Below are 57,671 nucleotides of genomic sequence, written 5' to 3' on the forward strand. Positions count from 1 at the left end.
CGGTGGAGCTGTTCCGGGCCTTCCTCGTGGAGCAGACCGATCCCGACCGCTTCTACTCGACCCTGGCCGTCGACTCGGTCGCGGAGGTGCGCCGGTGGACGACGCTCGAGGGCGCCACCGTCGTCGACATCGGTGGGGGACCGGGCTACTTCGCCGACGCCTTCGTCGCAGCCGGAGCCGGGTATGCCGGTGTGGAACCGGACGTGGGCGAGCTGACGGCGCGCGGCCAGGTGGGGGCCAACGCGGTGCGGGGTTCTGGCCTTGCACTGCCCTTCGCCGACGGCTCGGTGACCGTCGCGTACTCGAGCAACGTGCTCGAGCACGTGCCGGAACCTGAGGCGATGGCCGACGAGATGCTGCGGATCCTGCAACCAGGTGGCCTCATGGTGCTGTCGTGGACCCCGTGGCTGTCGCCCTGGGGTGGGCACGAGACGGCACCGTGGCACTACCTGGGGGGTCGGCGGGCCGCCGACAGGTATGCCGCGAGGCACGGCAAGCGCCCCAAGAACGACTTCGGTCGCTCCCTGTTCGCCTGCTCGGTGGGGCGGATGATGCGCTGGCTGGACGCCGTCGAGGCGACGGGGGCCGTGCGGGTCGTCGAGGTGCTGCCGCGGTACCACCCCTCGTGGGCGAAGTGGGTCATCCGTGTCCCCGGGCTGCGCGAGGTGGCGTGCTGGAACAGCGTCATCGTCGTGCGGAAGCGGGCCCGGTGACCGTTCCTGTCCCGGGGACGAACGAGCGCGCCGCGGCGGTCTTCCGTCAGGTCCTGGTCTCGGTCTTCCTCGTCGTCTTCGCGTTCGTGCAGGACCCGCGGCTGGTCGCCGCGGACACCAAGATCGACCTCACCGTCGACCCGTGGGGCTTCCTGGGTCGGGCGCTGCACCTGTGGGATCCGCTGGGTGCGGCCGGCCAGCTACAGAACCAGGCGTACGGCTACCTCTTCCCGATGGGGCCGTTCCATGCCCTGCTGCACTCGGCCGGGCTCCCGGCCTGGGTGGTGCAGCGGCTCTGGTGGTCCCTGCTGCTGCTCCTGGCGTACCACGGCTGCCGGCTGCTGGCCGGACGCATGGGGATCGGCACGGCGTTCACGGCCTCCCTGGGCGCCCTTGCGTACGCCCTGTCGCCGCGCATCACGGGTGGCCTGGGGTCGATCAGCGTCGAGGTGTGGCCGATGGCGATGGCGCCGTGGGTGCTCCTGCCGCTGATCCGGCCCCGGCCCGGCACCGAGCGGCGCTCGGCCGCCCGGTCCGCGGTCGCGGTGCTCTGCGTGGGCGGGGTCAACGCGGTCGCGACCGGCGCGGTCCTCGTGCTGCCGACGATCCTGCTCGTGCTCCGGCTGCGCGACCGCGCGTCACGCCGGGTGCTGCTCTGGTGGGTGCCGTCGGTCGTCGCGGCGACGCTGTGGTGGGTGGTGCCGCTGCTGCTGCTCGGCCGGTACTCGCCGCCGTTCCTCGACTGGATCGAGTCGGCGTCGGTCACCACCTCGACCGCGTCCCTGCCGGAGGCCCTGCGCGGCACGACGCACTGGATCGCCGCGGTGGTCACGTCCGGGGGTCCGCAGTGGCCTGCGGCGTTCACCGTGCTCACCAGCCGTGCGACCGTCCTGGCCGGGCTGGAGATCGCGGTCCTCGGGTGCTGGGGCCTGGCTCGCAGCGACCTGCGGCACGCCCGCTTCCTCCAGCTGGGCCTCGTCGCCGGCCTGGTCCTGCTGACGCTGGGCCACACCGGGCCGCTCGCGCCGCCGTGGGCGGACACCCTGCAGCACCTGCTCGACGGACCCCTCGCACCGATGCGCAACGTGCACAAGTTCGACCTGGTGGCGCGCCTGCCCATCGCCCTCGGACTGGCCCACGTCCTCGCCGCCGTGCGCATCCCCACCACGGGCAGGGTGGTGGTGCACCGCGTGCTCCAGGGCGTCACCATCCTCGCCGTCACGGCCATGGTCCTGCCGACCGCGGTCACCGGGGTCACCCAGCGGGGCTCCTACCTCGGCGTGCCCGACTGGTGGAAGCAGGCTGCCGACTTCCTCGGCCAGCGGCCGCACGACCGCACCCTGGTCCTGCCGGGGTCGCAGTTCTACCAGGGCCTCTGGGGTGCACCGCGCGACGAGCCGCTCCAACCGCTGGCGTCCGCACCCTGGATCGTCCGTGACGGCGTGCCGCTGGGGTCGGCCGGGGCCACCCGGCAGCTCAACGCTGTCGAGCAGCTGGTGACGCAGGGCCGGGGTGGCGACGAGCTGGCGAACCTGCTGCGGGGTCTTGGCGTCAGCCGGGTCCTGGTCCGGGCGGATCTCGACTGGCGTGCCACGGGCGCACCGGCCCCGCTCGTGGTGCGCCGGGCCCTGCTCGACACCCCGGGCGTGCAGCCCGGCCGCCCGTTCGGCCCTTACCTCGGCGGCAGCCCTCGCGCCGACGTCGCCGTCGACGACGGCATCGACCAGGGCGTCCCCATGCTCCAGGTCTTCGACGTGGCCGGCAGCGACCCCGTGCAGCCGACGCTCTCGCCCGCGAGCACGGTCTCGGTGGCGACCGGTGGTCCCGAGGCCGCGGCGCGCGAGACCGGGCACTGGGTCCTCGCCTCCGACCGGGACTCGGTCGGCGCGCTGCGTCGAGCTGGCGGTGCCTTGCGCACGATCGGCACGGACACGGCCCAGCGTCGCGAGGCGTCGTTCGCGGCCATCCGTGACTCCTACGGGCCGCCGCTACGTGCGGACGAAGCCTACAGCGCGACCCGCAGCAGCCACGACTGGCTGCCGACGGTATTCCGCGTCCCCACGGACCAGACGGTGGCGCAGGTGACCGGGGGAGCCGTGGTCACTGCTTCGTCGAGCCTGGCCACGCCGCTGCTCGGCCAGCAGCTCCAGCTCGCCCAGGGTCCGTATGCCGCGTTCGACGCCAACGGGGAGACGGCGTGGGTCTCCGCTCGCGAGGCCACCGGCTCCTGGGCACGGGTGGCCTGGCCGAAGCAGGTGACACCGGGAGACGCGCTGACCGTCCGGTTCGACGCCACCCGGTCGGCCGACGTCTCCGCCGTCGAGGTCCGCACTGAGAACGGTCGGGCCCGCACCGGCGTCGATCCGATCGCCGGCACCGGCGACCAGCGCAACCAGTCCGTGGTCGCCCGCGTGCCGGAGGGACCGACGCGCTACGTCGAGGTCCGCATCGCGGCGGTCCGTGGGCGACCCGGCGCCCCGGTGGCCGTCGCCGACATCGGTGCGGGGGCCCTGCCGTCCACCGCCGAAGCGCTGCGCGTCCCCGATGCTGGTCGCGCAGACGAGTACCGGTTCGCCGTCACCCGGGACAGCCGACGACCGTGCGTCGAGGACGTCGACGGGTACGTCCGCTGTCAGATCGCCCGCACGAGGCAGGGTGAGGAGGAGCACGCCCTGCGTCGTGTGGTGCCCGGCGCGCAGGGTGGCTACACCGTCGCGGGGACCGTCGTTGCGCGTCCGGGCGACGCGCTCGAGGCCATGCTCGACACCCAGCAGGGGGTGAGGGTGTCCAGCCCCAGCCGCTGGACCGACGACCCCCAGGTCCGTCCCGGCACCGTCGTCGACGGCGACCCGGCGACGTACTGGGCGTCCGACCCTGCCGACAGCACCCCCGAGCTGACCCTCCGGCTCGGCCACGAGCAGACCTTCTCCGAGCTCGTGCTCGAGACCGCGCCGGCCATTACTGGCGCCCGCCCGATGAAGGTGCGGGTCACCGTCGGCGGCCAGAGCTTCGAACGCGCCGTCCAGCTCGACGGCACCATCCACCTGCCCCGGACCGCGGCCCGAACGGTCACCGTCACCATCCTCGCCGCCACCACCAGCCGCACCGTGCGCACCGGCGGCGTGGTCGGTCCCATGCCGGTCGTCATCGGCGAGCTGCGCGTGGGCAAGCAGGCGTGGCCCGCGCTGGACCCCGGGCGCGAGGTCGGCCGCGTGTGCGGCTTCGGCCCCGAGCTCGTGGTCGAGGGGAAGCGGGTCCCCACGGAGGTCACGGGGTCGGCTGCCGACATCGTGGCTGGCCGCCCGGTCCGGTATGCCGCCTGCGAGCCTGTGTCGCTGGGCGACGATGTTGAGGTGTCCTCGAACGCCTCGGCGGAGTTCCTGCCCGACACCCTCGTCCTGCGCTCCCGCGATGCCACGGTCGCGACGGCGAGCACCGCCTCGGACACGGTGCTGGGTTGGAAGGCCTACTCGGCCACGTCACGGTCGGTGGACGTCGCCACCTCCGACGGAGCCCGGGTGCTCGGGATCGACGAGAACGCCAACCCGGGTTGGCGGGCCACCCTCGGCGGGCGCCCCCTCACGCCCGTCATGCTCGACGGCTGGCACCAGGGCTGGGTGGTGCCGGCCGGCGCCGGGGGTGTGGTCAGCCTGGAGTTCACGCCGCAGAGGCCCTTCCTCGCAGGCCTCGTGGTGGGGCTGTTCACCGCCCTGCTGGTCGTGCTCCTCGCCTTCTGGCCCGCCCGGGGCGGTACCCGAGCCGCCGCCGAGGCGCCCCGGGCGCGGCGGGCGGTCCGGGCGCCGTCGGCGGTCCCGCTCGTGCTGGCCGCAGCAGGCACGGTGGCGCTCGGCGGACTCTGGGCCGTGCTGGCCCTGGCCGTGGCCGCCCTCGTCGTGCGACGCTCGCGCAGCGCCGAGCTGCTCGTCCTGCTGACGGGCACCCTCATGGTGGGGGTGGCCGCCTGGGCGCCCTGGTCGCACCCGGCGGCGACCAACCGGGGCGCATTGGCGACCGGTCTGGCCCTCCTACTGGTCGCGGCGCTGGTTGCGGCTAGCTCGCTGCGGCAGCGACCTGCGGGGCCGGCACCGGGTCGGGCGCCCTCCGGGTCCGCTGGTGCACCCATCGCAGGACCGGGTGCTCGAGCAGGTACCAGCTCAGCGCCGAGACCGGGACGGTGACCGCCAGCGTCGCGAGAAGGGTGAGCCAGAAGTGGCCGCCGAAGAGCTGGAGCCCGAGGGCCGAGCGCACGGCATACATCAGGGGCAGGTGCCACAGGAACACGCCGTAGCTCACCGTCCCGCACCACACCATGACGCGGTTGGACAGGAACCTCGTGACGGCGTCGGTGGCACCCAGCGCGGCCGGTGCGACGACCAGCGCGGCTGCGGCAAGGTAGAGCAGGTGCTTGGCGAGGTCCTCGCTCACGGTGGCGGGTGACAGGTCGTAGGGCCCGGCAAGCCTGGTGGTGGCCAGCCAGATGAGAACGGCCCCGAGCAGCCGGGCCGCGACCGGCACGGACCGGGCCAGTTCGGCCACGGATCGGGCCCAGCCGACCCGTGGGGCACCGATCCGCACGATCGCGATCAGCATGCCGGCTGCGAACCAGTCGAGGTAGCCCGGCAGCCACACCAGCGCGGCCAGGGGCAACCCGGCGAAGCCCTGGCTGACGAGCGCGCGGTAGACCCACACCAGGAGCATGAGCGCCAGCAGCAGGACGGCCTGGGAGGTGAGAGGGCGACGGCCGCGCCCCAGGAGGCGCAGCACGGCCACCAGGAGTGGCAGGGCGAGGTAGAACGCCGCCTCGGTCGACAGGCTCCACAGGTGGTTCAGGGCGGGAATGTGCCAGTCGACGTTGAGCGTCTGGACGAGGAAGGTCGTCGCCAGCCAGTTGGTCGTGGGTGCCCGCCGGGCCTCGGGGACCAGAGCCCAGGTCGCGGCGACGCAGACCACGAACGCGGGCAGGATGCGCGCCGTACGGCGCAGGAAGTAGTCGCGGGTGGTCGGCGCCCGGCCCTCGCCCGACGCGACCCGCGCGTGCGGCAGGTGCAGCAGGAACCCGCTGAGCACGAAGAAGATCGCCACGCCGAAGTCGAGCCGCGACACCAGCCCCGGCAGCACGTGGCCGCCGGTCGTGCCGCAGAGGAAACCCGCGTGGGTCGCGACGACGGCGAGGACGGCGAAGGTCCGCAGCCCCTCGAGGGCGGTCAGCCGCCCGCCGAGGTCGGTGCCCGTGGTGGCCTTCATCGGCCGGCCACCGGGACCACCACTGACGCCGACGTCACGCAGACACCGGCCTGGGGCTGGTGCACCTGCAGTCCGGTGACGCGCACCCCGTACGGCACGCGGAGGCGCACGATGAACGGTCCACGGTCCAGCTGGGTCGGCTTGGCCCACGCGACTGGGTGGGCGACACCGCGGTCGTCCAGCACGTCCAGGCGCAGCGACGTCTGATCACTGACGAGGAGCCCCACCTCGACCAGCTCGTCGCGCTGGTAGGGAATCGGCTGGGATGCGTGGAGCACCAGCGGGGCGGGGTCGGTGGGCAGGACCGGGTGGCCGCAGAAACCCTTGTCGCCCTGGTCGAACCGCTTGACGAGCTGGGTGCGGCCGTCGACCAGGTGGCCGTCGTCGTTGACGTACTGGACGGTCACCTTGTTGAAGGTCACATCCATCCCCGGGTTGAGCAGGAGGACGAGGTCCTCCGTCGAGATCTCGGTCTGCATCCAGCCGGGGATGACATCGTCGGAGATCGGGCCGGGCAGGATCGAGACGGCGGTGTTGAGGCCATACCTGTTGTCCTGGGCGATCCCGGTCCGCAGCGCCTCCACGTATGCCGTGGTCCTGTTCGTGTGCCAACGGTCGGCGAAGCCCTTCCATGACACGACGGTGCCCAGCAGCACCACGAGGACGAGTACCCCGGCCAGCGCGCGACCGCCACCGGACACGCCCGCCGGCCGAGCCGGCGCTGCGGTGCAGCGCCAGCCGAGGAACGCAACGGCCAGCGCGATGACGAGCACGATGGTGCAGTCGGCGTAGAGTCGGACGTCGGCCGCGGTCGCCTGCCCAAACCCCGCGTACCGACCGACGAACAGGAACAGCTCGATCGGCAGGATGTAGGCGGCAGCGACCAGCATGGCCGCACCGACCGGTCGGCGTGAACGACGGGATGCAACGAGGAGCCCGACTGCGAGGCCGCCGCAGGCCAGCGCCGCCAGGGCGACGGGGGTGTGCGCGGCGGACAGAGCCGGCCCGCTCGGCTGCCAGCGCCAGGGGCCGCCGAACAGGCCCGGCACCATGCCCAGCCCGACCGAGCGCACCAGCAGGGTGCCGAGGTCGGCGGCGGTGAGGCGCCCCGTGTGGCCCTGGTCGTAGGGGCCGCTGCTGTAGGCGAGGAGGTAGAGCGCCACCGGCACGGCGAGGACCAGGCCGAGCAGCAGCGCGCGACGAACCCGGGCGCGGGCCCGACCCGTTCGCGGGGCGTCCGTCCACTGGGGGACGAACGCCGCGAGGGCCACCACGAGCGCGCACCCCGCCAGAGCCCGCTCCGAGAAGAGGAGGCCGACACACAGCAGGGGCACGGAGGCGAGCAGCCAGCGCCAGGAGGCCAGCCGCGCCCCCCGAACCACGACGGCTGCGGCCAGGAGCACGAGGGCCAGGGGGAGCAGGGTGGTGAGCGACTGGCGGAACCACGCGACGGCCGAGATGGTGGCCGGCGACACCAGGGCGATGGCGAGAAACACCACTGCAGAGGACCTGGGACCGACGAGCTCTCGGAGCAGGAGCCAGACCGCGAGGCCAAGCAGCAGGTGGATCGCCAGCGTGGCGACGAGCGCCGGCCAGAACTCGAGCGGGGCGTAGCGGGCCTGGAGCCAGTCCAGCGTGCGGGCACCGGGAGCGAGGTGGGTGCCGTTGGAGGAGATGACGAACGCCCAGAACTGTTGGTCACGGGCGTACGCCTGGGCACGGAGGTCGTCGAGGTAGAGCCCGCCACCGGCGACGAGCCACCACACGGGCACGAGGTGGACGAGCACGACGCCCAGTGCGAGGCGGTCGGGACCCGTGAGGTGCGCGCGCAGCCAGCCCAGGTAGCCCGTCATGGGAGCGTGCCACAGCTGGGCGTGGTCGGCCGCCTCGTCGTGCTCAGAGGCGGTGGGCACGGCCTGGTCCTCGCTGCGCTGGGTCAGCGGCCCGTCAGGGCGGGGAGCCGGGGTGAAGACTGGGACGTCGGACAACGCGATCTCTCTCGCTTTGCAGGTGCAGCGCCGGGTCCCTAGGACACGGGTGGAGGCATTCTCCACGTAATGCACCGGAGAGCAGGCTACTCGCTGGTAGGGTCCTGCCACCTCATAACGCAAGGAGAGAGCCGGGATGCGCAAGGTGCTTGGCAGTGTTGCCACGCTTTTGGGAGTTTTGCTGTTGGTTGTAGGTGTTTCAGCGAAGCCGGTTCTGTACGACGGGCTTGCGACCGTCAAGCTGAACCAACGCTCGGTGTCAGTTTCAGAGGGCACGGGCATGTCGTCGCTGCACGTCTACAAGGGCGACGACGGCAAGTCACACTACGACAAGCTCGAGAACGCCCATCTCAAGAGCACACGGAACGTCATCGGCATCCCTGGCAGGGCCAAGGATGCCAAGAAGCAGGACACCGACGCCTTCTGGCAGACCACGGTGCAGTCGCAGGCCGAGATCGACGGCAAGTGGACGGACCTCAGCTACAGCAACGAAGGTGTCTCCTTCAACCGCAAGACCGCTGAGTCCACCAACTGCTGTGGGGACTTCAAGTCCGCCGGTGACCTCGACGACCCGGCCAAGGTCGTCCCCGTCGACCACCAGGGACTGTTCTTCAAGTTCCCGTTCGACGTCCAGAAGAAGACCTACCAGTGGTGGGACGGCGACCTGGGCAAGGCCACCGACATCAGCTTCGTCCGCGAGGAGAAGCTGGAGGGAGTCAGCACCTACGTCTTCCGCCAGACCATCCCCAAGGCAGAGGTGACGCAGCGAGACGTCCCCAAGGCCCTGTTCGGCGACACCGCGACCGGCAACGTCACTGCCACGGTGAACTACGGCAACGTCCGCACGTTGTGGATCGAGCCCAACACGGGCGTCCTGATCAAGGGCCAGGAAGAGGTCGAGAAGTCGCTCACGACCGACGCCTACCCCGAGCTCTTCACGACCAAGGGCACCATCGGGTACTCCGAAGCCACGGTGAAGAAGAATGCCGAGGACTGGGGCTCCAAGGGGTCGCTGCTCGGCTTCATCAACGGTCCCCTGACGGGCATCGCGATCGTGGTCGGGCTGCTGTTGCTCGCCCTCGGACTGTTCCTCACCTTCGGGGGCAGGCGCCGGGGTTCACGCGAAGCCGCCTGACGCGATCCGCAGGACACCGAAGGGCCGCTCGGACTCCGAGCGGCCCTTCGTGGTGCGTGCCCGGCCGTGCTTCGTCGCGTATGCCGTTCAGCTGGGAAGCCAGCCCGGCCACCAGTTCGGCACGTTGTCGGAGCACGTTGGGGAGGTGGACGGGTAGCCATCAGGGGCGCCGAGCCAGCCGAGAACGAGCCAGCTGGCCGCCCAGAGCAGCAACAGGCTGATGGCGAGGGCGACGGGCCGGGGCAGCAGTCGGCGGACGAGCTCGGTCACGGCCCAGACAATGAGGCACCAGAGGGGAAGTGCCAGGAATGCCGTGAGCATGGCCGCGCCAGCGTTGATGCCGATGTCGCACTCCACCGTGGCCTTCGACCGCAACGTGTAGATGGCAGCGGCTGACGCGACGACCAACACGGGCGAGACCCACCAGGCCAGACGGCTGTCCGTGACGTCGTCGGGTGCGGCCGCGGTCGCGGTGTTCATACGCGCGTGCAGACGAAGATCGCGGTGCCGGGGAAGTAGCCGCCACGCAGTGGCGACCAGCCGCCCCAGGTCTGGTCGTTGCGCTCCGGCCACTCCGGCTCGACGAGGTCGACGAGGACCAGGCCTGCGGCCACCAGCTCGCGCACCCGGTCGCCCAGGGTCCGGTGGTGCTCGACGTAGGTCGCCTCACCGTCGGGGTCGGCCTCCACGTACGGGGTCCGGTCGAAGTAGGACTGGGTCATGGTCAGGCCGCCCGACCCGGGGTCGTCGGGGAAGGCCCAGCGGAACGGATGGGTCGTGGAGAACACGAACCGCCCGCCGGGGCGAAGCACCCTCGCCACCTCGCGCATCAGCCGCGCCGTGTCGGCGACGAAGGGCACTGCTCCGTAGGCCGTGAAGACGATGTCGAAGGTGGCCTCCCCGAACGGCAGGGCCACGGCGTCGCACTGGGCGAACGGCACGGGCTGCGCCGGGGGAGCCAGGGTGAGGTTGAGGTCGAGCCCCTGGCGGACCATCCCGGCCGACAGGTCGGTGGCAACGACCTGGCCCCCGGCGGCAGCCACCCAGCGGGCGCACTGGCCCGCGCCGGCCCCGATCTCGAGCACCCGCCGACCCGCCACGTCGCCCAGCAGCCCCAGCTCGTCCTCGCGCCAGCCCTCAGGGCCCCAGACGAAGTCGGCGTCGCCGAGGAACGTGCCGTGCTCGGCGTAGTACTCGCCGGCCTCGGCGTCCCACCACGACCGGTTGGCCGCGGCGGTTTCCTCGGCACCCGCCTCTCGTCGACTGACCTGCGCATACTCACTCACCGGCATACCCCTCGCGTTTTGACCCTGCACGGACACCGTCGGTAAGGTGGAGGTGCACTTCCGTGTGCGCGCTTCGTCGTGCCGTCTCATCGCGGCACGGTCTGCGTGAGCACAACAACCACTTTCTATTCACTGTCCACCATCGGAGTTCCTACTACATGACTGCCAGCACGGTCGAAAAGACCGCCCCTCAGGTTGCCATCAACGACATCGGCACCGAGGAAGAACTGCTCGCCGCGATCGACGCGACGATCAAGGATTTCAATGACGGAGACATCGTCGAGGGTGTCATCGTCAAGGTCGACCGGGACGAGGTCCTGCTCGACATCGGCTACAAGACCGAGGGTGTCATCCCCTCCCGCGAGCTCTCGATCAAGCACGACGTCGACCCCTCTGAGGTCGTCAAGGTCGGCGACGAGGTCGAGGCCCTGGTCCTCCAGAAGGAGGACAAGGAAGGTCGGCTGATCCTGTCCAAGAAGCGTGCGCAGTACGAGCGCGCCTGGGGCACGATCGAGAAGATCAAGGAAGAGGACGGCGTCGTCACCGGCACCGTCATCGAGGTCGTCAAGGGTGGACTCATCCTCGACATCGGCCTGCGCGGCTTCCTTCCCGCGTCCCTCGTCGAGATGCGTCGTGTCCGCGACCTCCAGCCCTACGTGGGCAAGGAGATCGAGGCCAAGATCATCGAGCTCGACAAGAACCGCAACAACGTGGTCCTGTCGCGCCGTGCGTGGCTCGAGCAGACGCAGTCCGAGGTGCGCACCACGTTCCTCAAGGAGCTCCAGAAGGGGCAGGTCCGCTCCGGCGTCGTGTCCTCCATCGTCAACTTCGGTGCCTTCGTGGACCTCGGTGGCGTCGACGGTCTCGTCCACGTGTCCGAGCTGTCCTGGAAGCACATCGACCACCCGTCCGAGGTTGTCGAGGTCGGCCAGGAGGTCACCGTCGAGGTTCTCGACGTCGACATGGACCGCGAGCGTGTCTCCCTGTCGCTCAAGGCGACGCAGGAAGACCCGTGGCAGCACTTCGCCCGCACCCACGCGATCGGTCAGGTCGTCCCGGGCAAGGTCACCAAGTTGGTCCCGTTCGGTGCGTTCGTCCGCGTGGACGACGGCATCGAGGGCCTGGTCCACATCTCCGAGCTGGCCGAGCGCCACGTGGAGCTGCCGGAGCAGGTCGTCACGGTCGGTTCCGACATCTTCGTCAAGGTCATCGACATCGACCTCGAGCGTCGCCGGATCTCGCTGAGCCTCAAGCAGGCCAACGACGACAGCGCGCCCGTCGCCGAGTTCGACCCGACCCTCTACGGCATGGCCGCGGAGTACGACGAGGCCGGCAACTACAAGTACCCGGAGGGCTTCGACCCGGAGACCAACGAGTGGCTCGAGGGCTTCGACACCCAGCGTGAGAAGTGGGAGAAGCAGTACGCCGAGGCCCACACCCGCTGGGAGGCCCACAAGACCCAGGTCGAGGAGGCCACCAAGGCCGACGCCGAGGCTGCCGCGAACGCCGGCAGCGGGACGTCCTACTCCTCCGACTCGGGCTCGTCCTCGTCCTCGTCCTCGTCGTCCGACAGCGACACGGGCAGCGCAAGCAGCCGCCCGGCCGCCCAGGAGTCCGAGGGCACCCTGGCCTCCGACGAGGCCCTCGCCGCACTGCGCGAGAAGCTCACCGGCAACTGAGCCGCTCCACGCGGCCTACCTCGGTATGCCGCGTGGCCGGCACGGTTCGCGTGTCACAGCGAGAGGCCCGGTCCCCCTTGTGGGGGCCGGGCCTCTCGGCGTCCATCCTCCTCGCACTTCTGGCGTCCACTGCGGCACCAGCGGCCCGGAATCGGGGTCTGGTGGGCCACACGTGGCCAGAAGTCGGGGTCTGGTGGGCCACACGTGGCCAGAAGTCGGAGGGCTCAGTGGAGGCGGACGCGGGGGTCCAGCACGGCATACGCGAGGTCGACCAGGATGTTGGCCACCACGACGGCCGCCGCCGCGAAGAGCACGATCCCGATGATCACCGGCAGGTCCTGCTGGTTGATCGCGTCGATCGCCGTCTTGCCGAGCCCGGGCAGGCTGAACACCGTCTCGGTGACCACCACGCCGCCCAGCAGTGAGCCGACGTCGATCCCGAACTGGGTGACGATGGGCGTGAGCGCGGCGCGCAGGCCGTGGCGAAGCACGACGCGGCGTTCGCGGATGCCCTTGGACCGGGCGGTCCGGATGTAGTCCTCGCCCAGCACGTCCAGCATCGAGGCGCGGGTGAGCCGGGTGTAGGTGGCGGCGGAGACCAGGGCGAGGGTGAACCACGGGAGGATGAGGTGGTTGGCCCACCCGGTGAGGCCCCCTGCGAGGGGTGCGTAGCCGCCGGCCGGGAAGGCGGTGTGCCCGGCGAGGGTCAGGCGGAAGTACAGCACGTAGAGCAGCAGGATGCCGAGCAGGAACGTCGGGGTGGAGTAGAAGAACAGGCTCAGCGCCGTCAGGGACCGGTCGGTGAACGACCGCGGGTGCGTCGCGGAGATGACGCCGTTGAAGACGCCGAGGCCGAGCCAGATGAGTGCCGCCCCCAGGACCAGCGAGATGGTGATCGGCAGCGCAGCGCCGAGGATCGTCGTCACCGGTACCTGGTGGTAGTAGTCGTAGCCGAGGTCCCCCCGCGCGGCGTTGCCCACGAAGTCGAGGTACTGCTTCCAGAGCGGTTGGTCCAGACCCAGCCGGTGGGAGATCGCGGCCACCGTCTCCGGGGTGGCCTGGCGACCCGCGAGAGTGCGTGCCACGTTGTTGGGCGCGACGAAGAAGAGGYCGAAGACGGCGACCGTGATCAGCCACAGGACGAGCACGCCGAGGGCCAGGCGTCGGATCAGGAAGCGCACCATGACGGTCTCCTCACTTCGCCATGAGCCGCGCGGCGCGCGGGTCGAAGGCGTCCCGGATCCCATCGCCCAGCAGGTTGAAGGCGAGGGTGGTGACCAGCAGGGCGGCGCCGGGGAAGACCACGAACCACCACGAGGTCGTGTAGTAGTTCTGGGCCTCGCTGATCATCCCGCCCCAGTCTGCGGTGGGTGGTGCCAGACCGAGGCCGAGGAACGACAGCGTGGCCTCGACGACGATCACGACCGGGATCAGCAGCGAGGCGTAGACGATCACGGGCGCAAGGACGTTCGGCAGGATGTCGACGAACATGATCCGGGAGTTCGAGGCGCCCAGCGACCGGGCGGCCTCGACGAACTCGCGTTCGCGCATCGACAGCACCTGTCCCCGCACGATGCGGGCCACCGAGGCCCAGCTGAAGAACCCGATGACCAGGACGGTGACGATCAGGCTGGGACCGGTGATGGAGACCAGGGCGATGGCGACGAGCAGGAAGGGCACCGACAGGACCACGTCGATCAGTCGAGCCAGGACCGTGTCCACGATCCCCCCGAGGAACCCTGCGGCAAGCCCGATGACCACGCCGATGACGACGGTCAGCGCCGTCGACGCGACACCGACCAGGAGCGAGATGCRCGAGCCGTAGGCGATCCGGACGAGGATGTCCCGGCCGAGGTCGTCGGTGCCGAGCCAGAACTCGCCGGACGGCCCGCGAGGCAGGCCCTCGGGGGTCAGGCCGGTCGTGCGGTACTGCTCGTTGACGGGGTGGCCGGTGATCATCGCGGCCAGCGGCGCGAGGAAGGCCATCAGCACGATGAGCACGATGACGGCCAACGAGATCATCGCCACCCGGTCTCGCTTCAGCCGCTGCCAGGCCAGCTGCCACGGGGTGCGGCCCTGGATGCCCCCGCCACCCCGGTCTCCTGCGCTACCCGCGCCCGCGCCGCCCGCGCCACGCGCGGCGGCGTCCTCCCCGAGCCCACGCGAACCGCCCTGGGTGGCGCTGCCGAGCGCGACAGCACCCGGACCCTCGGGCGAGGGGCGTCCGACCGCTGCGGTGTCCCTGACGTCGCTCATGCCGACTCAGCCTCCTGAGGATGGTGCGACTGTGTGGTGCGACGAGGTGTCGATCTCCGTGTCCTCGACTCGGGGGCTCGCCAGCGAGAGGTCCTCGCCGACCTCCAAGGGGTGAAGGCACGCCGTCTGGTGCACGCCGCCGTCACCGAGCACCGGGACCAGCGGAGGGTCGGTCACGGCGCAGTCCTCCCGAGCCTTGGGGCAACGGGTGTGGAACCGGCAGCCCGACGGCGGGTTCGTCGGGGTGGGCAGGTCGCCGACCAGCACGATGCGTTCGCGGCTGTCCGCCACGTCGGGGTCGGCGTGCGGCAGTGCTGAGAGCAGGGAGCGGGTGTAGGGGTGCCGGGTGCGGTTGAACAGCTGCTCGGCCGGGGCGAGCTCGGCGATCTTGCCCAGGTGCATCACGGCGATCCGGTCGCTCACGTGCCTGATGACGGACAGGTCGTGCGAGATGAAGACGTAGGTCAGCCCGAAGTCGTCCTGCAGGTCGATCAGCAGGTTGATGATCTGCGCCTGGATCGACACGTCGAGCGCCGACACGGGCTCGTCGCAGATCACCAGCTTCGGTCGCAGGGCCAGGGCCCTGGCCACGCCGATGCGCTGGCGTTGCCCGCCGGAGAACTCGGCCGGGAACCGGTTGTAGTGCTCCGGGTTGAGCCCGACGCGCTCCATCAGCTCCTGCACGTTGCGCTTGCGCTCGTCGGCCGATCCGATTCCGTGGATGACGAACGGATCCCCGATGATCGACCCGACGCGCCGCCGAGGGTTCAGCGAGCCGTAGGGGTCCTGGAAGATCATCTGGATGTCCTGGCGCAGCGGGCGCATCTCCCGACCCGAGAGCGTCGTGATGTCGCGATCCTCGAAGAGGACCGAGCCCGAGGTCAGGTCGTACAGACGCGCCAGGCACCGGGCCAGCGTCGACTTCCCGCACCCGGTCTCACCGACCAGCCCGAGGGTCTCCCCGCGCCGGACGTCGAGGGTGACACCCGCCACGGCCTGCACCACGTCGTGCTGCCGCCGCCAGCCCGCCGAGCGCACCGGGAAGGACTTCGTCACGTCCTGGGCCCGCAGCAGCACCTCGGACCTCATGGCCGTGCCCCTGCCGGAGCGGGCGCGACGCCACGGCGCGTCTGGGCGTCGTCCGCCAGCCAGCAGGCTGACTGGTGCAAGGGGTCGTCGTGGACCGTGTCGAGTGGCGGTGTCGCGCCCCAGCACCGTTCGAACGCGTAGCGGCAGCGTGGGGCGAACGGGCAACCCGCGGGGAGCCCGATGAGTGAGGGAGGTGCGCCCGAGATGGGGGTGAGCCTTGTCCCGGCGCCGCCCTGCGACGGCAGCGACGCGAGCAGGCCCTCGGTGTAGGGATGGTGGTTGCGGTAGAACAACGTCCGGCGCGGCGCGCGCTCCATGACCGACCCGGCATACATCACCACCACCTCGTCTGCCATCTCGGCGACCACGCCGAGGTCGTGGGTGATCAGGATGATCGCCGTGCCGAAGCGTTCCTGGAGGCTGCGCATCACGTCGAGCACCTGGGCCTGGACGGTCACGTCCAGGGCTGTGGTGGGCTCGTCGGCGATGAGCAGCGCGGGGTCGAGGGCCATCGCCATGGCGATCATCACGCGCTGCCGCATCCCACCGGAGAACTGGTGCGGGTAGTCGTGAATCCGACTGGTGGCACGGGGGATTCCGACAAGGGTCAGCAGCTCGGCCGCGCGTTGCTGGGCCGCCGCCTTCGACACCTGGCGATGCGCGCGGATCATCTCCACGATCTGCCACCCCACGGTGTAGTAGGGGTGCAGGCTCGAGAGCGGGTCCTGGAAGATCATGCCGATCTGGTCCCCGCGGACCCGGCGCAGTACCTCGGGGTCTGCTCCGATCAGGTCGATGCCGTCGAACCGCGCGGACCCCGTGACCTCGGCGCCGCGGGTCAGTCCGGCGATGGTCTGCGTCGCGACGCTCTTGCCCGAGCCGGACTCTCCGACGATGGCGAGCGTGCTGCCACGTTCGACGTCGAAGGAGAGTCCGCGCACGGCCTGGACGACACCGTCGGCGGTGGTGAAGGCGACCTTCAGGTCACGAACCTCCAACAGTGCCATGGTGTTTCCCTACCCGCCCTGCTTGCCCGCGGTGAGCCAGACGTTCGCCGGGTCGAAGTTCTGGAAGGCCGGGATGTAGACGGCGTTCTGAACCTGGCTGGCCCGGTAGTTGGGGTTCAGCTGGTTGGTGATGGGGTAGAACGGTGCGTCCTCCATGACCTGGTGGTCAGCCTTGGCCCACAGGTCCTTGGCCTCCTGCTGGGTCTTGGCGTTGGACGCCTGCTCGATGAGGGCGTTGGTCGCCGGGCTGTTGTAGAACCCGAAGTTGCTCCCGATCGGCGGGTAGGCCGCCTGGCCGTAGTACAGGGGCTTGAAGAACGACAGCGCCGCGTCGCCGTACCAGTCCGAGCCCCACCCGGCGACCGAGATGTCCCACACTCCGCGCTGCGCGACCGTCGGCACCTGGAGGTACTTGGTGTAGAAGTCCGCGTTCGGCGAGGGGACACCGACGACCTTCACCCCGATCTTGGACAGGTCCTGCTGCACGGTCTGGAAGGCCTTGCTCTGCCCCTCGGATGCGTTGCGGTAGAGCATCTTGAGGGTCAGCCCGTTGGGGTAGCCCGCTGCGGACAGCATCGACTTCGCCTTGGCCGGGTCGGTGGGGTAGAGGTCGAAGTTCTGCTCGCCACCGACGATGTTGGACGGGAGGACGTGCGTCAGGGGTGGGGCGATCTTGGGTCCGCCGAGCACCTGGATGATGTTGGTCCGGTTGAGCCCGTGGGACAGCGCCTGCCGGACCTCCTTCTTCTGGAGCGCCTTGTTGTTGTTCGGCGACACCGTGTTGAACACCAGGTACGGGTTGCTGGACGAGCCCTCGCCGAGGTTGAGGTTCGGGTCCTTCTTGGCGATCAGGGCGGGCAGCTGTGACGGCGGGACGAAGGCGTCGAACTCCAGGTCGGCGCTGGGCGTGCCGGTCTGCAGCTGCTGCTGGATCGAGTCCTGGCTGACGGTCTCGTTGATCACGATCTTGTCGACGTACGCCTTGCGGATCGGGTCGGAGGCCGCGTCCCACGCCGTGTTGCGGCTGAACGTGATGTTCTTCGTGGCCGTGTAGGAGTCGATCTTGTACGGCCCGTCGGAGATCGTGTGGGCGGCCAGCTCCGGGCTGGCGGGCAGGTACGCGTCCCACTCCTTGGGGGAGGGGGAGAAGGCCGGAAGGGTCAGCATGTCGACGAAGTAGCTCGCGGGGTGGGTGAGGGTGAAGACGACGGTCTCGTCGTCCTTCGCGGTCACGCCCGCCACGGGGGTCTTGTCGATGTATGCCGCGAGGGCGGCGGGTGTCTTGCCCACCTTCGCGAACCCGTCGCAGAACGACTGGAAGCCGACGATGAGGTCGGCGTAGTCAGGCAGGCCGCCGAACGGCTGCACCGGGTTGCAGGTGCGCTTCACGCCGCGCACCATGTCCTGCGCCGTCACCTGACGGGCTGGGGTGGTGTTCCACCTGGCGCCCTGGCGGATGCTGATCGTGTACGTCTTGCCGTCGGCACTGATGCCGTTGCCCTCGGTGGGTATCGCGGTGGCCAGGTCGGGTGCAGCCTTGGTGGCCTGACCCTCGATGGCCGGGTAGGTGAACAGCTGCCGGCTCCACAGCCTGAGCGCCATGTAGCCAGCCGAGTAGTAGCTGATGTTGGGATCCATGTAGTCGACGTCTCCGGCGCCGAGGATGTTGAGCGTCCCGCCCTTGGCGACGGCGCCGCTGGAACTGGACGAGCCTGACGTGGTGTCGTTGCTGTTGGCGCAGGCAGCCAGTCCGAGACTCGCAGTGCAGACGGTTGCCACCGCTGCGAGCCGACGTGTCCTGGGGATCATCACATCCTCCTCGGATGGGTAGACGGATCCGGTTTGAAGGGGCATGGCCTGCCGGTCACGCCCGACAGGTCGACTGCGAACGTAGGCATTCCGGAGGTGGGCTGGCAGGCCAACGGCTCGACCGTCACGGGACTGCAAGGGCCTCGTCATGGAGGGTGGCCCTTCATGACGATTGCGTGACGGAACGCCATGTCCGACAGGAACTTCCGGACGGGCCTTGCGAGCCGGTGTGATACTGGCGAGGTGACGCGACGCGTGTTGCTCGTGGAGGACGACGCCCGGGTCCGCCGTGTCCTGCGCCTCGCCTTGGAGGACGAGGGCTACCACGTCTCGGAGGCGGCGACGGGGGAGCAGGGTCTGGCCGACCTGCCGCGCGAGGAGCCCGACGTCGTACTCCTCGACGTGATGCTCCCGGACACCGATGGCTTCTCCGTCTGCCGGGAGATCCGGCACCGCAGCAACGTCCCGGTGATCATGGTGACCGCGCGCTCGGACAGCCACGACGTCGTGGCCGGGCTGGAGGCCGGCGCCGATGACTACGTTACGAAACCCCTTGTCGCCAAAGAGCTTTCGGCGCGGATCCGCGCCCTCCTCCGACGGGTGGAGCCTGCGGTGGACCACCGCCCGCGACGGCCCGTGCTGGGTGACCTGTCGATCGGGCTGGACGACGGCGTGGTGCTCCGGGACGGCGAGCCGGTCGCGCTGACCCGCACGGAGTTCCGGCTGCTCGCGGAGCTGGCGGTGGCCGAGGGCCGCATTCTCAGCCGCGAGGACCTGCTCGACAAGGTCTGGGGCTACGGCTACTTCGGTGACTCCCGGATCGTCGACGTACACATTCGCCGGTTGCGGACGAAGGTCGAGCGCGACCCCGCCAGTCCGCGCCACGTGGTGACTGCCCGCGGCCTGGGCTACCGGCTGGCCGGCTAGGTGGGGCGCGACCCGCGCACGGCGCGCCGGGGACTTCCGACGCGGCGGCTCGGGGTGCGGGGCCGCGTCACGCTCGGGTTCGGGTTGCTGGCCCTCGGCCTGTCGGCGCTCCTGTCCGGCCTGGCCTGGACGCTGGTGACGCGCACGATGGTGTCGCAGACCGAGCAGACCGCGCTGGTCGAGACGGCGCTGGATCGCGGCGAGGTGGAGAACGCGCTGTCGACCGGAGCCACGGGCCTGCCTGCCGTCCTGGAGGGCGTGCCGGGGACGGACTCCGCCGCGGTGCTCGCACAGGTGGACGGGCGGTGGTACGCGACGTCCCCCAGCCTGGGCCCGGCCAGCCTCCCGAGCGGGCTGGTGTCGCTGGTGGGCGGCGGACAGAGTGCGACCCAGCGCATCCGGGTGGAGGGCACCCTGCACCTTGCGGTCGGGTTGCCGCTGTCGGGTGGGCGGGGGAGCTACTTCGAGGTGTACTCCCTCAGGGAGATGCAGCGCACGGCCCGCGTCCTGTCGCTCGGCCTGGTCGCCGCGGCCATCGTCACCGTCCTCATCGGACTGGGGGTGGGGCGGTTCGCCAGCCGGCTCGCACTGCGCCCCCTCACCGAGCTCAACCGGGTGGCTGCGGACGTGGCCGCCGGCCGCCTCTCCGCGCGTCTGGATGCCGACGGCGACCCGGACCTCGAGGAGCTCGCGGGGTCGTTCAACCAGACGGTCGAGGACCTCCAGCGACACGTCGTCGCCGACGCCCGGTTCGCCGTCGACGTGAGCCACGAGCTGCGCACGCCGATGACGACCATGCTCAACTCGATGCAGGTGATCCAGAACCGCCGGGACCAGCTCCCAGAGTCGGTCCGCGAGCCGGTCGAGCTGCTGGCGGACGAGCTGGAGCGGTTTCGCGCCCTCGTCGTCGACCTCCTCGAGATCTCGCGCCACGACGCGGGCGACCAGGTGGTCCGGGAGACCGTGCGGGTGGGCGACCTCGTCCGCCGGGCCGCCGATGCGGCTGCCGGACGGGAGGTCACGGTGGTCGACCCGGCCGTCGCTGGGCTGACGATGGACGTGGACAAGCGACGCCTCGAACGCGTCGTCGCGAACCTGGTCGGCAACGCGGAGACGCATGGCGGCGGGTGCACGGGTGTGCGCGTCGAACGAGGACCCCACGGCCTGCGCGTCGTCGTCGAGGACTCCGGGCCCGGGATCGCGCCGGAGCGGCGGTCGAGAGTGTTCGAGCGCTTCGCCCGCGGGGGTTCGAACGAACGCACGGGGGTCGGGCTCGGGCTGGCGATCGTGCAGCGGCACGTGGCGCTGCACGACGGTCAGGTGCTCGTCGAGGAGACCCCAGGAGGAGGTGCCCGCTTTGTCGTCGAACTACCGACCGCCACCTCGTGACCGGGTATGCCGCGGTGTCACCCACGGTGCCGCCGTTGCCGCTGCCGTCGTGGTCACCGGCGTGCTCGCACTGTCGGCCTGCTCGATCGGGACCCAGTCCTCCCCGGTGCCCGCCGTGGCCCCCACGGCCTCCAGGTCATCGTCCGGCCCGAGCCGTCAGGGTGTCCCGCTCACGATCCAGGTCTACCTGGTGCAGGGGGACCGCCTGGCTCGGCTGACACGCACCGTGCCCCCCGGCGCAGGGGCTGGAGCCGTCCTTCGTGGGCCTGGCCACACCCATCACCTCGACGATGACGGCGGCAGGGATCCGCAGCGCGCTGCCGCTGGCCAGCACGCCCCTTCGTGGAAAGGTCGACGACGGGGTCGCACGGATCGAGCTGCCCACCGGGTTCGAACGCATCTCCGTCCACGAGCAGTCGCTGGCGATGGCCCAGCTCGTGTTCACCGTGACGGCCAACAGCCTGGCGACGAGCGTCCAGCTGGTCCAGGGCACCAGGGCCCTGCCGATGCCCGACCCGAGCGGGCAGCTGCTCACCCGACCCGTGACCCGCGTCGACTACGCCGCCTACAACCCGCCCGGCTGACGTTCGGCTGACGTTCGTTGAGGTTGGCCGAGGTGGCCGGCCAGCGCTGGCCGGCCACCGCCGCCGTGGGAGGCGGTGGGGTTAGGGTTCCGGGCATGCCGTTCACCCTGAGCCACGTGGCGGCCGTGCTCCCTGTCGTCGGACGGAGGCACACTGTCCGCGCGGTCCCGGCTGCCTGGGTCATCGGGTCGATGGTGCCGGACCTGCCGTGGTTCTTCACCGGCGGCCGTGGCGCAGCCTTCACGCACTCGGTGCCCGGCCTCGTCACCGCGGACCTGGCCCTCGGTCTGGCACTCTTCACGCTCTGGCGGGGCGTGCTGTTCGCACCCGTCCGCGACCTGCTTCCGCCGGTGGTCGGCCTGCGCCTCCCGACGCCCGAACCCCTGCAACGCACCCGCTGGGGATGGGCCTGTGTCGGGATCGCCCTCGGAGCGGCCACCCATCTGGTCTGGGACGGCTTCACCCACGAGGGCCGCTGGGGGGTGAGGCAGGTCCCCTGGCTCCACACGGAGCACGCTGGGCTCCTCGGGTCGCAGTGGGCGCAGTTCGCCAGCGGCCTGCTCGGGGGAGTGGTGCTCCTCGTCGTCTGCGTGCGGCTGCTCGTCGTTGCCGCGGTAGGACCTGACGATGGCTGGGTGTCGCGGGCGCAGCGGCGGCTGGCAGCCGCGACGGTGGTGGCTGCAGGAATCGTCGGGGCGGCCTACGGCGCCCTGTCCGTCGGTGACCTGGACGTCGAGGCCGTGCTGTTCCGGGCAGTCACCCGCGGTGGGGCCCTCGCGGCCGCTGCGGCGTTCCTGGTCTGTCTGGCCTGGTGGTTGCGCCGCCCGCGTCGCCTGACCGGGGAGACTGGCGAGCTCGGCAGCGGCACCACGGTGAGCACCCGGCACACCTGACCGGGGAGGCGCATGGTCCGGCGGTGGGTACCGTGCAGGTCATGGGACGCACCATTGCCACCAACACCACGGTCGACCTCGACGGGCTGCTGGACTTCGTCCGGCCGCGTCACCAGATGCTGGTCATCACCAGCCGCGCCGACGGGCGCCCCCAGGCCTCGCCGGTCACCGGTGGCGTCGACGACAGCGGGCGCATCGTCATCTCCAGCTATCGCGATCGCGCCAAGACGGCCAACGCCCGCAGGCGTCCGGCTGTGAGCGTCGTCGTGCTCTCCGACGACTTCGGTGGGGCGTGGGTGCAGGTCGACGGCGACTGCGAGGTGCTCGACGCTCCCGACTCTGTGGAACCGCTCGTCGAGTACTTCCGCAACATCTCCGGCGAGCACCCCGACTGGCACGAGTACCGACAGGCCATGGTCGACCAGGACAAGTCGATCCTGCGCATCACGCCCACGCGCTGGGGCCCTGTCGCCACGGGAGGCTTCCCCGCCAGGCTCGCTGACTGAGCGGCTCCGACAGACCGACTCGAGCCGGCTGAGTGTCCACCGATCACGGTTACGCCTCGAAGGACCCGAACCACGCCCCCGGGAGCACGAGGCTGCACTAGCGTCCGGGCCATGGATGTGAGCAGATTGCGGTCTGTGCTGGTTGGGTCGGGCAAGCTCGCGGTCGCCGTCGCCAGCGTGCCCAGCTGGCTGATGGCCGCCTTCTTCCTGCAGTGGTTCTGGCCGGGCGCGAAGTTGGGTCAGACCTGCGACCGCGTTCACCAGCCGTGGTGCAGGCCGGGCATCGGTATGCCGCAGTACGTCACCGTCGCGGTCCTCGTCGGTCTGGCGAGCGTTCTCCTGCTGACCGCCGCCCTGCACGCCCTGACGTCGCGCGGACCCCGCGGCAGCTGGTTCGCCGCCTGCATCTGCGCCCTGGTGGGCGGCGCCGCCGTCACGGTCGTGCCGGCACTCCTCCAGCCGTATGCGCCGCAGTGGTGGTTCGCCGCCTGAGGACCTGCAGCGGTGCAGATAGGGTGGTGACATGTTGCGCGTGGGTCTCACCGGAGGCATCGGATCGGGGAAATCCACTGTGGCACAGCGGCTTTCGGATCTCGGTGCGGTCGTCATCGATGCGGACGTCCTTGCGCGCGAGGTGGTCACGCCGGGGAGTCGCGGGTTCGAGGCCATCGTCGACCGATTCGGGGAGGGTGTCCTCGATGACGCCGGAGCCCTCAACCGCCCTGCCCTCGGTGCCATCGTGTTCGCCGACGAGCAGGCGCGACGCGACCTCGAGGGCATCACCCACCCGCTCATCGCGCGGCGGACCGGCGAGCTCGTGGCTGCCGCGCCGGACGATGCGGTGGTGGTCCACGACGTTCCCCTGCTGGTGGAGAAGGGCTACGGCCCCGGGTACCACGTCGTCGTGGTCGTGGGTGCCGACGACGGGACCCGGGTCAAGCGGCTCATGCGGACGCGGGGGATGACCGAGGCCGACGCCCGCAGCCGGATCGCGGCCCAGGCGACCGACGAGGAGCGCCGCGCGGCGGCGGACGTCTGGCTCGACAACGACGGGCCGAAGCCCGAGCTGCTCGGAGCCGTGGACGCCCTGTGGAGCGAGCGCCTGGTGCCCTTCGAGGAGAACGTGCGCCACGGCATACGCGCTCCGAGAGCCGCGGGCGTCGCGCTGGTCGCGAGCGACCCGACGTGGCCTGCGCAGGCTGCGCGACTCCTCGCACGCCTTCGGCTGGCGTTCGGCGAGGTGCACGTGACGACGGACCACATCGGGAGCACGTCCGTTGCGGGACTCGTCGCCAAGGACGTCATCGACCTGCAGGTCGGCGTCCCGTCGCTCGAGGACGCCGACGACCCGGCCCTCGTCGAGCGCCTGACCAAGGCAGGATTCCCCCGTCCCGACGGGGAGTGCGCCGACAACGCCAAGGACGGCACGACCTGGCCGAAGCGGTTCCACGGCGCGGCGGACCCCGGGAGGGCCGCCCACGTCCACGTGCGCGAGGTGGGGAGTCCCGGATGGCGCTGGGCGCTGCTGTTCCGGGACTGGCTGCGGGCCGATGGTGAGGCCGCAGCGGAGTACGCAGCCGAGAAGCAGCGGATCGCGGCGACCGGCGCGACGGCCAGCGAGTACGCCGAGGCGAAGGAACCCTGGTTCGACGCCGTCCACGAACGGGTCGAGGCCTGGGCGCGCGAGACAGGGTGGCAGCCGCCACACGGCTGAGGACGGGCTCGGGGACCGCCGGACAGGGCACTGTCAGCGGGTCCGCCTACGCTGGACGCATGCGTCCCACGACTGACCTGCAGCGCACGGTCGCCCCGTTCGAGGTCGTCTCCGAGTTCTCGCCTGCGGGAGACCAGCCCACTGCCATCGCCGAGCTCACGACGCGGATCAGGGCAGGGGAGAAGAACACCGTCCTGCTCGGTGCCACGGGCACCGGCAAGTCGGCCACGACGGCCTGGCTGATCGAGCAGGTGCAGCGGCCGACCCTGGTGATGGCGCCCAACAAGACGCTGGCGGCGCAGCTGGCCAACGAGTTCCGCGAGCTGCTGCCCAACAATGCCGTCGAGTACTTCGTGTCCTACTACGACTACTACCAGCCCGAGGCCTACATCCCGCAGACGGACACCTACATCGAGAAGGACTCCTCGATCAACGACGAGGTCGAGCGGCTGCGGCACAGCGCGACGAACTCACTGCTGACCCGTCGGGACGTCATCGTCGTGGCCTCGGTGTCCTGCATCTACGGCCTAGGCACGCCCCAGGAGTACGTCGACCGGATGGCCCGCCTGCGCGTCGGCCAGGAGGTCAACCGCGACGACCTCCTACGCCGCTTCGTCCAGATGCAGTACACGCGCAACGACCTGGCGTTCACCCGTGGGACCTTCCGCGTCCGTGGCGACACCGTCGAGATCATCCCCGTCTACGAGGAGCTCGCCGTCCGCATCGAGTTCTTCGGCGACGAGATCGAGCGGATCTACACGCTCCACCCGGTCAGCGGCGAGATCATGCGCGAGGAGCAGGAGATGTACGTCTTCCCGGCGACGCACTACGTCGCCGGTCCCGAGCGGATGGAGCGGGCGATCCGCGGCATCGAGCTCGAGCTCGCCGACCAGCTCGCGGCGTTCGAGAAGCAGGGCAAGCTGCTCGAGGCCCAGCGGCTGCGGATGCGCACCACCTATGACATCGAGATGATGCGCCAGGTCGGCTCGTGCTCGGGCATCGAGAACTACTCCATGCACATCGACGGCCGCGGTCGCGGGACGGCGCCCAACACCCTGATCGACTACTTCCCCGAGGACTTCCTGCTCGTCATCGACGAGTCCCACGTGACGGTGCCCCAGATCGGTGCGATGTACGAAGGCGACATGTCGCGCAAGCGCCAGCTCGTCGACCACGGCTYCCGGCTCCCGTCCGCCATGGACAACCGTCCCTTGCGCTGGGAGGAGTTCCTCGGCCGGATCGACCAGACCGTCTACCTGTCCGCCACGCCCGGACCCTACGAGCTGGCCCAGAGCGAGGGGATCGTCCAGCAGATCATCAGGCCGACCGGTCTGGTGGATCCCGAGGTCATCCTCAAGCCCACCAAGGGTCAGATCGACGACCTGCTCCACGAGATCGGTGAGCGCACCAAGGTCAACGAGCGAGTCCTCGTGACGACGCTGACCAAGAAGATGGCCGAGGACCTCACCGACTACCTCCTCGACAAGGGCGTCCGGGTCCGCTACCTGCACAGCGAGGTCGACACCCTGCGCCGGGTGGAGCTGCTCCGTGAGCTGCGGATGGGGGAGTACGACGTCCTCGTCGGGATCAACCTGCTGCGCGAAGGTCTCGACCTTCCGGAGGTGTCGTTGGTGAGCATCCTCGATGCCGACAAGGAGGGTTTCCTGCGCTCGGCCCGGTCCCTCATCCAGACCATCGGGCGCGCCGCGCGCAACGTGTCCGGTCAGGTGCACATGTACGCCGACAAGATCACGCCGTCCATGCAGGAGGCCATCGAGGAGACCCAGCGCCGCCGCGAGATCCAGATCGCCTACAACCTCGAGGCCGGCGTCGACCCCCAGCCGCTGCGCAAGAAGATCGCCGACATCACCGACCTGCTCCAGCGTGAGGACGCCGACACCGAGGCCCTGATCGGCTCGGGGCGCAGCCAGTCGCGGGGCAAGGGCGGCGGACGAGGTGGCCGCGGAGCCGTGCAGGCCGACGCAGGGGTGGCCACCGACCGGCTGCGCAACCTGCCCGCCAACGACCTGGCCAACCTCATCCAGGAGCTGTCCACCCAGATGCACCAGGCAGCGGCCGACCTGCACTTCGAGCTCGCCGCGCGGCTGCGCGACGAGATCGGCGACCTGAAGAAGGAGCTCCGGCAGATGTCCGAGGCCACCAAGTGACGCCGGACGAGCTGCGCGAGCACTGCCTCGCCAAGCCCGGGGCGTGGGCGGACCAACCCTGGGAAGGTGACTTCGTCGCCAAGGTCGGCGACAAGATCTTCGCCTTCATGGGCAGCGAGTCGGTGGGGCTCAAGTGCGGCGCGAACCGGACCGAGGCCGACGAGTGGGTCCTGCAGTACCCGGACGACGCCTCGGTGATGGCCTACATCGGCCGCTCCGGCTGGAACACCCTGCGCCTGGGTGGTGCGATCGCCGACGACGAGCTCCGCGAGGCCGTCGACGCCTCGTACGAGACGATCGTCGCCAAGCTCCCCAAGTCACGACGGCCGCCCCGACCCTGAGCTGGTGGGCGCGCCGGTCGGTGGCCCGAGTTGGGTTTGTGCGCTGGAGTCTGGGAGACTGGCACACATCATCGGAGGGGAGTATCCCCACGCGGTGTCCTCGTCATCACGGTCGCTCGTCGCACGGCTCACCCAGCCGCGCGGCATACCGACCCGGGGAGCCGGTCCGCACCTGTCTGGGGCGGGAGAGACCTCCGGCCACCTCGTCGTGACCGGAAGGTTCCCACTGTGACCGCGTTCGCTGCCACCACTGCCACCCAGATGGAAGTCCCCACCTGGGTCTGGTACCTCACCGTCGGCCTGATGGCCGCCGTCCTCCTCTTCGACGTCTTCATCATCGCGCGGCGCCCGCACGTGCCGTCGACGAAGGAGGTCAGCGTCTCGCTGGTCTTCTACATCGGCGCGGCCGTGCTGTTCGGCCTCGGCGTGTGGTGGTTCACCCACGACCAGGCCGGCGCCAAGTTCATGACCGAGTACTACGCGGGCTGGCTGACCGAGTACTCGCTGTCCATCGACAACCTGTTCATCTTCCTGCTGATCATGGCCAGGTTCGGGGTCCCCGAGAAGCTCCAGCAGTCGGCCCTGCTCATCGGCATCATCATCGCCATCGTCCTGCGGGGGATCTTCATCGCCGCCGGTGCCGCCGCGATCGACCGGTTCTCGTGGGTCTTCTACATCTTCGGTGCCTTCCTCATCTACACCGCCGTGAAGCTCGCCAAGGAGGGCGAGACCGACGACGACGAGTACGAGGAGAACCGCTTCATGAAGTTCGTCGAGCGCCGGTTCCCGGCGACCGACCAGTACGCCGGCGCCAAGCTGTTCACCCGGATCGACGGCAAGAAGCTGGCCACCCCGATGTTCATCGTCATCATGGCGCTGGGCACCACGGACCTGCTGTTCGCCCTCGACTCGATCCCGGCGATCTACGGCCTGACCAAGGAGCCCTACCTGGTCCTCACGGCCAACCTGTTCGCCCTGATGGGGCTGCGCCAGCTGTACTTCCTCATCGGTGGCCTGCTCAAGAAGCTCGTCTACCTCAGCCTGGGCCTGGCCGTCCTGCTGGCCTTCATCGGCGTCAAGCTGGTGCTGCACGCGCTGCACGAGAACGAGCTGCCGTTCATCAACGGCGGCCATCCCGTGACCGCGGCACCCGACATCCCGATCTCGGTCTCGCTGGGCGCGATCGTCGTCATCCTCGGAGTCACGACCGTCGCGAGCCTGCGCAAGTCGCGTCGGGACGAGCGCGAGCGGCTCTCAGCCTCCTGACGCGGCCGGGTCCTTGCGCTGGCCGGCGCCCATCACCAGGGCGCTGGCCACGACGACGAGGGCCATGCCGGCCAGCTGCAGCTGCCCCAGCCGTTGTCCMAGGACGACGAGACCGGCCAGGGCGGCTGCGGCCGGCTCGAGGCTGAGCAGGATGCCGAAGACCCGAGGACTCAGGTGCCGCAGGGCGGCCAGCTCGAGCGAGTACGGCAGCACCGAGGACAGCACGGCGATGCCGAGCCCCTTGGCCACCGACTCGGCGGACCAGGAGGGGGCGCTCGCCACCCCGAACGGGAGCGTGACCACCAGTGCGACGGCCATGGCGAGGGCAAGCCCCTCGAGCTTGGGAAACTCCCGACCCGCCCGACCACTGGCGAGGATGTATGCCGCCCAGCAGGCTCCCGCGAGTGCGGCCAGCCCCAGCCCGGTCCACTCCATGTCCGCGAACGGCGTGTCGAGGGCTTCGGAGATGAGCAGCACCCCGACGGCGGCCGCCGCAACCGCCGCGAGGTCGCGCAGCCGCCGCGAGAGTGCCGTCGCGAGGGCCAACGGGCCGAGGAACTCGACCGTCACCGCGACGCCGATGTGCAGGTGGGCGAGGGAGGAGTAGAACGCGAGGTTCATCAGGCCGAGGGCGCAGCCGAACGCCAGCACCGTCAGCCACGCCGTTCGGCCGTGACCGCGCAGGCGCGGGCGCGCGATCGCCCAGAGGATGGCCGTGGCGAACAGCAGGCGGAGGGTGACCGAGCCTCCCGCACCGATCTCGGGGACCAGGGTTGCGGCCAGCGCGCCGCCGAACTGCACCGAGATGATGGCCATGAGAACGAGGAGCAGCGGTCGAGCCGGGGTCCGCGTCGCCACCATGGTTGGCGACTCTAGTGAGGTCAGGAGCCCTGACCTTCACTTCGCGGTCGCAGGGCACCTGACGCACTCCGTGGCGAGAGCAGGCAACCGGCAAGTATTGGCGAGGTCACCTAGTCCCTAATGACTATTGCTGCCCGTCTTTTTGAACTCATACCGTTGACGAGTCGCGGAACCACAGGGAGACCTCACAGGGGGTGCTGGTCTCCGGTCTGCGGGGTTGTGAGGGACATACATGGCTGCTTTCCTTGAAGATCGCCAGCGCCCAGTCGCAGGCGGGGAGATCGACACAGTACGAGCGCTGCTGCACGACTTGCGCCAACCGTTGGCCGCGATCCTGCTCCTGGCCGGCACCGAGGGCGGGGACGTCGGTCGCAAGATGGACGGTATCGCCGGACAGGCGCGTTGGCTCGCCGAGCTCGTCGAGACGAGCCTCAGCGAGGCGGCGGCCGACGAGGTCACGTCCACGGATGTGGTGGCCGTCGCGACCCGGGCGGTCGCTCGGGCTCGCGCCACGGCGAGCTGCGAGATCACGATCGACTCGAGCGGAGCGCTCGAGGCATGGGCCCGACCGGTCGCGCTGAGCCGGGCACTGGCCTGCGTGCTCGACAACGCCGTGCGGGCAGCAGGCGACGGCGGACACGTGCACGTCGACGCCTATGCCGACCACGAGGGTGCTCATCTCATGGTCACCGACGACGGCCCGGGCCTCGGCAAGGTCACCGCCCGCACGTCGTTGGGCCTGACCACGACAAGGGCCATGGTGGCTGCCTGCCACGGGTCCTTCACGCTGCACGCAGCCGACGGTGGGGGCACCGTCGGCGAGATCTGCCTCGCCCAGGCCGAGCTCGGGCTGGTGGCGTCATGAGGATCGTCGTCTGTGACGACCACCTGCTGCTGCTCGAGGCGCTCGGCCTCGCCCTCGGTGCCCGTGGACACGAGGTGGTCGCCCTGGCGGGCACGCCCGAGGAGGCGGTCAGCGCCGTGGCGATGCACCGTCCCGACGTGTGCCTGCTCGACGTCAACTTCCCCGGCGGCACGTCGGTGTCGGCGATCCACGTGATCCGCGAGATCTCCCCGGAGACCAAGGTCGTGATGCTGTCGGCCGAGGCCGACCACTCGATCGTGGGCCGGGCGATCGCCGAGGGCGCCTCCGGCTACGTGGGCAAGGAGAAGCCCATCGTCGAGATCGTCGAGATGCTGGACCGCGCGGTCCGTGGCCAGCTCGCGGTGGAGCCGTCCCTGCTGCAGCGGGCCCTGCGTCCGTCGAAGTCGACGGACGACCCCCTGTGGGCACTGCAGTTCCTGACCGACCGCGAGTGGCAGGTCATGCGCTGCATCATGGACGGCCAGACGACCGAGGAGATGGCGACGTCCCTCGGGGTCCAACGGAGCACGGCCCGCACCCACGTCCAGAACCTGCTCACCAAGCTGGGGGTCCACTCCAGGCTCCAGGCGGCAGCGCTGATGTCGGCGCACGGTTCTCACGAGTCCTGGCCGGCTCACCTGCGCTGATGTCGGCGCCCGGTCTCACGAGTCCTGGCCGGCCCACGTGCGCTGATGGCGGCGCACGTGGGCCGAGCCCGGCCCCCCTGCGCTGAGCCCGGCCCACCTGCGCTGAGCCCGACCACCTGCGCTGAGCGGCGCCGCCGGGCGCAGGCGCATGGACGGAACGGACTAGTCCGGTCACCCTTTTGACGTAGGACGCCCTCCGGCACGGACCGGTTCTGCCCGCTCTGCCGGTACGACACCGTGGGGAAATGCCAGCCCCCGTGCGCGTCCTGCTCGTGGATGACCACCAGGTATTCGTGGACGCCCTGGCCATCTGTCTGGGGGACTACCCCGACATCGTGGTGCAGGGTTCCGCGACCACCGTCGCCCAGGCGCTGCGACGTCTCCAGGAGGTCGAGTGTGACGTCGTCGTGCTCGACCTCGACCTGGCGGGCGAGGACGGTCTCGCGGTGGCCCGGGAGGCGCTGACGACCATGCCCTCGATCGGCATCGTCGTCGCCACCGGAGCAGCGGCGGGGGACCAGATCGTCGAGGCCGTCCAGCTCGGGGTGCGTGGCTGGGTCTCCAAGACCGAGACCGCGGAGGCGCTCGTCGACGCCATCCGTGGTGTCGCGCGGGGGGAGACCCGGATCCCGGCCGGCCTGCTGGCCGGCGTCCTCGTGGCCCTGTCGCGCGGGCAGCGCACCACTGTCGAGCACGTCCAGGGGATCCGTGAGCTGACCGGGCGCGAGCTCGAGGTGCTCGGGTGCCTGGTCGAAGGAATGAGCCGCACCGAGATCGGGACCCTGCTGCACGTGTCCCCCAACACGGTGCGCACCCACGTCCAGAGCATCCTGCACAAGCTCAAGGTGCACTCAGCGCTCGCGGCTGTGGCCATCGCCCGGAAGGCCGGGATCTCCGGGGCGACGGTCCCGACGCCCTAGGCGCCGGCGCCTGTAGCCCGACGACGTCCGCAGCCCGACGACGTCCGCAGCCCGACCCTGTGCCCTCGGCTGACCCTAGGCCCCCTGCGGGAGCTCCGGCAGGTCGCGGTCGGCACTGACCCCGGTGTCGATCCGCCTGGCCAGCCACAGCAGCACCCCGGCCCGCGAGCCGTGGATCGCGGTCGTGGGCGCTCCGACCAGCCACCGGTCGCCCTCGTGCGTCCGCAGGTCCAGCCCCGGTGGGTGGCTGCTCATCCGCAGCCTCGACGCCGCATCGTCGATGAACCGGCGCAGCAGACCTGGCTCGACATCGGCGAACCCGAAGCCGTCATCGAGGTCGACGTGGTGGAACACGACCTCGCGCAGCCGCAGGAACGGCAGCGCCAGCGGCGAGATCCTCAGGCCACCGCGCATCTCCACCTCGTCGACGGCGAGCGGTCCTCCGAGCTGGGCCAAGCGCGGAGCGAGCGCGGCTGCGGTGCGGGCGAGGTCGTCGACGAAGACGCCAGCAGGGCGATGGTCGTCGGGCGAGGTCGGCCCGGTCCGCAGGGCCCCCTCCTCGATCTCGCTGTCGCGGACGGCGGTGCCTCCGGGGTACATCTCCCGGGGCTGTCCGTCCAGCGCCCACTCGGTCAGCCGCAGGATGGCGTCGGCGTTACGGGCCACGTGGGTGAGGATGTGGGCCCGGCTCCAGCCCTCGCAGAGCGACCTCGCCCGGACGTCGCCGAGGCGGGTGGCATGGTCCACCAGCAGCTCGGTGTGCCGTGTCACCGCCGCGAGGTCTGCGACGAGGTCGACAGGGAACTCCGCAGCACCGCCGGAGTCCGCAGTGGTGGCGTGGTCCGTCATGGCAGCTGTCCTCCCGGGGTGGCGGCCCCCTTCGCCTCGGCCTCGGCGATGGCGTGGGCCGCGCCGATGAAGGTGAGGTGGGAGAAGGCCTGCGGGAAGTTTCCCACCATCCGCTTGTGATGGGGGTCGTACTCCTCGGAGATCAGGCCCACGTCGTTGAACAGCAGGACGAGGCGGTCCATCAGCTCGCGCGCCTTCTCGACCTGGCCGCACACGGCATACGCGCTCACGAGCCACCACGAGCAGGCCAGGAAGGGGTGCTCGTCGCCGGCGAGGCCGTCCACGCCGCTCTCGGTGCGGTAGCGCAGCAGGAAGCCTTCACGCATGAGGTCCTGCTCGATCGCGGACACCGTGCCCAGGACCCGCGGGTCGTCAGGAGGGAGGAAGCCGACGAGGGGGATGAGMAGCAACGACGCATCGACCTCGGTCGTGTCGTAGTGCTGGGTGAAGGTGTTGCGCTCGGCGTCGAAGCCCTTGCCGAGGATCTCGTCGCGCACCTGGTCCCGCAGCTCGCGCCAGTGCTCGACCGGGCCGTCGAGCCCCCACTTCTCGACCCCCCGGACCGCACGGTCGAACGCCGCCCACACCATGACGCGTGAGTGCGTGAAGTGCCGCAGCGGTCCGCGGATCTCCCACAACCCGTTGTCCGGCTCCTGCCAGTGGCGGGCGAGGTTCTGGACCAGGGCGCGCTGCATGGCCCACGACTGCGTCGAAACCTCCAGCCCGCGGGCGCGGGCCTCGTCGAGGGCGATCATGACCTCGCCGAGGACGTCGGACTGTCGCTGCTCGACCGCGCCGTTCCCGATCCGCACGGGAGTCGACCCGGCATACCCGGCGAGATGGTCGAGCGTGCGCTCGGGCAGGCGACGGGACCCGTTGATGGTGTACATGATCTGCAGGTCCTCGGGGTCGCCGGCCACGGCACGCAGCAACCAGTTGCGCCACAGGCGCGCCTCGTCGACGTACCCCGATGCCAGCAGCGCCTCGAGGGTGAGGGAGGCGTCACGCAGCCAGCAGTAGCGGTAATCCCAGTTGCGCTCGCCGCCGAAGTCCTCGGGCAGGCTCGTCGTCGGCGCCGCGACGATGCCGCCGTAGCGGGAGTGGGTCATGCCGCGCAGCGTCAGGAGCGACCGGACGACGAGCTCGCGGTAGGGGCCCTCGTAGTCGCACCGGGCCGCCCACTCGTTGGACACCCGGATCGTCTCGGCGATCCTCGAGTCGATGTCCAGAGGTGGCGGGACCTGCTCGAAAGAGGGGAACCACGTCGTCGAGAACGTGTGGGTCTCCCCGGCGGCGACGTCGAACTCGTCCTCGTGGTGCCCGTCACGGGCGTGGGGGAGGCGGCTGCCGCGCAGCACGAGCATGTCCGGGCCGGCGACCGCGGTGATGACGTCGCCGTCGAGACGGTGGCCGACACTGTGAGACACCCACGGGCGGACCTTGCCGTAGTCGAACCGGACGACCCACTCGTGCTGCATCGTGACCCGGCCCCGCAGTCCCTCGACACTGCGGATGATGTCGGCCCGCCCGTCGCCGAGGGGCATCAGGTCGGTGACCTTCACCGCGCCCGTTTCGGTCTCGTGGACGGTCTCCAGCACGAACGAGTTCTCGATGTACCGACGGGTGCTGCGGGCGGTTCCCTTGGGACCGAGGAGCCAGCGCCCGTTGTCGGGGGTGCCGAGCAGGGCGGCGAAGCAGGCGGTGGAGTCGAACCGCGGCAGGCACAGCCAGTCGATCGATCCCGCCCGGCTCACGAGGGCTGCGGTCTCGGTGTCGCCCAGGACGGCATACTCCTCGATGGGGGTCGTCATAGGCCGAGGGTATGCCGCGTGCCCGCGTGCGCGCGGGAGGCACCGGTCGGTGGCCGGGACAGGGTTGTCGGTGTCGCCACCTACGATGGTGCCCGTGACTTCAGCCGTGCCCGCCCGCCGCCACCAGCACGACCAGCTCATCGTCAGGGGTGCCCGTGAGCACAACCTCAAGGACGTGTCGGTCGAGCTGCCCCGTGACTCGCTGATCGTCTTCACGGGTCTGTCCGGGTCCGGCAAGTCGTCGTTGGCCTTCGACACGATCTTTGCCGAGGGCCAGCGTCGCTACGTCGAGTCACTGTCGGCCTACGCGCGCCAGTTCCTCGGCCAGATGGACAAGCCGGACGTCGACTTCATCGAGGGACTGTCCCCGGCGGTGTCGATCGACCAGAAGTCGACCAACCGCAACCCACGGTCCACGGTCGGCACCATCACCGAGGTCTACGACTACCTCCGCCTGCTGTTCGCCCGAGCTGGGCGCCCGCACTGCCCCGTCTGTGGGGAGCCGATCACCCGGCAGAGCCCGCAGCAGATCGTCGACCGGCTCCTGGAGCTCCCCGAGAAGACCAGGTTCCAGGTGCTGGCGCCGGTCGTGCGCGCCCGCAAGGGCGAGTACGTCGACCTGTTCGGTGAGCTCCAGAGCAAGGGCTTCTCCCGGGCCCGGGTCGACGGCGAGGTCGTGTCGCTGACCGAGCCGCCCAAGCTGGAGAAGCAGGTCAAGCACACCATCGACGTCGTGGTCGACCGCCTGGTGGCCAAGGGCAACGACACCGGGGCCAAGCGACGGCTGACGGACTCGGTCGAGACCGCCCTGGGGCTCGCCGGGGGAGTCCTGGTCGTCGACTTCGTCGACAAGGACGCCAAGGACCCGGAGCGGGAGCGGCGCTTCTCCGAGCGGATGGCCTGCCCCAACGACCACCCGCTGGCGATGGACGAGGTGGAACCCCGGTCGTTCTCGTTCAACAGCCCGTTCGGCGCCTGTCCCAAGTGCACGGGTCTGGGCACCGAGCTCGAGGTGGATCCCGAGCTGCTGGTCCCCGACGAGGACCTGACCCTCGCGCAGGGAGCCATTGCCCCCTGGGCGTCGACCAGCGGTTCGGCGGAGTACTTCCAGCGGGTCATGACCGCGCTCGGTGAGGACCTCAAGTTCGGGATGGACACCCCCTGGCGTGCGCTGTCCAGCAGCGCCAAGGAGGCGCTGCTGCATGGCCAGAACTACAAGGTCCACGTCCGCTACAAGAACCGCTACGGACGGGAGCGGTCCTACACGACCGGCTTCGAGGGCGTCGTCCCGTTCGTGAAGCGGCGGCACTCCGAGACCGACTCCGAGTGGAGCCGGGAGCGCTACGAGGGCTACATGCGCGAGGTGCCGTGTCCCGAGTGCGGTGGCGCCCGCCTCAAGCCCGAGTCGTTGGCGGTGCACATCGGGGGCCGCAGCATCTCGGCCATCTGTGCGCTGGCCATCGCCGACTGCGCGAAGTTCCTCAAGGAGGTCGACTTCACCGCCCGCGAGCGGCAGATCGCCGAGCGGGTGATCAAGGAGATCGACGCGCGGCTCGGGTTCCTGCTCGACGTGGGGCTCGACTACCTCTCACTGGACCGCCCGGCGGGCACCCTCTCCGGCGGCGAGGCGCAGCGGATCCGGCTCGCGACCCAGATCGGCTCGGGCCTGGTCGGAGTCCTGTACGTCCTCGACGAGCCGAGCATCGGGCTGCACCAACGCGACAACCACCGACTCATCGAGACACTGACCCGGCTGCGCGACCTCGGCAACACGCTCATCGTCGTCGAGCACGACGAGGACACGATCGCCACCGCGGACTGGGTCGTCGACATCGGTCCGGGAGCGGGGGAGCACGGTGGTTTCGTCGTCCACTCCGGCACGGTGCAGGGACTGCTCGAGCACCAGGACTCGATCACCGGCAAGTACCTCTCCGGGCGCCTCGAGATCCCCATGCCGGCGCTGCGCCGACCCCAGGAGCGGGGGCGGGAGGTCACCGTCGTCGGGGCTCGCGAACACAACCTGCACGGGGTCGACGTGTCGTTCCCGCTGGGCAACCTCGTGGCCGTCACGGGGGTCTCGGGCTCGGGCAAGTCGACGCTCGTCAACGACATCCTCTACAACGTCCTGGCCAACAAGCTCAACGGCGCCCGCCACGTGCCGGGACGGCACAAGACGGTCAAGGGCCTGGAGAACCTCGACAAGGTCGTCCACGTCGACCAGAGCCCGATCGGCCGGACGCCGCGGTCCAACCCGGCCACCTACACCGGTGTCTTCGACGCCGTGCGCAAGCTGTTCGCGACGACGACCGAGGCCAAGATCCGTGGCTACCAGCCGGGTCGCTTCTCGTTCAACGTCAAGGGCGGCCGCTGTGACGCCTGCTCGGGCGACGGCACCATCAAGATCGAGATGAACTTCCTCCCTGACGTCTACGTGCCGTGCGAGGTGTGCCACGGGGCTCGCTACAACCGCGAGACGCTCGAGGTCCACTTCAAGGGCAAGACGATCGCCGACGTCCTCGACATGCCGATCGAGGAGGCCGCGGACTTCTTCGCAGCGGTGCCCGGGATCGCGCGCCACATGAAGACGCTCAACGAGGTAGGGCTGGGCTACGTCCGGCTCGGTCAGCCCGCCCCCACTCTGTCCGGTGGTGAGGCGCAACGCGTCAAGCTGGCCGCCGAGCTGCAGAAGCGGTCGACGGGCCGGACCATCTACGTCCTGGACGAACCCACCACAGGGCTGCACTTCGAGGACATCCGCAAGCTGCTCCTGGTCCTGCAGGGTCTGGTCGACAAGGGCAACACCGTGATCGTCATCGAGCACAACCTCGATGTCATCAAGAACGCCGACTGGATCGTCGACATGGGTCCCGAGGGCGGCAACGGGGGCGGCAGGGTCATCGCCGAGGGCACGCCGGAACAGGTCGCCACGGTGGAGGACAGCTACACCGGGCAGTTCCTCGCGCCCATCCTGGCCCGGAGCGCGCGCACGCCGCAGCGGGCCACGGGGACGGCCAAGCGCACCGCCGCCGCGGCGGCGCCCAAGCAGACCGCGACCACCAAGACAGCGGCGACGAAGACAGCGGCGGCGAAGACGGCGGCATCGAAGACAGCGGCGAAGAAGGCGACCGCCACGGCGGCGCCCACGACGAAGGCGGCTGCGACGAGGGCCACGGGGAAGAAGGCCGCTGCGAAGAAGGCGACGGCCTCGAAGTCCGCCGTCCCCAAGGTCTCGGCAAGGACCGCGAAGGCGACCTCCACGAGATAGCACCACCCTGCGCGAACGGCCCCTCGGTGATCTCCGAGGGGCCGTTCGCGGTGTGCCGGCGGGCCGGCACACCGAAGGGCTCGTCTAGWCGTCGCCGCCGAGGTAGGACGCCTTGACCGCAGGGTCGTTGGCCAGCTCCTGGCCGGTGCCCTCACGCACGATCTCGCCGGTCTCGAGGATGTAGGCGCGGTGGGCGCGCTTGAGCGCCTGCGCCGCGTTCTGCTCCACGAGGAGCACGGTCGTGCCCTGCTCGTTGATCTCGGTGATGATGTCGAAGATCTGCTGGATGAGCTTGGGCGCCAACCCCATCGACGGCTCGTCGAGCAGCAGCAGCTTGGGGTTGGCCATGAGGGCCCGCCCGATCGCCAGCATCTGCTGCTCGCCACCCGACATGGTGCCGGCGACCTGGCTGCGCCGCTCCGCCAGCCGCGGGAAGAGCCCGAAGACCCGGTCGCGGTCCTCCTTGATCTTCGGCGTCTTGCGGTCGGTGCGGGCGTAGGCACCCATGTCGATGTTCTCGAGCACGGTCATGCCGACGAAGCACCCACGGCCCTCGGGCGACTGCGCGATCCCCAGCACCGGCCGTTCGTGGGCCGGCATCGCGGTGATGTCCTGGCCCTCGAACCGGATGGAGCCGGCGCGCACCGGTCGCAACCCTGAGACCGTCTTCATGGTGGTCGTCTTGCCGGCACCGTTGGCCCCGATGAGGGTGACCACCTCGCCCTCGTTCACCTTGAACGAGATGTTGCGGATCGCCTCGATGCGCCCGTAGTTGACGCAGAGGTCGTCGACCTCAAGAAGCATCTTCATCAACTCCCAGATAGGCGGCGATCACCGCAGGGTTGTCCTGGATCTCGGCGGGCAGGCCTTCGGCGATCTTCTTGCCGAACTCCAGCACGACGATCCGGTCGGTGACGCCCATGACGAGCTTCATGTCGTGCTCGATGAGCAGCACGGTGTAGCCCTGGTCGCGGATCGACCGGATGAGCTCCATCAGCCGAGCCTTCTCCGCTGGGTTGAAGCCGGCAGCCGGCTCGTCCAGGCAGAGCAGCTTGGGGTTCGTGGCGAGCGCTCGCGCGATCTCGAGCCGCCGCTGGTCGCCGTAGGGCAGGTTGCGGGCGAGCTCGTCGGCCCGCTTGTCCAACCCCATGAACTTGAGCAGCTCGTAGGCACGGTCCATGCCCTCGGCCTCCTCGGCATGGTGCTTGCGCAGCCGCAGCAGCGCCGACGCCATGCCGGTGGAGTGGTGCGCGTCAGCGCCGACCAGGACGTTCTCCAGCGCCGTCATGTTGTGGAACAGCCGGATGTTCTGGAAGGTGCGGGCGATGCCCAGCTTGGTGATCTGGAACTTCTGTCGCTTGCCTAGCGGCTCGCCCATGAACCGGATCCCGCCCGAGGTGGGCTGGTAGACACCGGTCATCACGTTGAAGCAGGTCGTCTTGCCGGCACCGTTGGGGCCGATCAGGCCAAGGATCTCGCCGGTGTTGATGTGGAAGGAGACACCGTCGAGGGCCGTGACACCGCCGAAGCGCAACGTCACGTCGTCGACCTCGAGCATCTTGCCCTGGGGGAGGTGGGCGATCTCCTCCACGCTGATGTCGACCGAGGTGTCGGGGGTGGTGTCGACCTCCGGTCGGGTGGTGGCGTCGTCGTCGACCCGGGGTCCGCGTGCCGCGTCGGTGGCGTCACGCGTGGTGTCGGGCACGGCGCCGTCGGGCACGGCGCCGTCCGGAGTCTTGTCAGGCGTGGTGTCAGGCATGAGTCGCCCCTTCCTCGAGGACCTCTGTCTCGATGTCTGCCTGTTTCGCGCGCACCGATCGTCGAGGTGGCAGCAGACCCTGCGGACGGAAGATCGCCAGTGCCATCAGCGCGATGCCGAAGAGCAGGAAGCGTGCGTCCGACAGGAACCGGAACTTCTCCGGCGCCCAGGTGAGCAGGGCCGCCGCGAGCACGACGCCCCAGCGGTTGCCCTGACCGCCGACGACGACCATGGCGACGAAGAGCACGGAGTAGAGGATGGTGAAGTTGTCCGGGTTGATGAACTGCTGCTTGGTGGCGAACAGCGCACCGGACAGGCCGCCGATCGCGGCACCGGTGGCGAAGGCGAGCAGCTTGAACCGGAAGGTCGGGACACCCATCAGCTCAGCGGCGTCCTCGTCCTCGCGCGTCGCCTCCCAGGCGCGGCCGRCCCGCGAGTTCTGCATCCGCCAGTCGAGGAAGAGCACGACACCCACGAGGGTCAGGGCCAGCCAGTAGTACGGGACCGAGTCGGTGACCCCGAACTCGAGGAACGTCGTGGTGTTGCTCTGGTCGACGTAGGCGACGAGTCCCTCCCACTTGAGCTTCGGGATCTCGAACAGCGCCCAGCTGGGTGGCGTGGGGATGTTCGAGATGCCGCGGGAGCCGCCGGTCAGGCCGTCGGCGTTGACCAGGATCAGCCGGACGATCTCACCGAAGCCGAGGGTCACGATCGCGAGGTAGTCGCCTCGGACCCGCAGGGTGGGCGCACCGAGGAGGATGCCCGAGAGCAGCGTGACCGCCATGGCGATCGGGATGCACAGCAGCAGCGGCACCTTGCCGTGGGCCGACCCGAGCACACCCACGGTGAACGCGCCGATGGCGAAGAAGCCGATGTACCCGAGGTCGAGCAGGCCGGCATACCCGATGACGATGTTGAGCCCGATCGCGACCAAGGAGTACAGCGCACAGAGGAACAGCACGGCACCGAAGTCGGAGTCGGTCGTCGTGATCAGCGGCGGGTTGAGGATCGGCAGGAGGTAGACCAACACCACCGCGGCGATCATCAGCACGATCCTGGCCGGGCGGGGCAGGGCGCGGAAGCGGTCACCGACGCCGTGGAAGAAGTTCGAAACGGCGCTCATGCGCGTGCCTTTCCGAGGGACTCACCGAGCAGGCCGGTGGGCCGGAACAGGAGGATGACGACGAGGAGCGTGAAGGCCACGACGTCCTTCCACTCGCCACCGAAGATGGCCTGGCCGTAGTTCTCGGCAACACCGAGGATGAAGCCACCGAGCAGGGCGCCGCGAAGGTTGCCGATGCCGCCGAGCACGGCGGCGGTGAAGGCCTTCACGCCGAGCAGGAAGCCGGAGTTGTAGCGGATCTGCCCGATGCGGATGAGGTACATCATCGCGGCGGCACCAGCCATGGCCCCGCCGATGACGAAGGTCAGCCGGATGACGCGGTCGCGGTTGACACCCATGAGGGCCGCGGACTCGGGGTCCTGGGCCACGGCGCGGATCCCTCGACCGAGACGGGACCGCTGCATGAACTGGTCGAGCACGATCATCATGACGATGGCCGACCCCAGGACGATGAGGTCCTTGTTGGAGACGTGGTAGTCGAAGATGTAGAAGAGCCGCTTCGTCTCGATGTTGAGCGGGAACGGCGCGGCCTCGCGGGGACGGCCGACGTAGCTGACCATGTCGTCGTCCTTGCCGAACCACTTGAACGGCTTGTCGCGCAGGCCCATCGCCTCCGACAGCGTGTAGGACGCGCCGATCGCGGAGATGAGGGCGATCAGCGGCGGTGAGTTGCGCTTGCGAAGAGGGCGGTAGGCGACGAACTCGAGCGCGAGCGCCACGAGGGCGGAGACCGCCATGGCCGATGCGAAGCCCACGATGAGGAACCCGACGACGCCGAGGCCGCTCGCCTTGCTGGCGCCCACCGCCAGGAGTGCCCAGACGGCCGCGAAGCCGCCCCACATGAACACCTCGGAGTGGGCGAAGTTGATCAGGCGCAGGACGCCGTAGACGAGGGTGTAGCCAAGGGCAATCAGCGCATAGATGGCCCCGTTGGCCAACCCCGTGATTGTGAACTCCCAAAAGTTGCTCAGGAGAAGATCCATCAGACCTCCGTAGTGGGGGACCGCCGCGTCAGGTCGACGGGGTCCGGGTCCGGACGGGAACACGGTAGCGGCCAGGACCCCCGTTGCCGAGAGCCCTGGCCGCTACATGTGGTGTTACTTGATTTCCTGGTCCGGAACGATCTTGCCGCCGGTGACCTTGTAGGCCCACACGGAGACCTCAGCCGGCTCACCCTTGGCGTCGAACTTGACGTTCTTGGTGACACCCTGGGCGGAGTAGGACGCGATGAACGCCGTCATGTCCGCCGACGAGGTCTTGCCCGCCTTGATCGCCGCGAGGAACACGTTCGCAGCGTCGTAGGCCTCGGCCGAGTAGGTGGCCGGGTCCGAGTTGTACGCCTTCTTGTAGGCGGCCGCGAACTCCGGAGCCTTGTCCGGGGGGAGGCACGGGCAGGTGACGATGGCACCCTCGGCCGCCGCACCGGCGCCCTTGATGAAGCCATCGTCCTTGACACCGTCGCCGGCGACGAAGGTGCCGGTGAAGCCACCGTCCTTCAGCTGCTTGGCCAGCTTGCTGGCGTTCGAGTAGTAGCCGCCGTAGAAGAAGGCGGTTGCACCCGAGGCCTTGGCCTTCGTGACCGTGGCGGCGAAGTCGTCCTGCTTGCCGTCGGCCGCGGTCTGGTCGGTGCCGACCACGAGGGACCCGAGGTCCTTCTTGACGATGTCGCCCAGGCCCTTGCCGTACTCGGACGTGTCGTCGGAGACGAAGACCTTCTGCGCCTTCAGGACGTCCTTGATGTACTTCGCAGCGGCGGGACCCTGGGTGGCGTCGTTGCCGAGGATGCGGTGGAAGGTCTTCCAGCCGTTCTCGGACAGCGCCGGGTTGGTCGCCGAGGCGGAGATGATGTTGAGGCCGGCCTTGTCGAAGATCGGGTCGGCGGCCTTGGACTCACCGGAGAAGGCGGGGCCGACGATGCCGACCAGCTTCTTGTCGGTGACGGCCTTCTGGGCCAGTCCGGGAGCAATGGACGGGTCGCCCTGGCTGTCGAACGAGGTGAGCGCGACCTTGCAGTCGGCGTTCTTCTCGTTGTACTGCTTGACGGCGAGCTCGGCGCCGTTCTTGATGTTGATGCCGAGGTTTGCAGCGTCGCCGGTGAGGGCGCCGAAGAAGCCGATCTTGAGGTCACACGCCTTGGAACCGGCGTCGGTGCTGCCGCCGGTGGTTCCACCACAGGCAGTCAGCGCGAGGGCAGCGGCCACGAGTGGCGCGCCAATCTTGAACACGGAACGCAAGACTCCTCCTGAAGTCATTGGGTGCTCGCGGGCCGTACTGCGCCCACGGGTCACCCCGGTTGGGGTGTGTGCAGACTATGCCGCTGTTCCCCCTGCGTGGCAGCACATCGACCCCATGCGTGACCGTGTCGTTATCACCGCCCCGTGGCGGGTGGCCTGAACGCCATGGCAGCGTCCTACGTCATACCCATGTTCCACACAGGTCCCACCCATGTCCGGCCTGCATCCTCGGGCCACCTGGTCAGTCCCCCCCTGAGGGGGCACCTCCACCGAAAGGCGCGCGCATGACCACCCCTGAAGACCACCCGCCCACAGGCCCCTCGCGGCGCACCGTCCTGGCGTCCGCGGGCCTCGTCGGCGTCGGCGTCACCGCCCTGGCCGGCTGCGGTGCCGCCGAGGACGCAGCGAGCAGCGCCACCAGCTCGGCGAAGGACGCCGCGACCAGCGCCGTCAAGGACGCGATCTCGAAGGCGACGATCCCGGTGGGGGGAGGCAAGGTCTTCGCCGACCAGAAGGTCGTGGTGACCCAGCCCACCGCCGGGGAGTTCAAGGCCTTCAGCGCCGTGTGCACCCACCAGATGTGCATCCTCGCCGAGGTCGCCGACGGGGTGATCAAGTGCAGCGCCTGCCACCTCAGCGAGTTCGACATCACGACCGGCGCCGTGAAGAAGGGGCCGGCCACCAAGCCGCTCCCGGAGAAGTCCGTGGCTGTGAGCGGCGACGGGATCACGGTCACCTGACCGTCCCCACCAGAAGCGCGGGGGGAGGTATGCCGCGTGGTCACGATGCGGCATACCTCGACTCCCGCGGGGAGCGGGGCTCCCGCGGGACGCACCGTCGGTCGGYCTCCATAGAGTGGAGTCGTGGCTGACCCGTCGACCTACCGTCCGGCGCCGGGGGAGATCCCGGTCGACCCGGGCGTCTACCGGTTCCGGGACGCCGCCAAGCGCGTCATCTACGTCGGCAAGGCCAAGTCGCTGCGGCCGCGGCTGTCGTCGTACTTCCAGGACGTGGCCCAGCTGCACCCGCGCACGGCCACCATGGTCACCACGGCCGCGAGCGTCGAGTGGACCGTGGTCTCCACCGAGGTCGAGGCCCTGCAGCTCGAGTACTCCTGGATCAAGGAGTACGACCCGCGGTTCAACGTCAAGTACCGCGACGACAAGTCCTACCCCTACCTCGCGGTGACGCTCGGCGAGGAGTTCCCGCGCGCACAGGTGATGCGCGGGGCCAAGCGCAAGGGCACCCGCTACTTCGGGCCCTACGCCCATGCGTGGGCCATCCGCGAGACGCTCGACCTGCTGTTGCGGGTGTTCCCGGTCCGCACCTGCTCCTCAGGGGTGTTCAAGCGGGCCGGACAGGTGGGCCGTCCGTGTCTGCTGGGCTACATCGACAAGTGCTCCGCGCCGTGCGTGGGCAGGGTCAGTCCCGAGGAGCACCGCGCGATCGCCGAGGACTTCTGCGACTTCATGGCGGGCAACACCACGCGGTTCGTCAAGCGGCTCGAGCGCGACATGGCGGCCGCCTCGAAGTCCTTGGAGTTCGAGCAGGCAGCCCGGATGCGCGACGACCTCGTGGCGCTCGGCAAGGCGCTGGAGAAGTCCGCCATCGTCCTCGGCGACGGCACCGACGCCGATGTCTTCGCCCTCGAGCACGACGGGCTCGAGATCGCCGTCCAGGTGTTCCACGTGCGCGGCGGGCGGGTGCGCGGGCAGCGGGGCTGGGTCGCCGAGATGGACGACGAGTCGGTCCCCGAGATCGTCGGCCACCTCCTCCAGCAGGTCTACGGAGGGGAGTCGGGTGACAGCGTGCCGCGCGAGGTGCTCGTGCCGGTCCTGCCGGAGGACCCCGATGCCGTCGCGATCTGGCTCGGGTCGCTGCGCGGTGCATTGGTCGACCTGCGGGTGCCCCAGCGCGGCGACAAGCGCACCCTGCTCGAGACCGTGCACCGCAACGCGAAGCAGTCGCTCGCCAGGCACAAGCTCGCCCGCGCGGGGGACCTCACGGCGCGCAGCCAGGCCCTGCAGGAGCTGCAGACCAGCCTCGACCTGGCCGACGCACCGCTGCGCGTGGAGTGCTACGACATCAGCCACATCCAGGGCTCCCAGGTCGTCGGGTCGATGGTCGTCTTCGAGGACGGGCTGGCCCGCAAGTCCGAGTACCGCCGGTTCGTCATCCGGGGCGAGCAGGTGGACGACACCGCGGCGATGGACGAGGTGCTGACCCGGCGGTTCCAGCGCTACCTCGAGGAGCGCGACCAGGCCACCGACGTCGAGCTCGGGCCTGATCCCGAGAGCGGCCCCGAGCGGATCGACCCCGACACCGGCAAGCCGAAGAAGTTCGCCTACCCGCCCAACCTCGTCGTCGTCGACGGCGGCCTGCCCCAGGTCAACGCGGCGCAGTCGGCCCTGACGGCCCTGGGCATCGACGATGTCGCCGTCGTCGGGCTCGCCAAACGGCTCGAGGAGGTCTGGGTGCCGGGCCAGGACTACCCCGTGATCCTGCCGCGCACCAGCGAGGGCCTCTACCTGCTGCAGCGGGTCCGCGACGAGGCGCACCGCTTTGCCATCACCTTCCACCGCCAGCGCCGCTCCAAGGCGATGACCACCAGTGTCCTTGACGGAGTGCCGGGGCTGGGGGAGACGCGACGCAAGGCCCTGCTGCGCCATTTCGGCTCGGTGAAGAAGGTTCGCGCGGCCACGGCCGAGGAACTGCAGGAAGTTTCCGGCATCGGACCTGCGCTGGCAGCCACGATTGCGGCAGAGTTGGCCACCGCAGACACCGCCGCGCCCGCCGTCAACCTGATGACCGGAGAGATCCTCGACGGTGACTGAGCGCGATGAGCGAGGAGACGGGGCAGGGATGACCGACGAGGACCGCGCGGCACCGGAGGCAGCTGGGCCGGACGCAGGAGCCCCGGACGCAGGAGCCCCGGACGCAGGAGCCCCCGACGCAGGAGCCCCCGACGTCGCCGACTCCGGCGACGGGCGCGACCCCGCCGAGCTCGTGATCGTGACCGGCATGAGCGGCGCCGGGCGGTCGACGACCGCCAACGTGCTCGAGGACTCCGGCTGGTACGTCGTCGACAACCTGCCGCCGCACCTGCTGGTCTCGTTGGCCGACCTCGCCAACGAGGCGCCGCGCCGGGCCGGCCTGCCGCGCCTCGCTGCCGTGGTGGATGTCCGGGCCCGCGGCTTCTTCGACCACCTCCAGACGGCGCTCGACGAGCTGCGCGAGCGCGGCTGGCGACCCAACCTGGTCTTCCTCGACGCCACGGACGAGGCGATCGTGCGCCGGTTCGAGTCGGTGCGCCGACCGCACCCACTCCAGGGCGAGGGTCGGCTGCTGGACGGCATCACCCGCGAGCGAGCGATGATGGCCGACCTGCGGGCGCGCGCCGACGTCGTCATCGACACGTCCGGCCTGAACGTCCACCAGCTCGCCAAGAAGGTCCATCCGGTGTTCTCCGGCGACATCGGCCACAAGGTCCGCATCGCGGTCATGTCGTTCGGCTTCAAGTACGGCGTGCCGCTCGACGCCGACTTCGTCTTCGACATGCGGTTCCTGCCGAACCCGTTCTGGATCCCCGAGCTGCGCAACTTCACCGGGCAGGACGCGCCCGTGGCCGAGTTCGTCATGGCTCAGGAGGGGGCACCCGAGTTCGTCGACCGGGTGGTCGCCCTCATGGACCCGGTGACGGAGGGCTACATCCGCGAGGGTCGGCGCTACGTCACCGTCGCGGTGGGCTGCACCGGCGGCAAGCACCGCTCGGTCGCCGTGGCCGAGGCGCTGCGGTCGCGGCTCAGCAGCGAGGACATCGCGACGTTCGTGGTCCACCGCGACCTGGGTCAGGAATGACCGGCCCCGCGGTCGTCGCTCTCGGTGGTGGGCACGGCCTCGCCGCCTCGCTCGAGGCACTCAAGCTGGTCTGTGACGACATCACCGCCGTCGTCACCGTCGCGGACAACGGCGGGTCCTCCGGGCGGCTCCGCGACGAGTTCGACGTGCTGCCACCCGGCGACCTGCGGATGGCCCTGACCGCCCTCTGCGACGACACCGAGTGGGGACACACCTGGCGTGACGTCCTCCAGCACCGGTTCCGGGGCGACGGCCAGTTGGGCGGCCACGCCCTTGGCAACCTGCTCATCACCGCTCTGTGGGACCTGCACCACGACCCGGTCATCGGGCTCGACCTCGTCGGGCGACTGCTCAACGCGAGGGGCCGGGTGCTGCCCATGGCAGCCGTGCCCCTCGAGATCACCGCTCGCGTGCGGGGTCTGGACCCCGGCGATCCGCTGGCCCTCTCGACGCTGCGGGGCCAGGTGGCGGTCGCCACGACCAGGGGGACCGTTCTCAGCATCGCCCTCGAGCCGGCCGACCCGCCTTCGGCCCCGGAGACGGTTGCGGCGGTGCGCGAGGCCGACTGGGTGATCCTCGGGCCGGGGTCGTGGTTCACCTCGGTGATGCCGCACCTCATGGTGCCGGCCCTGCGCGACGCGCTGCACGACACGACCGCCCGGCGGCTGCTCACCCTCAACCTGGAGCACTCCGGAGAGACGGCGGGGTTCACGGCCGCTCGCCAGGTGGAGGCCCTGGTCGACCACGCGCCGCGGATGAGGCTGGACGCTGTCCTGGCCGATCCCGGCGCCGTCGATGATGAGGCAGGATTGCGGTCGGCCGCCGCGCGGCTCGGGGCGGAGCTGGTCCTTGCACCGGTGGCGCAACGCGGCGCACCGGGGCACCATGACTCGCTCCGGTTGGCCGCGGCATACCGCGACCTGTTCGGCTGAGGGCGGACATGGTTGAGTCTGACGCGAGACCACGTCAGCGCCGGTCGGCGCCGGCGAACCAGGGGAGACAGCAGAGCATGGGACCAGAGCCCACCAGTGCACGACGGCGAGATGGCAGGATGAACCAATGGCGATGACGGCGCGGGTCAAGGACGAGCTCAGCAGACTCGACGTCACGAAGCCCTGTTGCCGCAAGTCCGAGGTGGCCGCAACGCTGCGGTTCGCGGGCGGCCTGCACATCGTGGGGGGACGGATCGTCGTCGAGGCCGAGCTCGACACGGCCAACGCCGCGCGGCGGCTCCGCAAGAACATCAGCGACCTCTACGGCCACCCCTCGGAGGTCCTGGTCCTCGCGGCCGGCGGTCTGCGCAAGGGCAGCCGCTACGTCGTCCGGGTGGTCCAGGACGGCGAGGCCCTGGCCCGGCAGACCGGGCTGATCGACGCCCGTGGGCGTCCGGTGCGAGGGCTGCCGCCCAAGGTGGTCAGCGCCTCCGCCTGTGACGCCGAGGCAGCCTGGCGCGGTGCGTTCATCGCCCACGGCTCGCTCACCGAGCCCGGCCGGTCCTCCGCCCTGGAGGTCACCTGCCCCGGACCGGAGGCAGCCCTCGCCCTCGTGGGAGCGGCTCGCCGCCTCGGCATCCAGGCCAAGGCGCGCGAGGTGCGCGGCGTCGACCGGGTCGTCATCCGCGACGGCGATGCCATCGGGGCGATGCTCACCCGCCTCGGCGCACACGACGCGGTCATGGCGTGGGAGGAGCGGCGGATGCGCCGTGAGGTCCGCGCCACGGCCAACCGGCTGGCCAACTTCGACGACGCCAACCTCCGGCGCTCGGCGCGCGCCGCGGTCGCCGCCGGTGCCAGGGTGCACCGTGCCATGGAGATCCTCGGCGACGAGATCCCCGACCACCTCAAGGAGGCGGGCGCGCTGCGGCTTGAGCACAAGCAGGCGTCGCTCGAGGAGCTCGGCCAGCTCGCCCAGCCACCGATGACCAAGGACGCCGTGGCGGGGCGGATCCGGCGCCTGCTGGCGATGGCCGACAAGCGGGCACAGGATCTCGGCATCCCGGGCACCGAGGCCAACCTCACGCCCGACATGCTGGACGCCTGACCGACCCATGACCGAGGCGAGTCAGGGCAGGACCCGGAGCGAGGACAGCGCATGACCAGGATCGCGGTCGTCGGCACCGGCTACGTCGGGCTCTCCATGGCGGTCCTGCTCGGCCAGCGGCACGAGGTCGTGGCCCTCGACATCGATGCCGACCGCGTCGACCTGCTGAGCTCGGGACGCAGCCCGATCGCGGACCCGGAGATCGAGACGTTCCTCGCCCACCACGAGCTGACCCTGACCTTCACGACCGACTCGGCGACGGCCTACGCCGGCGCGGAGTTCGTGATCATCGCGACACCGACCGACTACGACCCGGTGACCAACTACTTCGACACCTCCTCGGTGGAGAAGGTTGCCGCCGACGTGGTGGCCGCCAACCCCGCCGCAGTGATGGTGGTCAAGTCCACGGTGCCGGTCGGCTTCACCGAGGGACTGTCGCGGCGACTGGGCACGGACAACCTCCTGTTCAGCCCCGAGTTCCTCCGGGAGGGCAAGGCCCTGTGGGACAGCCTGCACCCCTCCCGGATCGTCGTGGGCGAGCGCAGTGACCGCGGACGCGTGTTCGCCGACCTGCTGCGGGAGGGCTCCGAGGAGCCGGACGTCCCCGTGCTCCTCACCGACAGCACCGAGGCCGAGGCCGTGAAGCTGTTCGCCAACACCTACCTCGCCATGCGCGTCGCCTTCTTCAACGAGCTCGACACCTTCGCGGTGACCCACGGACTCGACCCGCGCCAGATCATCGAGGGAGTCGGGCTCGACCCGAGAATCGGCCCGGGCTACAACAACCCGTCGTTCGGCTACGGCGGGTACTGCCTGCCCAAGGACACCAAGCAGCTGCTCGCCAACTACCAGAACGTGCCCCAGTCGCTCATCGAGGCGATCGTCACGGCGAACACGACCCGCAAGGACTTCGTGGCGACCGACATCCTGCGGCGCCACCCCCGCATCGTCGGCATCCACCGCCTGATCATGAAGTCCGGCTCCGACAACTTCCGGTCGAGCAGCGTCCAGGGGATCATGAAGCGGATCAAGGCCAAGGGCGTGCAGGTCGTCGTCTACGAGCCGGCGCTGGCCGATGACCACTTCTTCGGCTCGCGGGTGATCCGTGACCTCGCCGAGTTCACCGAGGTGTCCGACGTCATCGTCGCCAACCGGATGGTGGCGGAGCTCGAACCCGTGGCCGACAAGGTCTACACGCGCGACCTCTTCGGTGGCGACTACTGACCTCGGCCCGTATGCCGCCGTGCCCGACCTGGGGCGCCCGCCACGCGCGACCCCGGAGCTGCCACGTTACCGGCCCGTACGCCGGACCGCCGTGACTCCCGACGGCCCTGCTCGCTAGGCTCGGGGCCGAGCAATTCCGCGCCGCGCCACGCGGCATACCGTCCCCATCTGAGAAGGACTTGGCATCGTGACTGTTCGCGTAGGTATCAACGGCTTCGGCCGCATCGGCCGCAACTTCTTCCGCGCCATCGAGGCGTCGGGAGCCGACATCGAGGTCGTGGCCACCAACGACCTGATGGACAACAAGACGCTGGCCCACCTGCTCAAGTACGACTCGATCCTCGGCCGCTTCCCCGGTGAGGTGACCTACGACGACACCTCGATCACTGCCGGTGGCAAGACCTTCCGGGTGTTCGAGGAGCGCGACCCGGCCAAGATCGACTGGGCCGCCGTCGGCGCCGACATCGTCGTCGAGTCCACCGGGTTCTTCACCGACGCCACCAAGGCGACCGCGCACATCGACGGTGGCGCCAAGAAGGTCATCATCTCGGCGCCCGCCTCCAACGAGGACATCACGATCGTGATGGGTGTCAACGACGACCAGTACGACGCGGCCAAGCACACGATCATCTCCAACGCGTCGTGCACGACCAACTGCCTCGGCCCGATGGCCAAGGTCCTCCACGACGAGTTCGGCATCGTCAAGGGCCTGATGACGACCATCCACGCCTACACCCAGGACCAGAACCTCCAGGACGCCCCGCACAAGGACCTGCGTCGCGCCCGCGCCGCCGCCCTCAACATCGTGCCGACCTCGACCGGTGCCGCCAAGGCCATCGGCCTGGTGCTGCCCGAGCTCAAGGGCAAGCTCGACGGGTTCGCCCTGCGCGTCCCGATCGCCACCGGCTCGGCCACGGACCTCACCTTCGAGGCCGGCCGCGAGACCACCGCCGAGGAGGTCAACGCCGCGGTCAAGGCCGCTGCCGAGGGCCCCCTGAAGGGCATCCTCGTCTACACCGAGGACCCGATCGTGTCCAAGGACATCGAGAGCGACCCGGCCTCGTGCATCTTCGACGCCGGTCTCACCAAGGTGATCGGCAACCAGGTCAAGGTCATCGGCTGGTACGACAACGAGTGGGGCTACTCCAACCGCCTCGTCGACCTCGTCGCCCTCGTCGGCCAGTCGCTCTGAGCGACCGGAGCCGAGCCGACGATGCGGAGCCACCTGTAATGCACTCGATCTCCGAGCTGGGCGACCTGCGCGGCAAGCGCGTCCTCGTCCGGTCCGACCTCAACGTGCCCCTGGACGGGACGACCATCACCGACGACGGGCGCATCCGCGCGTCGGCGCCGACGATCCAGGCACTGTCCGAGGCCGGCGCCCGCGTCATCGTGTGCGCCCACCTCGGTCGGCCCAAGGGCGCGCCCGAGGACAAGTACTCGCTGGCGCCGGTGGCGGCCCGCCTCGGCGAGGTCCTCGGCCGCGACGTCACGTTCGCCACGGACACCGTGGGCGACAGTGCCACGTCCGCGGTCGAGGCGGCGCAGGACGGCGACGTCGTGCTGCTGGAGAACCTCCGGTTCAACCCGGGCGAGACGGCCAAGACCGACGACGAGCGCGCCGAGTTCGCCGGCCAGCTCGCCGGGCTGGCCGACCTGTTCGTCTCCGACGGTTTCGGCGTCGTGCACCGCAAGCAGGCCAGCGTCTACGACGTCGCGCGGCTGCTGCCGTCGGCCGTGGGCGGGCTCGTCGAGACGGAGGTCGGCGTCCTCAAGCGCCTGACCGAGGACCCGGAGCGTCCCTATGCCGTGGTGCTGGGTGGTGCGAAGGTCTCCGACAAGCTCGGCGTCATCGACAACCTGCTCCAGACCGCCGACCGCCTCCTCATCGGCGGCGGCATGGTCTTCACCTTCCTGGCCGCCCAGGACTACGAGGTGGGCAACAGCCTCCTCGAGGCCGACCAGCTCGAACAGGTCAAGGGCTACCTCGAGCAGGCCAGGGAGCGGGGCGTCGAGATCGTCCTGCCCGTCGACATCGTCGCCGCCACCGAGTTCTCTGCCGACGCCGAGCGCGACGTGGTGCCTGCCGGTGCGATCCCCGCCGACCGGATGGGGCTCGACATCGGGCCCGAGTCCGGGGTGCTGTTCGCCGAGAAGCTCAAGGACTGCAAGACGGTCTTCTGGAACGGCCCGATGGGTGCGTTCGAGATGGAGCCGTATGCCGCGGGCACGGCTGCCGTGGCCAAGGCCCTCGTCGAGGCGACCGAGAAGGGCGCGCTCACCGTCATCGGTGGCGGCGACTCCGCGGCGGCGGTGCGCCAGCTCGGCTTCGACGACGACCAGTTCGGCCACATCTCGACCGGCGGTGGAGCGAGCCTGGAGTACCTCGAGGGCAAGGAGCTCCCGGGTCTCACCGTGCTCGACGAGTCCACCGCCTGACCCAGCACCGACCAACACCCTTCGGTGGGCCGGGCTCCCAGCCCGGCCCACCGGCATACCCCTAGGACGCAAACCTGATGGCAGCGAAGACCTCCGGACGCACGCCCCTCATGGCCGGCAACTGGAAGATGAACCTCGACCACCTGCAGGCCACCCACCTGGTGCAGAAGCTCGACTGGACCCTGCGTGACGGCCGGCACGACTACGCGGCCGTCGAGGTGGCGGTGCTGCCGCCGTTCACCGACCTGCGCTCCGTGCAGACCCTCATCGACGGCGACCGGCTCCAGCTGGTCTTCGGGGCGCAGGACCTCTCGAAGCACGACTCCGGGGCCTACACCGGCGAGATCTCCGGTGCCTTCCTCGCCAAGCTCGGCTGCACCTACGTGCTGGCCGGCCACAGTGAGCGGCGGGAGTACCACCAGGAGTCCGAGGACATCGTCAACGCCAAGGTCAAGGCTGCGTACCGGCATGGCCTGACCCCCATCTTCTGCGTCGGCGAGCACCTCGAGGTGCGCCAGGAGGGGACCCACCTCCCGCACGTGCTCATGCAGCTCGAAGCGGGTCTGGCCGACGTCACGGCCGAACAGGCCAAGACGATCGTCATCGCCTACGAGCCGGTGTGGGCCATCGGCACCGGCGAGGTCGCCACGCCGCAGGATGCGCAGGAGGTCTGCGCCGCGATCCGCACCAAGCTGGCCGAGCTGTACTCCGGCGACCTGGCCGACGGTGTGCGCGTGCTGTACGGCGGATCGGTGAAGGCCAACAACGTCGCGGCCATCATGTCCCAGGAGGACGTCGACGGTGCGCTCGTGGGTGGCGCGTCGATCGACCCGGCCGAGTTCGCCTCCATCTGCCGCTACCGCGACCACCTGGCCACTGCCTGAGCGGCCAGCAGGTATCCTGAACCTTGCTGCCTTTCGGCAGCACCAACTGACGTCGACTCGAGATGGGTGCTCCGTGGAAGCCGTACGTATTGGCCTGCAGGTCCTGCTGGTCATCGGTGGTCTGTTCCTGACGCTGCTGGTCCTGCTCCACAAGGGCAAGGGCGGCGGTCTGTCCGACATGTTCGGTGGCGGCATGTCCACCTCGCTGGGGTCGTCCTCGGTGGCAGAGCGCAACCTCGACCGGTTCACCGTGGCCGTCGGAGTCATCTGGTTCGCGTGCATCGTGGGGATCGGTCTCATCGACCGGTTCTCCGCCTGAGCGCCTGCACGACAGCTCGACCCGAACACCTTCTGACCGCACGTTCCTGACGCAAGATCCCTGACCAGACTCTCCCTGACCCAGACAAGGACCTTCCGCACATGGCAGGTGGCAACGCAATCCGAGGCAGCCGAGTCGGCGCCGGCCCGATGGGCGAGGCCGAGCGCGGCGAGGCCGCACCTCGCGTCTTCGTGTCGTACTGGTGCGCCAACGGCCACCAGACCCGACCGAGCTTCGCGGAGGAGCCGGGCCTGGCCGTCCCCGAGACCTGGGACTGCCCGCGGTGCGGGTTCCCCGCGGGTCAGGACGAGGCCAACCCGCCGGCACCCCCGAAGGTCGAGCCCTACAAGACCCACCTGGCCTACGTGAAGGAGCGTCGCTCCGACGCCGACGGCAAGGCGATCCTCGACGAGGCCCTGGCCACGCTGCGGGAGCGCAAGCTCATCCAGTAGCAGCCACTCACGACGAACGCGACCACGAAGCGCCGCCCCGAAGTCCGGGGCGGCGCTTCGTCGTATCAGTGCACTTCTGGCCAGCGGTAGCTCACGCGGTGGCTGTTCTGGGGCTCGRACCAGCCATCAGTGGCCAGAAGTGGGGGATGGGCCAGCCATCAGTGGCCAGAAGTGGGGGATGGGTCAGGCAGGGGGGAGGTGGGTGGCAGAATCCGCGTCGACCAGCCAGATCGTCTCGCGTATGCCGCGCACCTGCGCCGCGCTGGACAGCTCGGGCCCAGCCCCCTCGACTCCGTTGCGGACAGCCTCCGCTTTGTCCGCGCCGGCGACCAGGAACCACACGCGGTCGGAGCGACTGAGGCACTCGAAGGTCAGTGACACGCGGTCCGGAGGAGGCTTGGGGGAGTCGTGCACGGCCACAGCGATCGCGTCGGTGCTCAGCTGGGCGGGATGCCCGGGGAAGAGCGAGGCGACGTGGCCGTCGGGACCGACGCCGAGGATCATGATGTCGAACTCGCCCCCGCCACTGCCACGGACCGCTGCCGAGTACAGGTCCGCGCTGTCCTCGACCGAGTCGCTCGCGTCGGGGCCGGCGACGCGGTGCACGTTGCCCTGGTCGAGCCCGAGGCGGTCGAGGCCCGCGGCGTCGTTCTGGGTGTCGTTGCGGTCGGCGTCACCTGCAGGCAGGTAGCGCTCGTCTCCCCACCACACCGAGACCCTCGACCAGTCGACGGCCGTGTGGGCCGGCACCTGGAGGATCGAGGCGATGATCGCCGAGCCGAGCGAGCCGCCGGTCAGCGACACGTGCGGGGCTCGTCCCGCGGCCTGCAGGTCGAGCAGGGTCGTGACCAGTCGCGCCGCACCGGCGTCGGCCACCGACTGCTTGTCGGGGTGGACGACGACGACCGGGGCCGCGCTCATGCCTTGCCGCCCTTCACCGCTGCACCCTTCACCGCTGCACCCTTCACCGCTGCACCCTTCACCGCTGCACCCTTCACCTGCGTGGCGGCCGCGCGGGCCGGCGTCTTCGCCGCCTTGGCCCTGGCCGGGGTGTCGGTCGACGTGGTCTTGGCGAGCTTGCGGGCGGCTGCCTTCTTGACGACGGCGGTGTCCGCCGCCGCGGGAGGCGTCGCAGCCTGGACCATCTCCGAGCTGGCCGTCTTCGCGCTGGCGCGGGCGATCCTGCGTGCCTCGCGCTCGGCCTCCTTCACCGAGGGCGCCTCACCCTCGCGGACGGCTTCGCTGGCGGTGACCGTCTTGGTGCCGATCCGCGCGAGCCCGCTGCGGATCGCCTCCTCGTAGATCTCGTCGGGGTCGAGCCGTCGCAGCTCGTCGGCGAGGCACTCGGCGGTGGCCCGGCGGGCCAGCGAGATGCGACGGACGGGTTGCCCGGGCTGGCTCAGCGTGGCGATGGCGCCGTCGGGTCGAACCAGGTCGATGGCGCCGCTGCGCCGCTCGAGCCGGACGCTGACCATGCCGGTGCCCGAACGCGAGCGAGCCCGGCGGACCGGACAGCGCAGCGTCTGGGCGAGCCAGGCGGCCAGCAGGTCGGTCGACGGGGAGTCCGAGCCGCCGGTGACGGTCGCCTCGGTCACCGGCTCGAACGGCGGCTGGTCCATGGCGGCGGCGAGCAGCCCTCGCCACAGCGTGACGCGCGTCCACGCGAGGTCGGTGTCGCCCCTGGTGTAGGTGCCGGCCCGTGCCTGGAGCGCGGAGCGCGGGTGCTTGGCCTCGGCGGCATCGGTGATGCGACGCTGGGCCATCGAACCGATCGGGTCCTGCGCCAGGTGCGTGGGGGCATCGGTGGGCCACCAGGCCACGACGGGGGAGTCGGGAAGCAGCAGAGGGATCACGACGCTGCGCCCGTGCTCGGTCAGGGCGCCGTAGAGCCGGAGCACCACGACCTCGCTTGCTCCCGCGTCGCCGCCCACGCGGATCTGGGCGTCGATGCGTGACTGGCCACGCTTGTTGCCGATGACGACGGCGATGATCCGGCACGGGTGCTGACGGCTGGCGTCGTTGGCGGCCTGGATGGCCTCCTCGGCATCCTGCTCGTCGACGACGATCAGCAAGGTGAGAACGCGACCCAGGGCCATCGCCCCGGTGTCCTGGCGCAGCGCGACCAGCTTCTTGCTGATCGCCACGGTGCTGGTGCTGGGCAGGTCGACGATCACCGGGGTCCCCGATCAGTATCGGAGCGAGGGACGAGCGGAGAACTGAGTGGGGTGGTCGAGCGGGGTCCCTGCGAAGTATCGGAGGAGCGCAGCGGGGGAGAACTGAGTGGGGTGCTCATGRCATCCTCCAGACGCGGCCGTCACGGCGCATCATCTCGTCGGCGGTGGCCGGACCCCAGCCACCAGCGACGTAGGGCTCGACCTCGGCCCGCTGCTTGGCCCAGTAGGCCTCCACCGGGTCGAGAATCTCCCAGGAGAGCTCGACCTCCTCGTGCCGCGGGAACAGTGGCGGGTCCCCGAGCAGGACGTCGAGGATGAGGCGCTCGTAGGCCTCCGGGCTGGACTCGGTGAAGGCGCGGCCGTAGCCGAAGTCCATGGTCACGTCGCGCACCTCCATCTGCGCCCCAGGCACCTTGGCGCCGAACCGCATCGTGATGCCCTCGTCGGGCTGGACGCGGATGACGATGGCGTTCTGGCCGAGCTCCTCGGTCGCGGTGTCGTTGAACGGCAGGTGCGGCGCCTTCTTGAAGACGACCGCGATCTCGGTGACCCGCTTGCCGAGCCGCTTGCCGGTGCGCAGGTAGAACGGGACGCCGGCCCAACGCCGCGAGTCGATCTCGAGCTTCATAGCGGCATACGTCTCGGTGTGCGAGTCCTTGGCGACGCCGTCCTCGTCGAGGTAGCCGATGACCTGCTCACCGCCCTGCCACCCGGCGGCGTACTGGCCGCGGGCCGTGGACTTGCCGAGGTCCTTGGGGTGTCGCACGGCGGAGAGGACCTTCTCCTTCTCGGCGCGGAGGTGCTCTGCGGCGAACGAGACCGGCTCCTCCATCGCCGTGAGGGCGAGGAGCTGCAGCAGGTGGTTCTGGATGACGTCGCGGGCGGCGCCGATGCCGTCGTAGTACCCGGCTCGCCCGCCGATGCCGATGTCCTCGGCCATGGTGATCTGCACGTGGTCGACGTAGTTGGCGTTCCAGACCGGTTCGAACATCTGGTTGGCGAAACGCAGCGCCAGCAGGTTCTGGACGGTCTCCTTGCCGAGGTAGTGGTCGATGCGGAAGACCGCGTCGGGCGGGAAGACGCCCTCGACGATGTCGTTGAGCTCGCGGGCGCTCGTGAGGTCGTGGCCGAACGGCTTCTCGATGACCACGCGACGCCACGCGTCCGCCGAGGGCTTGCTCAGCCCGGACCGCTCGAGCTGTTCGCAGACGACGGAGAACGACGACGGCGGGATCGACAGGTAGAACGCGATGTTGCCACCCGTGCCGCGCTCGTGCTCGAGGTTCTTGACCGTCTCGGAGAGCAGGTCGAACGACGTCGGGTCATCGAAAGTGCCTGGCACGAAACGAAATCCCTCTGCCAGGTTGCGCCAGACGCTCTCCCGAAACGGTGTGCGGGCGTGCTGCTTGACCGCGTCGTAGACGATCTTGCCGAAGTCCTGGTCCGCCCAGTCTCGACGCGCGAACCCGACCAGCGAGAAGCCCGGTGGGAGCAGCCCACGGTTGGCCAGGTCGTAGATCGCCGGCATGAGCTTCTTGCGGGCCAGGTCCCCGGTGACACCGAAGAGGACCAGGCCGCAGGGGCCGGCGATACGGGGGAGTCGCTTGTCACGAGGATCGCGCAGGGGGTTGCTGTCCTGCGTCACCCGCGTTGGGGTCATGTGGTGGTGCCTTCCGAGGGGGTCAGGTCCGTCAGCGCCCGGGTGACCTGGGCCAGCCCGGTGTCGTGGTCGGTCAGGTGCAGCTGCAGCACCGGACGACCGTGCGTGACGAGCACCTGGGCGTCCCCGGCGGCCTGGGAGGCGATGAAGTCACCGAGGGTGAACTCGCGTCCGGGGATCGCCAGGTCTTCGTGCGGTGCGGTGGTGATCTGGAGGTACACGCCCGTGGCCGGGCCGCCCTTGTGGAACTGACCCGTGGAGTGCAGGAACCGGGGCCCCCACCCGAACGTCGT

49 protein-coding genes and 1 pseudogene (1 of these 50 running past the window's edge) are annotated in these 57,671 nt (G+C 69.9%); 29 read left to right on the top strand and 21 right to left on the bottom strand.

Annotation, left to right across the window (positions count from 1 at the left end; all coding sequences use genetic code 11):
- Nucleotides 1-2 precede the first annotated feature (2 nt).
- The gene (locus AC1DVZ_RS01395; protein WP_477616397.1) at nt 3-713 is read left to right on the top strand and encodes a class I SAM-dependent methyltransferase; all 711 of its coding nucleotides are present in this window, start codon (nt 3-5) and stop codon (nt 711-713) included.
- Complete coding sequence (locus tag AC1DVZ_RS01400; RefSeq protein WP_477616398.1) at nt 710-4,891, top strand: alpha-(1->3)-arabinofuranosyltransferase domain-containing protein; 4,182 nt, start codon at nt 710-712, stop codon at nt 4,889-4,891. The genes AC1DVZ_RS01395 and AC1DVZ_RS01400 overlap by 4 nt, the downstream gene beginning before the upstream one ends.
- A gap of 34 nt (nt 4,892-4,925) precedes the next feature.
- Here AC1DVZ_RS01400 and AC1DVZ_RS01405 read toward each other — a convergent pair.
- Nucleotides 4,926-5,957 (bottom strand): annotated as a pseudogene (locus tag AC1DVZ_RS01405) (acyltransferase family protein); the annotation flags it as partial.
- Nucleotides 5,954-7,945 carry a hypothetical protein gene (locus AC1DVZ_RS01410; RefSeq protein WP_477616399.1) on the bottom strand — a complete coding sequence of 664 codons (1,992 nt, stop codon included), beginning with the start codon at nt 7,943-7,945 and terminating at the stop codon, nt 5,954-5,956. The pseudogene AC1DVZ_RS01405 and the gene AC1DVZ_RS01410, both read right to left, overlap by 4 nt.
- A gap of 136 nt (nt 7,946-8,081) precedes the next feature.
- Between AC1DVZ_RS01410 and pgfA the strand changes: the two genes are divergently transcribed.
- Nucleotides 8,082-9,080: a cell envelope lipid trafficking protein PgfA gene (gene pgfA / locus AC1DVZ_RS01415; protein ID WP_477616400.1), complete on the top strand. Its 999-nt coding sequence runs from the start codon at nt 8,082-8,084 to the stop codon at nt 9,078-9,080.
- 87 nt (nt 9,081-9,167) lie between these two features.
- On the opposite strand, the gene AC1DVZ_RS01420 is transcribed toward pgfA, so the two are convergent.
- On the bottom strand, nt 9,168-9,560 hold the full coding sequence (locus AC1DVZ_RS01420; protein WP_477616401.1) for a hypothetical protein: 393 nt from the start codon (nt 9,558-9,560) through the stop codon (nt 9,168-9,170).
- Nucleotides 9,557-10,372, bottom strand: coding sequence for a class I SAM-dependent methyltransferase (locus AC1DVZ_RS01425; protein ID WP_477616402.1), 816 nt, complete (start codon nt 10,370-10,372; stop codon nt 9,557-9,559). The genes AC1DVZ_RS01420 and AC1DVZ_RS01425 overlap by 4 nt, the downstream gene beginning before the upstream one ends.
- Before the next feature lie 152 nt (nt 10,373-10,524).
- On the opposite strand from AC1DVZ_RS01425, the gene rpsA reads away from it, so the two are divergent.
- Nucleotides 10,525-12,045 carry a 30S ribosomal protein S1 gene (rpsA, locus tag AC1DVZ_RS01430; protein ID WP_477616403.1) on the top strand — a complete coding sequence of 507 codons (1,521 nt, stop codon included), beginning with the start codon at nt 10,525-10,527 and terminating at the stop codon, nt 12,043-12,045.
- Between the two features lie 224 nt (nt 12,046-12,269).
- On the opposite strand, the gene AC1DVZ_RS01435 is transcribed toward rpsA, so the two are convergent.
- Genes AC1DVZ_RS01435 through AC1DVZ_RS01455 form a run of 5 tightly spaced genes read right to left on the bottom strand, consistent with a single transcriptional unit; the run spans nt 12,270 to nt 18,206 of the window.
- A complete protein-coding gene (locus tag AC1DVZ_RS01435; RefSeq protein WP_477616404.1) occupies nt 12,270-13,229 on the bottom strand; it encodes an ABC transporter permease in 960 nt (319 codons plus the stop codon).
- A 10-nt stretch (nt 13,230-13,239) separates the two neighbouring features.
- Entirely contained in the window at nt 13,240-14,301 is a 1,062-nt protein-coding gene (locus AC1DVZ_RS01440) for an ABC transporter permease (RefSeq protein WP_477616405.1), read from the bottom strand.
- Nucleotides 14,302-14,307: 6 nt separating this feature from the next.
- Nucleotides 14,308-15,390, bottom strand: coding sequence for an ABC transporter ATP-binding protein (locus AC1DVZ_RS01445; protein ID WP_477616406.1), 1,083 nt, complete (start codon nt 15,388-15,390; stop codon nt 14,308-14,310).
- A complete protein-coding gene (locus AC1DVZ_RS01450) occupies nt 15,387-16,397 on the bottom strand; it encodes an ABC transporter ATP-binding protein (protein WP_477616407.1) in 1,011 nt (336 codons plus the stop codon). The genes AC1DVZ_RS01445 and AC1DVZ_RS01450 overlap by 4 nt, the downstream gene beginning before the upstream one ends.
- Before the next feature lie 9 nt (nt 16,398-16,406).
- Entirely contained in the window at nt 16,407-18,206 is a 1,800-nt protein-coding gene (locus AC1DVZ_RS01455; RefSeq protein WP_477616408.1) for an ABC transporter substrate-binding protein, read from the bottom strand.
- A 243-nt stretch (nt 18,207-18,449) separates the two neighbouring features.
- Between AC1DVZ_RS01455 and AC1DVZ_RS01460 the strand changes: the two genes are divergently transcribed.
- The 10 genes from AC1DVZ_RS01460 to AC1DVZ_RS01505 all read left to right on the top strand — a co-directional run bounded on the left by AC1DVZ_RS01460 (nt 18,450) and on the right by AC1DVZ_RS01505 (nt 27,994).
- On the top strand, nt 18,450-19,133 hold the full coding sequence (locus tag AC1DVZ_RS01460) for a response regulator (RefSeq protein WP_477616409.1): 684 nt from the start codon (nt 18,450-18,452) through the stop codon (nt 19,131-19,133).
- Between the two features lie 54 nt (nt 19,134-19,187).
- Nucleotides 19,188-20,522 (top strand): ATP-binding protein, encoded by a 1,335-nt coding sequence (locus tag AC1DVZ_RS01465; RefSeq protein ID WP_477616410.1) that lies wholly within the window; start codon nt 19,188-19,190, stop codon nt 20,520-20,522.
- A gap of 260 nt (nt 20,523-20,782) precedes the next feature.
- A complete protein-coding gene (locus AC1DVZ_RS01470) occupies nt 20,783-21,106 on the top strand; it encodes a GerMN domain-containing protein (protein WP_477616411.1) in 324 nt (107 codons plus the stop codon).
- Nucleotides 21,107-21,201: 95 nt separating this feature from the next.
- Nucleotides 21,202-21,999 (top strand): DUF4184 family protein, encoded by a 798-nt coding sequence (locus AC1DVZ_RS01475; protein ID WP_477616412.1) that lies wholly within the window; start codon nt 21,202-21,204, stop codon nt 21,997-21,999.
- Nucleotides 22,000-22,040: 41 nt separating this feature from the next.
- Nucleotides 22,041-22,505, top strand: a complete 465-nt coding sequence (locus AC1DVZ_RS01480) for a PPOX class F420-dependent oxidoreductase (protein WP_477616413.1) — start codon at nt 22,041-22,043, stop codon at nt 22,503-22,505.
- Between the two features lie 135 nt (nt 22,506-22,640).
- Nucleotides 22,641-22,997 carry a hypothetical protein gene (locus tag AC1DVZ_RS01485; RefSeq protein WP_477616414.1) on the top strand — a complete coding sequence of 119 codons (357 nt, stop codon included), beginning with the start codon at nt 22,641-22,643 and terminating at the stop codon, nt 22,995-22,997.
- 31 nt (nt 22,998-23,028) lie between these two features.
- A complete protein-coding gene (gene coaE / locus AC1DVZ_RS01490; protein ID WP_477616415.1) occupies nt 23,029-24,219 on the top strand; it encodes a dephospho-CoA kinase in 1,191 nt (396 codons plus the stop codon).
- 59 nt (nt 24,220-24,278) lie between these two features.
- Nucleotides 24,279-26,387 (top strand): excinuclease ABC subunit UvrB, encoded by a 2,109-nt coding sequence (uvrB, locus tag AC1DVZ_RS01495; RefSeq protein WP_477616416.1) that lies wholly within the window; start codon nt 24,279-24,281, stop codon nt 26,385-26,387.
- Entirely contained in the window at nt 26,384-26,728 is a 345-nt protein-coding gene (locus AC1DVZ_RS01500) for an MmcQ/YjbR family DNA-binding protein (RefSeq protein ID WP_477616417.1), read from the top strand. The genes uvrB and AC1DVZ_RS01500 overlap by 4 nt, the downstream gene beginning before the upstream one ends.
- Before the next feature lie 261 nt (nt 26,729-26,989).
- The gene (locus AC1DVZ_RS01505) at nt 26,990-27,994 is read left to right on the top strand and encodes a TerC/Alx family metal homeostasis membrane protein (protein ID WP_477616496.1); all 1,005 of its coding nucleotides are present in this window, start codon (nt 26,990-26,992) and stop codon (nt 27,992-27,994) included.
- On the opposite strand, the gene AC1DVZ_RS01510 is transcribed toward AC1DVZ_RS01505, so the two are convergent.
- Nucleotides 27,983-28,855, bottom strand: coding sequence for an EamA family transporter (locus AC1DVZ_RS01510; protein WP_477616418.1), 873 nt, complete (start codon nt 28,853-28,855; stop codon nt 27,983-27,985). The two genes, AC1DVZ_RS01505 and AC1DVZ_RS01510, sit on opposite strands and share 12 nt — an antisense overlap.
- A gap of 232 nt (nt 28,856-29,087) precedes the next feature.
- On the opposite strand from AC1DVZ_RS01510, the gene AC1DVZ_RS01515 reads away from it, so the two are divergent.
- From AC1DVZ_RS01515 to AC1DVZ_RS01525, 3 genes are all read left to right on the top strand, one after another.
- Nucleotides 29,088-29,720 (top strand): sensor histidine kinase, encoded by a 633-nt coding sequence (locus tag AC1DVZ_RS01515; protein WP_477616419.1) that lies wholly within the window; start codon nt 29,088-29,090, stop codon nt 29,718-29,720.
- On the top strand, nt 29,717-30,367 hold the full coding sequence (locus AC1DVZ_RS01520; RefSeq protein WP_477616420.1) for a response regulator: 651 nt from the start codon (nt 29,717-29,719) through the stop codon (nt 30,365-30,367). Before AC1DVZ_RS01515 ends, AC1DVZ_RS01520 begins: the two co-directional genes overlap by 4 nt.
- A 245-nt stretch (nt 30,368-30,612) precedes the next feature.
- The gene (locus AC1DVZ_RS01525; protein ID WP_477616421.1) at nt 30,613-31,287 is read left to right on the top strand and encodes a response regulator; all 675 of its coding nucleotides are present in this window, start codon (nt 30,613-30,615) and stop codon (nt 31,285-31,287) included.
- A 75-nt stretch (nt 31,288-31,362) separates the two neighbouring features.
- On the opposite strand, the gene AC1DVZ_RS01530 is transcribed toward AC1DVZ_RS01525, so the two are convergent.
- Both AC1DVZ_RS01530 and AC1DVZ_RS01535 read right to left on the bottom strand, forming a co-directional pair.
- Entirely contained in the window at nt 31,363-32,136 is a 774-nt protein-coding gene (locus tag AC1DVZ_RS01530; RefSeq protein ID WP_477616422.1) for a maleylpyruvate isomerase family mycothiol-dependent enzyme, read from the bottom strand.
- The gene (locus AC1DVZ_RS01535) at nt 32,133-33,947 is read right to left on the bottom strand and encodes a glycoside hydrolase family 15 protein (protein WP_477616423.1); all 1,815 of its coding nucleotides are present in this window, start codon (nt 33,945-33,947) and stop codon (nt 32,133-32,135) included. The genes AC1DVZ_RS01530 and AC1DVZ_RS01535 overlap by 4 nt, the downstream gene beginning before the upstream one ends.
- 85 nt (nt 33,948-34,032) lie before the next feature.
- Here AC1DVZ_RS01535 and uvrA point away from each other — a divergent pair, with 85 nt between their 5' ends.
- Complete coding sequence (uvrA, locus tag AC1DVZ_RS01540) at nt 34,033-37,212, top strand: excinuclease ABC subunit UvrA (protein WP_477616497.1); 3,180 nt, start codon at nt 34,033-34,035, stop codon at nt 37,210-37,212.
- A gap of 84 nt (nt 37,213-37,296) precedes the next feature.
- On the opposite strand, the gene AC1DVZ_RS01545 is transcribed toward uvrA, so the two are convergent.
- The 5 genes from AC1DVZ_RS01545 to AC1DVZ_RS01565 form a co-directional block, all read right to left on the bottom strand.
- On the bottom strand, nt 37,297-38,016 hold the full coding sequence (locus tag AC1DVZ_RS01545; protein ID WP_477616498.1) for an ABC transporter ATP-binding protein: 720 nt from the start codon (nt 38,014-38,016) through the stop codon (nt 37,297-37,299).
- On the bottom strand, nt 38,006-38,770 hold the full coding sequence (locus AC1DVZ_RS01550; RefSeq protein WP_477616499.1) for an ABC transporter ATP-binding protein: 765 nt from the start codon (nt 38,768-38,770) through the stop codon (nt 38,006-38,008). Before AC1DVZ_RS01550 ends, AC1DVZ_RS01545 begins: the two co-directional genes overlap by 11 nt.
- Nucleotides 38,771-38,963: 193 nt before the next feature.
- On the bottom strand, nt 38,964-40,094 hold the full coding sequence (locus AC1DVZ_RS01555) for a branched-chain amino acid ABC transporter permease (protein WP_477616424.1): 1,131 nt from the start codon (nt 40,092-40,094) through the stop codon (nt 38,964-38,966).
- The gene (locus AC1DVZ_RS01560; RefSeq protein WP_477616425.1) at nt 40,091-41,032 is read right to left on the bottom strand and encodes a branched-chain amino acid ABC transporter permease; all 942 of its coding nucleotides are present in this window, start codon (nt 41,030-41,032) and stop codon (nt 40,091-40,093) included. The genes AC1DVZ_RS01555 and AC1DVZ_RS01560 overlap by 4 nt, the downstream gene beginning before the upstream one ends.
- Before the next feature lie 159 nt (nt 41,033-41,191).
- On the bottom strand, nt 41,192-42,319 hold the full coding sequence (locus AC1DVZ_RS01565) for a branched-chain amino acid ABC transporter substrate-binding protein (protein ID WP_477616426.1): 1,128 nt from the start codon (nt 42,317-42,319) through the stop codon (nt 41,192-41,194).
- Nucleotides 42,320-42,612: 293 nt separating this feature from the next.
- On the opposite strand from AC1DVZ_RS01565, the gene AC1DVZ_RS01570 reads away from it, so the two are divergent.
- The 11 genes from AC1DVZ_RS01570 (at nt 42,613) to AC1DVZ_RS01620 (ending at nt 53,544) form a co-directional block, all read left to right on the top strand.
- Complete coding sequence (locus AC1DVZ_RS01570) at nt 42,613-43,068, top strand: Rieske (2Fe-2S) protein (protein ID WP_477616427.1); 456 nt, start codon at nt 42,613-42,615, stop codon at nt 43,066-43,068.
- A gap of 123 nt (nt 43,069-43,191) precedes the next feature.
- Nucleotides 43,192-45,162: an excinuclease ABC subunit UvrC gene (uvrC, locus tag AC1DVZ_RS01575; RefSeq protein WP_477616428.1), complete on the top strand. Its 1,971-nt coding sequence runs from the start codon at nt 43,192-43,194 to the stop codon at nt 45,160-45,162.
- Between the two features lie 28 nt (nt 45,163-45,190).
- Nucleotides 45,191-46,186 (top strand): RNase adapter RapZ, encoded by a 996-nt coding sequence (rapZ, locus tag AC1DVZ_RS01580; protein WP_477616429.1) that lies wholly within the window; start codon nt 45,191-45,193, stop codon nt 46,184-46,186.
- Nucleotides 46,183-47,118 (top strand): gluconeogenesis factor YvcK family protein, encoded by a 936-nt coding sequence (locus AC1DVZ_RS01585; RefSeq protein WP_477616430.1) that lies wholly within the window; start codon nt 46,183-46,185, stop codon nt 47,116-47,118. The genes rapZ and AC1DVZ_RS01585 overlap by 4 nt, the downstream gene beginning before the upstream one ends.
- Nucleotides 47,119-47,245: 127 nt before the next feature.
- Nucleotides 47,246-48,226 carry a DNA-binding protein WhiA gene (gene whiA / locus AC1DVZ_RS01590; protein ID WP_179422770.1) on the top strand — a complete coding sequence of 327 codons (981 nt, stop codon included), beginning with the start codon at nt 47,246-47,248 and terminating at the stop codon, nt 48,224-48,226.
- 51 nt (nt 48,227-48,277) lie between these two features.
- A complete protein-coding gene (locus tag AC1DVZ_RS01595; protein WP_477616431.1) occupies nt 48,278-49,450 on the top strand; it encodes a nucleotide sugar dehydrogenase in 1,173 nt (390 codons plus the stop codon).
- 187 nt (nt 49,451-49,637) lie between these two features.
- On the top strand, nt 49,638-50,642 hold the full coding sequence (gap, locus tag AC1DVZ_RS01600) for a type I glyceraldehyde-3-phosphate dehydrogenase (RefSeq protein WP_477616432.1): 1,005 nt from the start codon (nt 49,638-49,640) through the stop codon (nt 50,640-50,642).
- Nucleotides 50,643-50,680: 38 nt separating this feature from the next.
- Nucleotides 50,681-51,889, top strand: coding sequence for a phosphoglycerate kinase (locus AC1DVZ_RS01605; protein ID WP_477616433.1), 1,209 nt, complete (start codon nt 50,681-50,683; stop codon nt 51,887-51,889).
- Between the two features lie 77 nt (nt 51,890-51,966).
- Complete coding sequence (gene tpiA / locus AC1DVZ_RS01610; protein WP_477616434.1) at nt 51,967-52,773, top strand: triose-phosphate isomerase; 807 nt, start codon at nt 51,967-51,969, stop codon at nt 52,771-52,773.
- A gap of 73 nt (nt 52,774-52,846) precedes the next feature.
- A complete protein-coding gene (gene secG / locus AC1DVZ_RS01615; RefSeq protein WP_477612820.1) occupies nt 52,847-53,092 on the top strand; it encodes a preprotein translocase subunit SecG in 246 nt (81 codons plus the stop codon).
- A gap of 101 nt (nt 53,093-53,193) precedes the next feature.
- Entirely contained in the window at nt 53,194-53,544 is a 351-nt protein-coding gene (locus AC1DVZ_RS01620) for an RNA polymerase-binding protein RbpA (RefSeq protein ID WP_091782702.1), read from the top strand.
- Between the two features lie 183 nt (nt 53,545-53,727).
- On the opposite strand, the gene pgl is transcribed toward AC1DVZ_RS01620, so the two are convergent.
- The 4 genes from pgl to AC1DVZ_RS01640 all read right to left on the bottom strand — a co-directional run.
- Entirely contained in the window at nt 53,728-54,465 is a 738-nt protein-coding gene (gene pgl, locus AC1DVZ_RS01625; protein WP_477616435.1) for a 6-phosphogluconolactonase, read from the bottom strand.
- The gene (gene opcA, locus AC1DVZ_RS01630; protein ID WP_477616436.1) at nt 54,462-55,718 is read right to left on the bottom strand and encodes a glucose-6-phosphate dehydrogenase assembly protein OpcA; all 1,257 of its coding nucleotides are present in this window, start codon (nt 55,716-55,718) and stop codon (nt 54,462-54,464) included. Before opcA ends, pgl begins: the two co-directional genes overlap by 4 nt.
- Nucleotides 55,719-55,833: 115 nt before the next feature.
- Nucleotides 55,834-57,378, bottom strand: a complete 1,545-nt coding sequence (gene zwf / locus AC1DVZ_RS01635; RefSeq protein ID WP_477616437.1) for a glucose-6-phosphate dehydrogenase — start codon at nt 57,376-57,378, stop codon at nt 55,834-55,836.
- On the bottom strand, nt 57,375-57,671 hold the 3' end of the coding sequence (locus tag AC1DVZ_RS01640; protein WP_477616438.1) for a glucose-6-phosphate isomerase. 1,374 nt of this gene lie beyond the right edge of the window; the window shows 297 of its 1,671 coding nt (coding positions 1,375-1,671); the start codon falls outside the window, past its right edge — the gene reads right to left on this strand; the stop codon is at nt 57,375-57,377. The genes zwf and AC1DVZ_RS01640 overlap by 4 nt, the downstream gene beginning before the upstream one ends.

It is taken from the genome of Pedococcus sp. P2_E5, from assembly GCF_056403895.1.

Coding starts and splice junctions, on each gene's coding strand:
- uvrA (WP_477616497.1), top strand. CDS start 34,033: ATGGTGCCCGTGACTTCAGCCGTGCCCGCCCGCCGCCACCAGCACGAC.
- AC1DVZ_RS01525 (WP_477616421.1), top strand. CDS start 30,613: ATGCCAGCCCCCGTGCGCGTCCTGCTCGTGGATGACCACCAGGTATTC.
- AC1DVZ_RS01445 (WP_477616406.1), bottom strand. CDS start 15,390: ATGAGGTCCGAGGTGCTGCTGCGGGCCCAGGACGTGACGAAGTCCTTC.
- AC1DVZ_RS01455 (WP_477616408.1), bottom strand. CDS start 18,206: ATGATCCCCAGGACACGTCGGCTCGCAGCGGTGGCAACCGTCTGCACT.
- AC1DVZ_RS01505 (WP_477616496.1), top strand. CDS start 26,990: ATGGAAGTCCCCACCTGGGTCTGGTACCTCACCGTCGGCCTGATGGCC.
- AC1DVZ_RS01520 (WP_477616420.1), top strand. CDS start 29,717: ATGAGGATCGTCGTCTGTGACGACCACCTGCTGCTGCTCGAGGCGCTC.
- AC1DVZ_RS01530 (WP_477616422.1), bottom strand. CDS start 32,136: ATGACGGACCACGCCACCACTGCGGACTCCGGCGGTGCTGCGGAGTTC.
- AC1DVZ_RS01585 (WP_477616430.1), top strand. CDS start 46,183: ATGACCGGCCCCGCGGTCGTCGCTCTCGGTGGTGGGCACGGCCTCGCC.
- AC1DVZ_RS01620 (WP_091782702.1), top strand. CDS start 53,194: ATGGCAGGTGGCAACGCAATCCGAGGCAGCCGAGTCGGCGCCGGCCCG.
- AC1DVZ_RS01515 (WP_477616419.1), top strand. CDS start 29,088: ATGGCTGCTTTCCTTGAAGATCGCCAGCGCCCAGTCGCAGGCGGGGAG.
- pgl (WP_477616435.1), bottom strand. CDS start 54,465: ATGAGCGCGGCCCCGGTCGTCGTCGTCCACCCCGACAAGCAGTCGGTG.
- AC1DVZ_RS01570 (WP_477616427.1), top strand. CDS start 42,613: ATGACCACCCCTGAAGACCACCCGCCCACAGGCCCCTCGCGGCGCACC.
- rapZ (WP_477616429.1), top strand. CDS start 45,191: ATGACCGACGAGGACCGCGCGGCACCGGAGGCAGCTGGGCCGGACGCA.
- rpsA (WP_477616403.1), top strand. CDS start 10,525: ATGACTGCCAGCACGGTCGAAAAGACCGCCCCTCAGGTTGCCATCAAC.
- coaE (WP_477616415.1), top strand. CDS start 23,029: ATGTTGCGCGTGGGTCTCACCGGAGGCATCGGATCGGGGAAATCCACT.
- pgfA (WP_477616400.1), top strand. CDS start 8,082: ATGCGCAAGGTGCTTGGCAGTGTTGCCACGCTTTTGGGAGTTTTGCTG.
- AC1DVZ_RS01425 (WP_477616402.1), bottom strand. CDS start 10,372: ATGCCGGTGAGTGAGTATGCGCAGGTCAGTCGACGAGAGGCGGGTGCC.
- whiA (WP_179422770.1), top strand. CDS start 47,246: ATGGCGATGACGGCGCGGGTCAAGGACGAGCTCAGCAGACTCGACGTC.
- AC1DVZ_RS01450 (WP_477616407.1), bottom strand. CDS start 16,397: ATGGCACTGTTGGAGGTTCGTGACCTGAAGGTCGCCTTCACCACCGCC.
- tpiA (WP_477616434.1), top strand. CDS start 51,967: ATGGCAGCGAAGACCTCCGGACGCACGCCCCTCATGGCCGGCAACTGG.
- AC1DVZ_RS01475 (WP_477616412.1), top strand. CDS start 21,202: ATGCCGTTCACCCTGAGCCACGTGGCGGCCGTGCTCCCTGTCGTCGGA.
- AC1DVZ_RS01480 (WP_477616413.1), top strand. CDS start 22,041: ATGGGACGCACCATTGCCACCAACACCACGGTCGACCTCGACGGGCTG.
- AC1DVZ_RS01595 (WP_477616431.1), top strand. CDS start 48,278: ATGACCAGGATCGCGGTCGTCGGCACCGGCTACGTCGGGCTCTCCATG.
- AC1DVZ_RS01550 (WP_477616499.1), bottom strand. CDS start 38,770: ATGCTCGAGGTCGACGACGTGACGTTGCGCTTCGGCGGTGTCACGGCC.
- AC1DVZ_RS01605 (WP_477616433.1), top strand. CDS start 50,681: ATGCACTCGATCTCCGAGCTGGGCGACCTGCGCGGCAAGCGCGTCCTC.
- AC1DVZ_RS01420 (WP_477616401.1), bottom strand. CDS start 9,560: ATGAACACCGCGACCGCGGCCGCACCCGACGACGTCACGGACAGCCGT.